General features: G+C 72.7%; 43 protein-coding genes. 31 read left to right on the top strand and 12 right to left on the bottom strand.

The features are described 5' to 3' along the window. The 3 genes from AL2_RS35285 to AL2_RS35275 all read right to left on the bottom strand — a co-directional run. On the bottom strand, positions 1-1,013 hold a 1,013-nt coding region (locus AL2_RS35285), incomplete at its 3' end, for a zinc-dependent alcohol dehydrogenase family protein (RefSeq protein WP_067641572.1). A 179-nt stretch (positions 1,014-1,192) separates the two neighbouring features. After that, a complete protein-coding gene (locus AL2_RS35280; protein WP_067641562.1) occupies positions 1,193-2,302 on the bottom strand; it encodes a class I tRNA ligase family protein in 1,110 nt (369 codons plus the stop codon). A gap of 144 nt (positions 2,303-2,446) precedes the next feature. Continuing rightward, positions 2,447-3,802 (bottom strand): WS/DGAT/MGAT family O-acyltransferase, encoded by a 1,356-nt coding sequence (locus AL2_RS35275; RefSeq protein ID WP_067641560.1) that lies wholly within the window; start codon positions 3,800-3,802, stop codon positions 2,447-2,449. 261 nt (positions 3,803-4,063) lie between these two features. Between AL2_RS35275 and AL2_RS35270 the strand changes: the two genes are divergently transcribed. Both AL2_RS35270 and AL2_RS35265 read left to right on the top strand, forming a co-directional pair. Beyond that, positions 4,064-4,516, top strand: coding sequence for an ATP-binding protein (locus AL2_RS35270; RefSeq protein ID WP_067641559.1), 453 nt, complete (start codon positions 4,064-4,066; stop codon positions 4,514-4,516). A 3-nt stretch (positions 4,517-4,519) separates the two neighbouring features. Continuing rightward, positions 4,520-4,945 carry a VOC family protein gene (locus AL2_RS35265; protein ID WP_067641557.1) on the top strand — a complete coding sequence of 142 codons (426 nt, stop codon included), beginning with the start codon at positions 4,520-4,522 and terminating at the stop codon, positions 4,943-4,945. 4 nt (positions 4,946-4,949) lie between these two features. On the opposite strand, the gene AL2_RS35260 is transcribed toward AL2_RS35265, so the two are convergent. Continuing rightward, the gene (locus tag AL2_RS35260; RefSeq protein ID WP_067641555.1) at positions 4,950-5,840 is read right to left on the bottom strand and encodes a hydroxymethylglutaryl-CoA lyase; all 891 of its coding nucleotides are present in this window, start codon (positions 5,838-5,840) and stop codon (positions 4,950-4,952) included. Positions 5,841-5,954: 114 nt separating this feature from the next. Between AL2_RS35260 and AL2_RS35255 the strand changes: the two genes are divergently transcribed. The 5 genes from AL2_RS35255 to AL2_RS35235 are packed head-to-tail and all read left to right on the top strand — an operon-like array spanning position 5,955 to position 12,496. Beyond that, the gene (locus AL2_RS35255; RefSeq protein ID WP_067641553.1) at positions 5,955-6,671 is read left to right on the top strand and encodes a GntR family transcriptional regulator; all 717 of its coding nucleotides are present in this window, start codon (positions 5,955-5,957) and stop codon (positions 6,669-6,671) included. Then, entirely contained in the window at positions 6,672-7,895 is a 1,224-nt protein-coding gene (locus AL2_RS35250) for a CaiB/BaiF CoA transferase family protein (protein WP_067641550.1), read from the top strand. A gap of 28 nt (positions 7,896-7,923) precedes the next feature. Then, entirely contained in the window at positions 7,924-9,984 is a 2,061-nt protein-coding gene (locus tag AL2_RS35245; protein ID WP_067641549.1) for a hydantoinase/oxoprolinase family protein, read from the top strand. After that, on the top strand, positions 9,984-11,879 hold the full coding sequence (locus AL2_RS35240; protein WP_067641547.1) for a hydantoinase B/oxoprolinase family protein: 1,896 nt from the start codon (positions 9,984-9,986) through the stop codon (positions 11,877-11,879). The genes AL2_RS35245 and AL2_RS35240 overlap by 1 nt, the downstream gene beginning before the upstream one ends. Beyond that, entirely contained in the window at positions 11,876-12,496 is a 621-nt protein-coding gene (locus AL2_RS35235; protein ID WP_067641545.1) for an isochorismatase family protein, read from the top strand. The genes AL2_RS35240 and AL2_RS35235 overlap by 4 nt, the downstream gene beginning before the upstream one ends. Before the next feature lie 7 nt (positions 12,497-12,503). Here AL2_RS35235 and AL2_RS35230 read toward each other — a convergent pair whose 3' ends face one another. Further along, positions 12,504-13,145 (bottom strand): TetR/AcrR family transcriptional regulator, encoded by a 642-nt coding sequence (locus tag AL2_RS35230; RefSeq protein WP_067641543.1) that lies wholly within the window; start codon positions 13,143-13,145, stop codon positions 12,504-12,506. 97 nt (positions 13,146-13,242) lie between these two features. Here AL2_RS35230 and AL2_RS35225 point away from each other — a divergent pair, with 97 nt between their 5' ends. The 4 genes from AL2_RS35225 (at position 13,243) to AL2_RS35210 (ending at position 17,657) form a co-directional block, all read left to right on the top strand. After that, positions 13,243-14,247 (top strand): oxygenase MpaB family protein, encoded by a 1,005-nt coding sequence (locus AL2_RS35225; protein WP_067641541.1) that lies wholly within the window; start codon positions 13,243-13,245, stop codon positions 14,245-14,247. A gap of 66 nt (positions 14,248-14,313) precedes the next feature. Then, positions 14,314-14,886: a TIGR03086 family metal-binding protein gene (locus tag AL2_RS35220; RefSeq protein WP_067641539.1), complete on the top strand. Its 573-nt coding sequence runs from the start codon at positions 14,314-14,316 to the stop codon at positions 14,884-14,886. Between the two features lie 67 nt (positions 14,887-14,953). Further along, on the top strand, positions 14,954-15,433 hold the full coding sequence (locus tag AL2_RS35215; protein ID WP_210748623.1) for a ribosomal protein L7/L12: 480 nt from the start codon (positions 14,954-14,956) through the stop codon (positions 15,431-15,433). Positions 15,434-15,503: 70 nt separating this feature from the next. Next, positions 15,504-17,657, top strand: coding sequence for an acyl-CoA dehydrogenase family protein (locus AL2_RS35210; protein ID WP_067641535.1), 2,154 nt, complete (start codon positions 15,504-15,506; stop codon positions 17,655-17,657). On the opposite strand, the gene AL2_RS35205 is transcribed toward AL2_RS35210, so the two are convergent. Further along, positions 17,647-18,690, bottom strand: coding sequence for an aldo/keto reductase (locus AL2_RS35205; RefSeq protein WP_067641533.1), 1,044 nt, complete (start codon positions 18,688-18,690; stop codon positions 17,647-17,649). The genes AL2_RS35210 and AL2_RS35205 overlap by 11 nt on opposite strands. A 69-nt stretch (positions 18,691-18,759) precedes the next feature. Beyond that, the gene (locus tag AL2_RS35200) at positions 18,760-19,098 is read right to left on the bottom strand and encodes a hydrogenase maturation nickel metallochaperone HypA/HybF (protein WP_067641531.1); all 339 of its coding nucleotides are present in this window, start codon (positions 19,096-19,098) and stop codon (positions 18,760-18,762) included. A 218-nt stretch (positions 19,099-19,316) separates the two neighbouring features. Here AL2_RS35200 and AL2_RS35195 point away from each other — a divergent pair, with 218 nt between their 5' ends. The 5 genes from AL2_RS35195 to hypE are packed head-to-tail and all read left to right on the top strand — an operon-like array spanning position 19,317 to position 22,422. After that, complete coding sequence (locus AL2_RS35195) at positions 19,317-19,988, top strand: DUF6084 family protein (protein ID WP_067641529.1); 672 nt, start codon at positions 19,317-19,319, stop codon at positions 19,986-19,988. After that, positions 19,976-20,743 carry a hydrogenase maturation protease gene (locus tag AL2_RS35190; protein ID WP_245667129.1) on the top strand — a complete coding sequence of 256 codons (768 nt, stop codon included), beginning with the start codon at positions 19,976-19,978 and terminating at the stop codon, positions 20,741-20,743. The genes AL2_RS35195 and AL2_RS35190 overlap by 13 nt, the downstream gene beginning before the upstream one ends. Next, entirely contained in the window at positions 20,740-20,871 is a 132-nt protein-coding gene (locus AL2_RS39950) for a hypothetical protein (protein WP_281181652.1), read from the top strand. Before AL2_RS35190 ends, AL2_RS39950 begins: the two co-directional genes overlap by 4 nt. Continuing rightward, the gene (locus tag AL2_RS35185) at positions 20,868-21,362 is read left to right on the top strand and encodes a DUF892 family protein (protein ID WP_067641527.1); all 495 of its coding nucleotides are present in this window, start codon (positions 20,868-20,870) and stop codon (positions 21,360-21,362) included. Before AL2_RS39950 ends, AL2_RS35185 begins: the two co-directional genes overlap by 4 nt. 16 nt (positions 21,363-21,378) lie before the next feature. Beyond that, complete coding sequence (hypE, locus tag AL2_RS35180; RefSeq protein WP_067641525.1) at positions 21,379-22,422, top strand: hydrogenase expression/formation protein HypE; 1,044 nt, start codon at positions 21,379-21,381, stop codon at positions 22,420-22,422. A gap of 16 nt (positions 22,423-22,438) precedes the next feature. On the opposite strand, the gene AL2_RS35175 is transcribed toward hypE, so the two are convergent. Both AL2_RS35175 and AL2_RS35170 read right to left on the bottom strand, forming a co-directional pair. Then, complete coding sequence (locus tag AL2_RS35175; RefSeq protein ID WP_067641523.1) at positions 22,439-23,461, bottom strand: zinc-binding dehydrogenase; 1,023 nt, start codon at positions 23,459-23,461, stop codon at positions 22,439-22,441. 249 nt (positions 23,462-23,710) lie between these two features. After that, positions 23,711-24,205 carry a hypothetical protein gene (locus AL2_RS35170; RefSeq protein WP_157438570.1) on the bottom strand — a complete coding sequence of 165 codons (495 nt, stop codon included), beginning with the start codon at positions 24,203-24,205 and terminating at the stop codon, positions 23,711-23,713. A gap of 173 nt (positions 24,206-24,378) precedes the next feature. Here AL2_RS35170 and AL2_RS35165 point away from each other — a divergent pair, with 173 nt between their 5' ends. Further along, positions 24,379-24,786, top strand: coding sequence for a hypothetical protein (locus tag AL2_RS35165; RefSeq protein ID WP_067641519.1), 408 nt, complete (start codon positions 24,379-24,381; stop codon positions 24,784-24,786). 50 nt (positions 24,787-24,836) lie between these two features. Here the strand turns inward: AL2_RS35165 and AL2_RS35160 are convergent, their stop codons facing one another. From AL2_RS35160 to AL2_RS35150, 3 genes are all read right to left on the bottom strand, one after another. After that, positions 24,837-29,714, bottom strand: coding sequence for a DNA repair ATPase (locus AL2_RS35160; protein ID WP_067641517.1), 4,878 nt, complete (start codon positions 29,712-29,714; stop codon positions 24,837-24,839). 118 nt (positions 29,715-29,832) lie between these two features. Then, positions 29,833-31,851, bottom strand: a complete 2,019-nt coding sequence (locus AL2_RS35155) for an SPFH domain-containing protein (protein WP_067641515.1) — start codon at positions 31,849-31,851, stop codon at positions 29,833-29,835. Between the two features lie 35 nt (positions 31,852-31,886). Continuing rightward, positions 31,887-32,594 (bottom strand): hypothetical protein, encoded by a 708-nt coding sequence (locus AL2_RS35150; protein WP_067641513.1) that lies wholly within the window; start codon positions 32,592-32,594, stop codon positions 31,887-31,889. A gap of 467 nt (positions 32,595-33,061) precedes the next feature. Between AL2_RS35150 and AL2_RS35145 the strand changes: the two genes are divergently transcribed. From AL2_RS35145 to AL2_RS35080, 14 genes are all read left to right on the top strand, one after another. After that, positions 33,062-34,111: a sulfotransferase family protein gene (locus tag AL2_RS35145; protein ID WP_067641511.1), complete on the top strand. Its 1,050-nt coding sequence runs from the start codon at positions 33,062-33,064 to the stop codon at positions 34,109-34,111. A 453-nt stretch (positions 34,112-34,564) separates the two neighbouring features. Beyond that, positions 34,565-34,822: an acyl carrier protein gene (locus AL2_RS35140; RefSeq protein ID WP_083947236.1), complete on the top strand. Its 258-nt coding sequence runs from the start codon at positions 34,565-34,567 to the stop codon at positions 34,820-34,822. Next, positions 34,822-35,445: an SGNH/GDSL hydrolase family protein gene (locus tag AL2_RS35135; RefSeq protein ID WP_067641507.1), complete on the top strand. Its 624-nt coding sequence runs from the start codon at positions 34,822-34,824 to the stop codon at positions 35,443-35,445. Before AL2_RS35140 ends, AL2_RS35135 begins: the two co-directional genes overlap by 1 nt. A gap of 39 nt (positions 35,446-35,484) precedes the next feature. Next, the gene (locus tag AL2_RS35130) at positions 35,485-36,357 is read left to right on the top strand and encodes an SGNH/GDSL hydrolase family protein (RefSeq protein ID WP_067641505.1); all 873 of its coding nucleotides are present in this window, start codon (positions 35,485-35,487) and stop codon (positions 36,355-36,357) included. Between the two features lie 32 nt (positions 36,358-36,389). Next, positions 36,390-36,899 carry a hypothetical protein gene (locus AL2_RS35125; RefSeq protein ID WP_067641503.1) on the top strand — a complete coding sequence of 170 codons (510 nt, stop codon included), beginning with the start codon at positions 36,390-36,392 and terminating at the stop codon, positions 36,897-36,899. A gap of 73 nt (positions 36,900-36,972) precedes the next feature. Further along, on the top strand, positions 36,973-38,826 hold the full coding sequence (locus AL2_RS35120) for an acyl-CoA dehydrogenase family protein (RefSeq protein ID WP_083947235.1): 1,854 nt from the start codon (positions 36,973-36,975) through the stop codon (positions 38,824-38,826). Between the two features lie 6 nt (positions 38,827-38,832). Continuing rightward, positions 38,833-40,683, top strand: coding sequence for a fatty acyl-AMP ligase (locus AL2_RS35115; RefSeq protein WP_067641501.1), 1,851 nt, complete (start codon positions 38,833-38,835; stop codon positions 40,681-40,683). 144 nt (positions 40,684-40,827) lie between these two features. Then, a complete protein-coding gene (locus tag AL2_RS35110) occupies positions 40,828-41,409 on the top strand; it encodes a PadR family transcriptional regulator (protein ID WP_067641499.1) in 582 nt (193 codons plus the stop codon). Between the two features lie 129 nt (positions 41,410-41,538). Beyond that, positions 41,539-42,090 carry an ATP-binding protein gene (locus AL2_RS35105; protein WP_083947234.1) on the top strand — a complete coding sequence of 184 codons (552 nt, stop codon included), beginning with the start codon at positions 41,539-41,541 and terminating at the stop codon, positions 42,088-42,090. 42 nt (positions 42,091-42,132) lie between these two features. After that, complete coding sequence (locus AL2_RS35100; protein WP_067641497.1) at positions 42,133-42,507, top strand: hypothetical protein; 375 nt, start codon at positions 42,133-42,135, stop codon at positions 42,505-42,507. An 80-nt stretch (positions 42,508-42,587) separates the two neighbouring features. Next, positions 42,588-45,371 (top strand): sensor histidine kinase, encoded by a 2,784-nt coding sequence (locus AL2_RS35095; protein ID WP_067641494.1) that lies wholly within the window; start codon positions 42,588-42,590, stop codon positions 45,369-45,371. Further along, positions 45,368-45,787: a roadblock/LC7 domain-containing protein gene (locus AL2_RS35090; protein ID WP_067641493.1), complete on the top strand. Its 420-nt coding sequence runs from the start codon at positions 45,368-45,370 to the stop codon at positions 45,785-45,787. The genes AL2_RS35095 and AL2_RS35090 overlap by 4 nt, the downstream gene beginning before the upstream one ends. 6 nt (positions 45,788-45,793) lie before the next feature. Then, positions 45,794-46,228 (top strand): DUF742 domain-containing protein, encoded by a 435-nt coding sequence (locus tag AL2_RS35085; RefSeq protein WP_067641491.1) that lies wholly within the window; start codon positions 45,794-45,796, stop codon positions 46,226-46,228. Continuing rightward, positions 46,209-46,846: GTP-binding protein (locus tag AL2_RS35080; RefSeq protein WP_157438569.1), on the top strand; the 638-nt coding region annotated here is incomplete at its 3' end. The genes AL2_RS35085 and AL2_RS35080, both read left to right, overlap by 20 nt.

The raw sequence follows: 46,846 nt of genomic DNA, 5'->3' as shown, positions 1-46,846 counted from the left end.
TGTAGGAGGGGCTTGATGGCGCGGCGTTCGTCCATGGCCTTGTAGGCCTCGGCGGCTTCTTCCAGGGGAAGGGTGAGGTCGAAGACCTTGCCGGGGTCTATCTGGCGGGTCCAGACCAGGTCGATCAGGTCGGGGAGGAAGCGGCGTACCGGGGCGGGGCCGCCGTGCAGGTGCACCGCGGAGAAGAACAGTTCGTCGCCGGGGAGCCGGACGTCGTGGGAGACGCCTAGGTAGCCGACGTGGCCGCCGGGGCGGGTGGAGCGGATGGCCTGCATCATCGACTCCTGGGTGCCGACCGCCTCGATGACCGAGTGCGCGCCCAGCCCGCCGGTCAGCTCCTTGATCTCGGCGACGCCCTCGTCGCCGCGGGCGGTGATGACGTCGGTGGCGCCGAACTCGCGGGCGAGTTTCTGCCGGTCGGCGTGCCGGCTGAAGATGGTGATCCGCTCGGCGCCGAGCCGGCGGGCGGCCAGCACCGCCAGCAGGCCGACCGCGCCGTCGCCGACGACCGCGACGGTCCGGCCCGGGCCGGCCTCGGCGGCCACCGCGCCGAACCAGCCGGTGCCCAGCACGTCCGAGGCGGCCAGCAGGCCGGGGACCAGGTCGGCGTCCGGCATGGCGGGGGTGGCCACCAGGGTGCCGTCGGCCAGCGGAATGCGGGCGTACTGCGCCTGCGTGCCGATGGCGCCGACGGGCTCGGCGTGGACGCAGCGGGACTGGTACCCGGCGCGGCAGATCTCGCAGGTGTTGTCGGAGGCGAAGAAGGAGCCGACGACGAAGTCGCCGATGCCGACGTTCCGCACCTGGTCGCCGGTCTCCTCGACCACGCCGACGTACTCGTGGCCCATCGGCCGGTCATGGACCTTGTCCGCGCCGCGGTAGGGCCACAGGTCCGACCCGCACACGCACGCAGCCTCGACGCGGATGATCGCGTCGGTCGGCTCGATGATCCGCGGGTCTTCGCGGTCCTCCACCCGCACGTCACCGGGAGCGTGCATCACTACACCGCGCATGACTTTCACTTCCTTGATTCGCGTCCACGTACCTCGATCATGGCCCCCTGGGCGGCCACTACCCATGAAAGAGGCGGGTCGGCCCGCCGGGAAGGCACTGGCGGGAGGTGTACCGGCAGGGCACCCCTGCCGGCTTCAACTACGGGACCGGAGGTTCGCGTTCGCCGTCTGGTGCGGCTTCAGGTGAGGGCGAGCACCTTCATGGTCAGGCGGGCGGTGTGGCCGCCCTCCTGTTCGGCGATGGCGAGGGCGGTGGGGACGTCGAGGTCGTTGAGGAGCGCCTCGGTCACGGCCGCGTCGGCGGTGGCGGAATCGGAGGGGCGGCCGGCGGCGGTGTGGAGGCCGTCGAGGCGGGCGGCGGCCGCGTCGAGAACGTCGGGGGTGTAGTCCCAATCGTCCTGCCAGGGGGCGGTGATCAGCATGAGCCGGACGGCGGCGGGCGCGTGGCCGGGGACGAGGTCGGAGACCAGGACGAGGTTGCCCGTGGACTTGGCCATCTTCTCGCCGTCCCGGCGGACCATGCCGACGTGCAGCCAGGCCCGGGAGAAGGGGCGCACGCCGGTCAGCGCCTCGGCCATCGCGGACTCGTAGGCGTGGTGCGGGAAGCGCAGGTCGGTGCCGCCCGCGTGCAGGTCGAGGGACGAGCCGAAGGTCGTCATGGCCATCGCCGCGCACTCGGCGTGCCAGCCGGGCCGGCCGGGGCCCCAGGGGCTGGGCCAGGCGGGTTCGCCCGAGCGGGACGGGCGCCAGAGCGCGATGTCGAACGGGTGCTGCTTGCCCGGGTCGTCGGGTTCGTCCCCGTACTCGGCCAGGAGGGCGTGGGCTTCGCCCGAGGGCAGGCGGGGGACGTCGGCGCCGTGGAAGTACACCGTCCCGTCGTGGATGTAGCCGTGGCCGGAGGTCAGGAGGCCCTGCGCGAGTGCGATGACCTCCCGGACGTGGTTGTGCGCACGCGGCTGGTGGTCGACGGCGTGGACGCCGAGGATGTCGAGGTCGCGTTCGAAGTGGTACCGCTGGACGGCGGCGAAGCTGTCGTAGGGGCTCCCGGCGCGGTGCGCGGCCTGGTTCAGCACGTCGTCGACGTCGGTGACGTTGCGGCAGACGCGCACGTCCCCGCCCGCGTGCCGCAGGACGCGGGCCGCGACGTCCGCCCAGACGAAGGTGCGGGCGTGGCCGAGGTGGGTCGCGTCGTACGGGGTGATCCCGCAGACGTACATGCGGGCGGGACCGACGACCGGCAGCGGACGGCCGCCGATCCGGAGGGTGCGGTCGGGTGCGTTGAGATTCACGGGATACCGGTCCTCATGGTGGTCGGGAGCCCGAAGGCCGTCCTTCTTCCAGTGTGCGAAGCGGGAGGTAAAGACGGAACCGGGACGTTCGTCCCGGCCGTCCCCGCGCCCGGCGTCGCCGAGCCGTGCTGACCTCCGGGGCGTCTACTCGGAGGCCTTGAGGAGTTCGTCGATGCCGTCGCGGATGCCCGCGCAGAGCGTACCCAGGTCGGGGACGGCCTCGTGGTCGCCGGTGACGCCGAACGACAGGCCGCCGTTGTAGGACACGACGCCGATCGAGACGCGCAGGCCGACGGCGATCGGGATGTAGGGATCCATCTCCAGCATCCGCCGCCCCATCGAGTACAGCGGGAACGGCGGGCCCGGGACGTTCGTGACGATCGTCTGGACCAGCGGCTGCCGCAGCCGCAGCGCGGTGTGCGCGGCCACGGCGAGTAGCCCGGGGGCGCCGCCGGCGAGCTTGACGAGCGAGTCGACGCCGGCGACCTGGCCGCTGTTCTTCGCGCCGTCCATCTGGTCCCGGATGAGCTGCAGGCGGCGCAGCGGGTCGTCCTCTCCGCAGGGCAGGTCGCACAGCAGTGCCGACACGCGGTTCGACAGGTCGGCGCGCTCGCCGGTGGAGCGGACGGAGACCGGCACCAGCGCGCGCACGACCGAGTCGGGGGTGAGCGTGCCGCGGGCGGCCAGCAGGTCGCGGAAGCCCGAGGCCGCCGCGGCCAGCGCCACGTCGTTGACCGATCCGCCGAAGGCGCGCCGGATCCGGCTGACCTCGTCCATCCCGGCGTAGGCCTGGGACCAGCGGCGGGACGGGACGGTCGGGCCGTTCAGCTCGGACGACCCCGGCCCCATCAGCCGCCCCGCGTAGGCGGGGACGGCCCGCACGGTGGTGATCGAGTCGCGCAGCGCCGGATAGAACAGCCGGGCCGCCTGCCGCCGGAAGCCCTTGAGCCCGTCCACCACGCCGTCGCGGAGGACGGTGCGCACGGACGGTTCGGGGGCGGGTGTCCACGTGTGCGGGTCGGCGGGCGTCCAGTCGGGGTCGGTGTCCAGCAGCGCGGCGAGCAGGTCGATGCCGGAGATGCCGTCCACCATGCAGTGGTGCACCTTGGAGATCAGCGCCCACCGGCCGTCCGGCAGGCCCTCGGCGAGCCACACCTCCCAGGGCGACCGCGTGAGGTCCAGCGGCCGGGCGAGCAGCCGGCCCGCGAGCGTCTGCAGTTCCTCCGGGCCGCCGGGCGGCGGGACGACCGTGTGCCGGACGTGGTCCTCCATGCTGAAGTGCAGGTCGTCCACCCAGACGGGGTGCGCGATGTTGAACGGGACGGTCCGGACGCGCTGCCGGCAGCGCGGCGCGTTCCGGAGCCGGGCGAAGATCTCCCGCACCAGCTCCGGGTACTCCGGCGCCGGGCCCTCGAACACGGTCACGGTCCCGATCTGCAGCGGCGTCGTGTCGTTCTCGGCGAAGAACATCCCGGCGTCGAGCGCGTTCATCCGGTGCATGCGCACCCCCTGGGTGAGGTCTCCCTCTCAGGAAACCTCGCCGCGGCCCGCCGCTCCCACGGGCGTTCGCCCTCGGGCGGCGGGACGAAGGTCCCGCGGGCGGGCGGCCGTCAGGCGCCCTTGCGCGCCATGATCGATCGCGGCGCGTCTAAGTCGCGGTGACCAGGGAAGATCGAAGGGGGAGGCGGGCCGTGCCGTTCGCTCCCAGTCGGTACCATTCATGATTGCCGCAGTGCGGAGAGTGCGGTCGGAGGGACGGTCATGACCGGCAGCGGAAAGCGCGTCGGCGATCACCCCGGTCGGGGTGCGCCGCCCGTCGTGGAGCAGTCCGCGCCGCCGCGGCGGCTGCCCTTCAACGCCGGCACGCTGAAGGTGGCGCGGGCGATGGTCGTGCAGGGCGCGGCCGCGGCCGGGCTCGGCGAGGACCGGGTCCAGGACGCCGAGCTCGTCGCCAGCGAGCTGACCGCCAACTCCGTCGAGCACGGTGGCGGCGCCGGCGTGCTGTGCCTCTGGCAGGACGCCACCCACCTGATCATCGAGGTCAGCGACGCGGGGCACATCGCCGATCCGCTGGCCGGCCGGCGTCCCGTCCCGCCCGACACGATCGGCGGCCGGGGGCTGCTGCTGGTTCACAAACTCGCCGATCTCGTCCGAATTCACACAGGTCCCGGCGGAACCACTGTTCGCGTGTATTTCACCCGCGCGATGATGTGATCCATGAGCGAGCTTTCAGCGCAGGGGTATGGGCCGGACCACGAATCGCCGTTCGCCTTCGGGCTGCACCACGTGCAGATCGCCATCCCGCCCGGCAGCGAGGACGACTGCCGGGCCTTCTACGTGGACGCCCTCGGCATGCGGGAGATCGTGAAGCCGCCGGTCCTGGCGGCGCGGGGCGGGCTGTGGGTGCGCGCGGACGGACTGGAGATCCATCTGGGCGTCGAGCGGGATTTCCGCCCGGCGCGCAAGGCGCACCCCGGCATCCGGGTCGAGGACCTGGACGGCCTGGCCGAGCGGTTGGCCGAGCACGGCGTCGAGGTGGCCTGGGACGGCGAATTCCCGGGCCATCGTCGTTTCTACGCGTCCGACAACCTCGGCAACCGGCTGGAGTTCCTGCAGCGGGACGGCTCGAACCCGGAGTGGTGACCCGCTAGGGGAACGGTCCGGCGCGGCCGAGCAGGGCCTGCACCGGGCCGTCGAGGCGCTCGCCCAGCCACGCCGCCGTCTCGGTCACGGGGGCCATCCGGACGCCGGTGGCGACGCCCGTGCGGTCCAGCGAGTAGAGCAGGTCCTCGGTGGCGATGTTGCCGGTCGCGGCGGGCGCGAACGGGCAGCCGCCGAAGCCGCCGGTGCTCGCGTCCAGGGCGCTCACCCCGTGGTCGATCGCGGTGAGCGCGTTGGCGTAGCCGGTGTTGCGCGTGTTGTGGAAGTGGCAGCGCAGCGGGACGCCCGGGGCGATCCCGGCCGCGCCGGTCAGCAGCGTGCGCACCTGCGCGGGGACGCCGACGCCGATCGTGTCGGCCAGCGCGATCTCGTCGGGCTCGCTCTCGGCCACCCGCCGCACCAGGTCGAGGACGCGCCCGGACGGCACCTCGCCCTCGAACGGGCAGCCGAAGGACGCGGCGATCGTGACGGTGCGGAAGAGCCCGGCGGCGCGCGCGTCGGCGGCGATCCGCGCCCAGTTCGCCACCCCTTCGTCGACCGTGCAGCCCTGGTTGCGGCGGCTGAACTCGTCGGTGGCGACGACCACGACGTTGACCTCGTCCACGCCGGCGGCGAGCGCCCGGTCGAGCCCGCGCCGGTTGAGGACGAGTCCGGCGTAGCGGACCCCCTCGGGCCGAGGGAGGCGCTCCATCACGGCCTCGGCGTCCGCCATCTGCGGGACGCGCTTCGGGTTCACGAAGCTGACGGCCTCGATCCGCCGCAGCCCGGCGGCGACGCTCCGCTCGATCAGCCGCACCTTGTCGGCGGTGGGCAGGATCGCGGCCTCGTTCTGCAGCCCGTCCCGGGGTCCGACCTCGATCAGTTCGACGTCCGCCATGGGCCTTCCCTTGTATGCAATCTGTGGACCTAAGCAGAATCGGTCAGGGCGAACTCTTGTGTCAAGCGACCAAAATGCTTATGTTGCATGCAATCGACCGCCAAGGAGGTTCGGATGGTCCGTGCCGTGGACCGTGTGTACACACGGCTGCGCGCCGACATCCTGGACGGCGCCCACCCGCCGGGGGCACGGCTCGGCGAGGCCGAGCTGGCCGAGCAGACCGGCTCCAGCCGGACGCCGGTCCGGGAGGCGCTGCGCCGGCTGGAGGTCGAGGGGCTGGTCGAGGTCCTGCCGCACCGCGGCGCCCGCGTCCCGGACTGGACGCCGGACGACCTTGAGGAGATCTACGACCTGCGGATGCTGCTGGAGGGCGCCGCGGCCCGCCGCGCCGCCACCCGGATCGGGGCGGCGGACACGGCCCGCATGGCCGAGCTGTGCGACCACATGGAACGTTCCGCCGCCGCGGGTGCCGGCCAGGACCTGGACCGGGTCGCCGAGCTGAACGCCGAGTTCCACGGCATCGTCCGCGCCGCGGCGGCCAGCGCCCGGCTGGTGTCGATGCTCAACGCCGTGGTGCAGCTCCCGCTGGTCATGCGCACCTTCCACCGCTACGCGCCGGACGACCTGGCCCGCAGCTCCGCTCACCACCGGGAGCTGGTCGCCGCGCTGCGGGCGGCCGACGGCACCTGGGCCGAGTCGGTGATGCGGGCGCACGTGCTCGCCGCGAAGGCGGTGCTGCTGCGCGCCGCCGAGCGGCCCGCCGGCACCGGCGACCGGCCCGGCGATGACGGCCGGCCCGGCGACGACGACTCCGAAACGAGGATCCACTAGATGTCAACGCACGACGGCGCCACGCAGGACGTCCGGGGACCGCTCGCCGACCTGCGCGTGGTGGAGATGGGGCAGCTGCTGGCCGGCCCGTTCTGCGGCCAGCTGCTCGGCGACTTCGGCGCCGAGGTGATCAAGCTGGAGTCGCCGGGCGCCGGCGACCCGATGCGCCAGTGGGGACGGGAGAAGCCGCACGGCAAGTCCCTGTGGTGGCCGGTCGTCGCGCGCAACAAGAAGTCGGTGACGTGCAACCTGCGCACGGCCGAGGGGCAGGACCTGGCGCGGCGGATCATCGGCCGGGCCGACATCGTCGTGGAGAACTTCCGTCCCGGGACGCTGGAGCGCTGGGGGCTGGACTTCGAAACCCTCCGCGAGTCGAATCCGGGGCTGATCCTCGTCCGCGTGTCCGGGTTCGGGCAGAGCGGCCCGTACGCGCCGCGCGCCGGATACGGGTCGATCGGCGAGGCGATGGGCGGCATCCGGTACGTGACCGGCGACCCGGGGAACGCGCCGTCGCGCGCCGGGATCTCGCTCGGGGACTCGCTCGCCGCGGTGTTCGCGACGATCGGCGCGCTCGCCGCCGTCCACCACCGGAGCAACACCGGCCGGGGCCAGGTCGTCGACTCGGCGATCTACGAGGCGGTGCTGGCGATGATGGAGTCGCTGCTGCCCGAATGGGCCGTGGCCGGCTACCAGCGCGAACGCACCGGTTCGGTGCTGCCGAACGTGTCGCCCAGCAACGTGTACCCGACCGCGTCCGGCGAGATGATCCTGATCGCCGCCAACCAGGACACCGTGTTCGGGCGGCTCGCCAAGACGATGGGCCGCCCCGAGCTGGCCGACGACCCGCGCTTCGCCGGCCACGCCGACCGGGGCCGCAACATGGAGGAGCTGGACGAGCTGATCTCCGCCTGGTCGGCGACGCTCGGCACCGAGGCCCTCCTGGAGGCCCTCCACGAGGGCGGCGTCCCCGCAGGACGCATCTACACCGCCAAGGACATGTTCGACGACCCGCACTTCGCCGCCCGCGAGGCGATCGTGCGGCTCGCCCACCCCGACTTCGGCGAGCTCCCGATGCACAACGCGTTCCCCAGGCTCAGCGAGACGCCCGGGTCGGTGCGGCACCCCGGCCCGGCGCTCGGCGAGCACAACCGGGAGGTGTACGGCGGCCTCCTGGACCTGCGAGAAGACGAGATCGCCGCGCTGGCCGAGCGCGGAGCCATCTGAGAGACGAGCACGGCATCGGGAGGCCGGCATGGGTTATCGCCTAGGAGTCGATGTAGGAGGCACGTTCACCGACGTGCTGCTGGTGGACGAGGAGACCGGCGTCAGCCACCGCGCCAAGACCGCGTCCACCCCGGCGGACCAGTCCGAGGGCGTCCTCAACGGCATCCGCAAGGTATGCAGGGACGCCGGGATCGAGCTGTCCGAAGTGGCGCACGTGCTGCACGGCACGACGGTGGCGACCAACGCGATCCTGCAGAGCAAGGGTGCGCGGGTCGGGCTGGTGACGACCGAGGGGTTCCGGCAGGTGCTGCAGATCGCCCGGTCGTTCGTGCCGGGCGGGCTGGCCGGCTGGATCATCTGGCCGAAGCCGGAGCCGCTCGCCAAGCTGGAGCACACCGTCGAGATCCCGGGCCGGATCGCCGCCGACGGCAGGGTCGTCACCCCGCTGGACGAGGACCGCGCCCGCGCCGAGCTGCGCCGGCTCGCCGGGGCCGGCATCGAGGCGCTCACCGTCTCGCTGATCAACTCGTACGCGAGCGACGCGCACGAGCGGCGGGTCGCGGAGCTGGCGGCCGAGGAGCTGCCGGGCGTCCCGGTGTCGCTGTCGAGCCACGTCCTGCCGGAGATGCGGGAGTACGAGCGGACCGTCACGACCGTGGCGAACAGCTATGTCCAGCCCGAAGTCGCCCGGTACGTCAGCAACCTCGACCGGTCGCTGACCGGCAGCGGGATCGCGGCGCCGCTGTCGGTGCTGCGCAGCGACGGCGGGCTCACCCAGGCCTCCAAGGCGGCCGAGGACCCGGTGTCGCTGCTGCTGTCCGGCCCGGCGGGCGGCGTGACCGGCGCGGTGTGGTTCGCCGAGCAGGCCGGGTTCCGCGACTTCCTCACCTTCGACATGGGCGGCACGTCCACGGACGTGGCGCTGGTCCTCGGCGGACGCCCCCGGATCGGCCGGGAGACGAGCGTCGGCGACCTGACCGTGCGGGCCACCAGCGTGGACGTCCGGTCCGTCGGCGCGGGCGGCGGCTCCATCGCGCACGTGCCCGAGCTGACCAAGGCGCTGCGGGTCGGCCCGCAGTCCGCGGGCGCCGACCCCGGCCCGGCCGCCTACGGCGCCGGCGGCACCGAGCCCACGGTCACCGACGCCAACGTCGTCCTCGGCTACCTGCCGACGGAGCTCGCCGGCGGGGAGATCTCGCTGGACGTCGAGGCCGCCCGCAAGGCCGTGAGCGGCATCGCCGAGGCGATGGGCCTGCCGGGCGCGGAGGCGGCGGCCGCGGGGATCATCGACATCGTCAACGAGAACATGCTGGGCGCGCTGCGGCTGATCAGCGTCCAGCAGGGCTTCGACCCGCGCGAGTTCGCGCTGATGTCGTTCGGCGGTGCGGGCCCGCTGCACGCGAACGCGCTCGGCCGGCTGACCGGCTCGTGGCCGGTGATCGTGCCGCCGTCGCCGGGCGTCCTGTGCGCCTACGGGGACGCGACGACCTGCGCCCGCGACGAGAGCGCCCGCACGATGGTGCGCCGCTTCTCCACCCTCGACGACGCCGAGCTGCGCGCCGCGCTCGCCGAGCTGGCGGACGCCGCCGCCGGGCGGCTGGAGTCGGAGGGCGTCCCGCGCGGCAGCCAGACCGCGACGTACCAGTTCGACCTGCGCTACCACGGGCAGGGCTTCGAGATCCCCGTCGAGATCGACCGGGAGACCCTGGACGGCGACCTGCTCACCGAGCTGGGCGCCAAGTTCGACGCCGAGCACAAGCGGCTGTTCTCGTTCCTGCTCGACAACGAGCGCGAAGTGATCAACCTGCGGGTGACCGTGTCCGGGCCGCGCCCGGAGGTCGCCTGGCGCACGCTGCCCGAGGGGACCGGCGACCCGTCCGGGGCGCTGCTCCGCGAGACCGAGGTGTGGATGGACGGCGCGTCCGTGCCCGCCCGCATCTTCGACCGTTCCAAGCTGCTCGCGGGGGACGTGGTGACCGGACCGGCCGTCGTGGTCGAGATGGACTCCACCACCCTCGTCCTGTCCGGTCACGCCGCGACCGTGCACCCGAGCGGCAGCCTGCTGATCCGTCCGACTGAGGAGGGCTGATGGCCGAGATCCTGCAGACCACCACCGAGCCGGCCGCCCGGGTCGACGTCGACCCGGTCACCCTGGACATCATCGAGAACGCGCTGCGCAACGCCCGGTACGAGATGGACGAGGTGCTGTTCCGCACCGCGCTGTCCCCGGGCATCCGCGAGCAGCACGACGAGTTCCCGCTGATCGCCGACCCGTCCGGGAAGATGGTCGTCGGCCAGTTCGGCCTCTCGGTGCCCGACTTCCTGGAGAACTTCGACGGGACGATCGGCGAGGGCGACATCCTGATGACGTCCGACCCGTACGCGTGCGGCGCGGCGATCAGCCACGCCAACGACTGGCTGCTCGTGGTGCCGATCTTCCACCAGGGCCGGCTCGTGGGCTGGTCGTCGATGTTCGGGCACATGACGGACGTGGGCGGCAAGACGCCGTCCTCGATGCCCGCCGACGCCCGCACCATCTACGAAGAGGGCGTGATCGTCCCGCCGTTCAAGCTGTACGAGGGCGGGAAGCTCAACGAGGCCGCGCTGCGGATCATCCTCAACCAGGTGCGGATGCCGGACTGGAACCGGGCCGACCTGAACGGGCTGACCGCCGCCTGCACGACGGCCGCCCGCCGGGTGACCGAGCTGTGCGACCGGTTCGGCGTCGAGACGTACCTGTCCGCGCTGGACGCCCTGCTCGACCGCAACTACCAGGCCATGAAGGTGCTGCTGGCGGCCCTCTTCGAGGACGGCCAGACGCTGGAGTTCGCCGACTACATCGACGACGACGGCTGCGGCTACGGCCCCTACGAGCTGAAGATCTCGCTGACCCGGACCGGCGAGAAGATCCATCTGGACTTCGGCCACGCCGCCCCGCAGGCGGTCGGGCCGATCAACTACTTCATCAACGAGAACCTCGTCCGGATGTTCTTCGGCATCTACGTGATCACGGTCGCCGACCCGCAGATCCTGTGGAACGACGGCTTCTACCCGCTGATCGACGTGACGATCCCCGAGGACTCGTTCTGGAAGCCGCGCCGCCCGGCCGCGCTGAACGCCCGCAACCACGGCATCGGCCGCGTGTTCGACCTGTTCGGCGGGCTGCTCGGGCAGACGAACCCGGAGATCCTGAACGCGGCCGGGTTCTCGTCCTCGCCGCACTTCATGTACTCGGGGCACTACACGTCCGGGCCGCGCGAGGGCGAGTGGTTCCAGCTGTACTCCATCGGGTTCGGCGGCGTGCCGGGACGCCCGGTCGGGGACGGCCCGGACGGGCACTCGCTGTGGCCGTCGTTCGTCAACATCCCCTGCGAGTACCTGGAGTCGTACTACCCGCTGCGCATCGAGCGGTGGGAGACGATCGCCGACTCCGGCGGCGCCGGCCTGCACCGGGGCGGCAACGGCGTGGACGTGGCGTACCACTTCGAGGAGCCGGGCACGATCGCGATCCACGACGACCGCTGGCTCACCTACCCGTGGGGCGTGAACGGCGGGCGTCCGGGGGAGCGGGGCCGCAAGTGGATCGACCGGGCGGACGGCACCCGCGAGGTGCTGCCCAGCAAGATCCACGACGTCCCGGTCGCGCCGGGCGACGTGCTGCACTTCGTGACCTGGGGCGGCGGCGGATGGGGCGACCCGCTCGCCCGTCCCGCCGAGCAGGTCGCGCAGGAGGTGCTGCGCGGGCTGGTCACCGCCGCCGGCGCCCGGGCCGGCTACGGCGTCGTCTGCGGTGACGACGGCGTCCTCGACGTGCAGGCCACCGAACTGCTGCGGGCGGAGATGGCCGCCGGGCGGACGGAGGTCCCCGTGTTCGACATGGGGCCGCCGCTGGCGGAGATCCTCGCCCGCTGCGAGGAGGAGACCGGGCTGCCCGCGCCGCGCCCGCCGGTCGACGTCCGGTCCGCCGACGCGCTGCGCCGATGACGGACGACCTCGTCGCCGACTACCGGCGCTCGGGCTTCGGCGAGAGCCTCGGCTGCGGTGACGCGCCCGCGGTGCTGGTGGTCGACTTCGCCCGCGCGTACCTGGAGGACGGCTCCCCGCTGCGCGCCCCCGTCGAGGGCGCGCTGGCGGCGACCGCGAGCCTGGTCGCGGCGGCGCGGGCGGCCGGTCCGCCGGTGCTGTTCACGCGGGTGAGCCTCCAGCCGGGCGGCGCGGACGGCGGGCTGTTCCGCCGCAAGGTCCCCGCGCTGCGCGTGTTCGAGGAAGGGAGCCCCCTCGGCGACTTCGCCGAGGGGGTCGCCCCCGAGCCGGGGGAGACGGTCGTCACCAAGCAGTACGCGAGTGCGTTCCACGGCACGTCGCTGGCGGCGACGTTGACCTCGTCCGGCATCGACACCCTGTTCATCTGCGGGCTGACCACGAGCGGCTGCGTCCGGGCCACCGCGACCGACGCGCTGCAGCACGGCTTCCGCCCCCTCGTGGTGGACCAGGCGTGCGGTGACCGCGACCGGCGCCTGCACGAGGCCAACCTGCTCGACCTGCAGGCCAAGTACGCCGATGTCATCTCCCTCGACCGCGCCCTGGAGCTGATCGGCTGAGCGTCCCCTATGCCCGCGGGGCGGCGTGCCGGGCGGCCGTGATGTGGAGGGCGAGGGAGAGTTCGACGGCGCCGGCGACGACCGCGTCGAGATCGTCGCCGAGCCGTCCGTCCGCCCACTGCTGGGCCAGCTCGGTCATCGCGCCGGTGAACATGGTCGCGGCGATGACGACCGGGAGCCCGGGGTCCTCGATGTTGCTCATCGCGAGCACGCCGTCCAGCAGGGCGGTCTGCGCGGCCCGCCGCCGCTCGGCCAGCACCTCGTTGCCGCGCGCCTCCGCGAACAGGACGCGCCCCCTGCGGGGGTCGTCGCTGATGAAGCGCAGCACGCTGCGGATGCCCGCGCGGGTGCGGGCGTCCGGGCTCGGGCCCGCCTCGTCGACCGCGGTGTCCAGCACCTCGGCGAGGGCCGCGGCCTGCTGGTCGTAGACGGCCGCGAGCAGCTCGTCGGTATCGGCGAAGTTCTCGTAGAAGTAGCGCGTGTGCAGCTCGGCCTCCCGGCACACGGCGCGCACGGTCAGCGCCGCCTCGCCGTCCTCGCCGAACAGCCGGTACGCGGCGCGGGCCAGCATGGCGCGCCGCTCGTCGCGCCGCCGGCTCGCGGGGACCCCGGCCCACCGGGTGGACGTGGCTGTGCGCGCGTTCGCCATGCTCCGACGATACCGGCACGGTCCCGTTGTGGAGCTCAACTCTGGACACGGGCGTACCCAGACCTTACTCTGGATACAGTTGTAGCCAGACTTGGGAGTGCAGATGCCGGGCAGGACGAACATCGTCGCGACGCGATTCGAGCGGGCCTTCGACGCCGATATCCGCTCCAGGTTCTTCAAGGGCCTGGACTTCGCCGGGCCGGCCGGCGACCCCGGCTGGTTCGGGCCGGGCAGCGCGGTCTGGTACGTCCACTCGCACCTGCCCACGCTGATCCTCGGCCTGGTCGGCGCCGCCTACATCGAGGGCCTCGACCCGAGCATCAGCTGGATGGCCTACGACCACTCCCGCATCCCCGAGCGCGTCGACGGCATCCCCACCGGGAACATCGACCCGGAGGGCGCCGCCGTCCGGCTCGGGCACTCCCTTTCGTTCTTCATCGGCACCGCCTACGGCTCGACCCCGACCGCCGAGCGCCTGGCCCGCACCGTCCGCGCCATGCACCACACCATCAAGGGCACCCGCCCGGACGGCCTGGCCTACGACGCCGACGACCCCGAGTGGCTGCGCTGGAACTACGCCACCGTCGTCTGGGGTCTCGCGACCGCGCACGAGCGCTACCACCGGCGCCCGCTGCGCGACATCGACCGCTACTACCGCGAGTTCGTCCGCGTCGGCGAGGCGCTGGGCGGCACCGACCTGCCCGAGACCAAGGCGGCGGTCGCCGAGTGCCTGGAGTCCTACTTGCCGCGCCTGGCGCTCACCCCGATCAAGGCGTTCCAGACGGGGCCGAACCTGCGCGGCAGCAAGGTCAAGCCCTGGGAGCCCGGCGGCTCGTTCATGGACTGGGCCGCCCGCGACATGCTCCCGAAGTGGGCGCAGAAGCTCTGCCTGTACCAGCCGCCGAACCCGATCGCCCTGCGCGCGCGCCGCAGCACCCTGTGGCTCGTCCTCAACGGCCTGCACGACGCCACCGGCCCGATCCGGGAGTACCGCGAGGCCGAGGCCCGCGTCGCCGGCGGCGTCTCGGCCCCCGTCGCCTCGACCGCGCCGGCCGCCCCCGACCCCGTGCTGACCCGCGAGGAGGTCGAGGCGACCGCCTGATCGATGATTTTCGGTCGCGGTCGCGGTCCACAGTGCACAGGGCCATCACCCGATCGGAGGCCGGATGTGCGTGCGGACGCGGGCGGCGGCAGGCTGCTGGACCGGGCGATCGGCTTCGCGCTGACGGCCGTCCAAGGGGTGACGCCGGACATGCTCGGCCGCCGCACGCCGTGCGCGGCATGGGACCTCACCATGCTCGTGCTGCACCTCGGTGAATCCCTGGCCGCGCTGCACGAGGGCATGGGCGCGGGGCGGGTCGGGAGGGAGCCGGGCCCGGAGGACCCGCTGGACGATCCGGTGTCGGCGCTGCGGGTGCGGGCCGTGCGGGTGCTGCGGGCGACCGCCGTCCTGGGCCGGGTCTCGGTCGGGGACCGGCGGCTCCCCGGTGAGCTGCTGATCGGGGCGGGCGCGCTGGAGGTCGCCGTCCACGGCTGGGACATCGCGCAGGCCACGGGGGAGGGGCGCGCCATCCCGCCGGTCCTGGCGGGCGACCTGCTGGCGATGTGCCCGCTCGTGCTGCCGGAACCGCGCCGCCCGCTGTTCGCCGACCCGGTGGAACCGGCGCCGGACGGGGCCCCCGGCGAACGGCTCGTCGCGCTGCTCGGCCGCCGCCCGCTGGTGGAGGAGGCGCTGCGCTGAGAGGTGCGGCGGGGGACGGGGTCCGCGAGAATCGTCCCGTCCGCCCCCCGGCCATAGGAGTGACCACGTGAAGAAGTCGTCGGCGCCCGTGCGGTACATGCTCCCCGAGGCGCACGAGCGCGTGGTGGAGCTGGTCGCCGAGCAGAAGTTCATCCACGCCATCAGGCTGGTCCGGGAGGTCACGGGCACCGGGCTCGTCGAGGCCAAGGAGTACGTGGACGAGCTGAAAGGCCCGGTCTTCGCCCGGCTGGTGCCGCCGGAGGTGCAGGCCAAGGCCCGCGCGATGCTCGCCGAGGGGAAGGTGAGACCGGCGGTCAAGATGGTCCGCGCGGAGACGGGCCTCGGGTTGAAGGCCGCCAAGGACTACGTCGACGCCGTCCTGGAGGGACGCGTCCCCACGCTCCCGCCCGCCGGGACCGGGGTGCTGTCGGACCGGGTGCGGGCGTTCAAGCTCGCGGGCGACTTCGAGTCGGCCGTCGCGCTGGTGTGCGCGGAGACCGGGATGCGCCGCGACGAGGCGGCCCGTTTCGTCGAAGCGCTGCGATAGATCCGGACGACCCCTCGCCACCGACGGCAACCGAATGCCATTCTGGTCCGGGACGCAACGAGGAGGGGTCATGGCGATCGCCATCAGCGAGGAGCACCGCGAGCTGGCCGGGACGACGCGCTCGTTCCTGCGCGACCAGGGGGCGCGGGCCGCGAACCGCGCGCTGCTGGACGCCGGGAAGGAGGCGCTCCCCGAGTTCTGGGCGGGGTTCGCCGGGCTCGGGCTGCTCGGCCTGCACCTCCCCGAGGAGCACGGCGGCGGCGGGGCGGGCCTCCAGGAGCTGGTCGTGGTCGCCGAGGAGCTGGGCCGCGCCGCCGCGCCCGGCCCCATGCTGCCGACGATGATCGCGTCGGCGGTGATCGCGGCCGCCGGGAACGACGAGCAGCGGGCGCGCCTGCTGCCTGGCCTCGCCTCCGGCGCGACCCCGGCCGCCCTCGGCATCGGCGGCTCGCTGACCCTGCGGGACGGCGCCGCCACCGGTGACGCGGGCGTCGTGCTCGGCGGCGGCCTGGCTGAGCTGCTCGTCCTCCCGGCCGGCGACGACATGGTCATCGTCCGGGCGGACGCGCCGGGCGTCACCGTCGAGGTCCCCGCCAACCTGGACCCGGCCCGCCGCTCCGCGCGCGTCACCCTGGCCGGCGCCGCCGCCGACGTCCTCGCCGGCGCGCGGGCCGGCGCCGTCGCCGTCGCCCGCACCCTGGTCTCCGCCGAAGCGGTCGGCGGCGCGCTCGAATGCGTGGAGAGCGCCGTCGAGTACGCCAAGGTCCGGGAGCAGTTCGGCCGTCCCATCGCGACGTTCCAGGCCGTCAAGCACCACTGCGCGAACATGCTCGTCGCCGCCGAACTGGCCACCGCCGCCGGGTGGGACGCCGCGCGGGCCGCGTCCGGGCCGGCCGACCAGTTCGAGCTGGCGGCGGCGGTCGCCGCGGCGCTCGCGCTGCCCGCGTTCACGTCCAACACCGGCCTCAACATCCAGGTGCACGGCGGCATCGGCTTCACCTGGGAGCACGACGCCCACCTGCTGATGCGCCGGGCCGCGACGCTGGAGGCCGTGTTCGACCCGCGCTCCGCCGAGCGGGACGTGACCCGGCTGAAGGCCGCCGGCGTCGTCCGCGAGACGACCCTGGACCTGCCGCCCGAGGCGGAGGAGCAGCGCGCGGCGATCCGCGAGCTGGCCCGGGAGATCGCCGCGCTGCCCGCCGCCGAGCAGCGGCAGAAGCTCATCGACACCGGCTACGTCCAGCCGCACTGGCCGCGCCCGTGGGGCGTGGAGGCGAGCGCCGGGCTGCAGCTCGTCATCGAGGAGGAGTTCCGCGCCGCCGGCGTGAAGCGCGCCCAGCTCGGCATCACCGGCTGGGTGATCCTCACCCTCGTCCAGCACGGCACCCAGGACCAGATCGACCGCTGGGTGCGGCCCGCGCTCACCGGCGACGAGATCTGGTGCCAGCTGTTCAGCGAGCCCGAGGCCGGCTCGGACGCCGCCGCCGTGAAGACCCGCGCCGTCAAGGTCGACGGCGGCTGGATCGTCAACGGCCAGAAGGTCTGGACGAGCGGTGCCCAGCACTGCCGCTGGGGGTTCGCGACCGTCCGCACCGACCCGGACGCGGCCAAGCACGCCGGCGTCACCATGGTCGTCGTCGACATGGAGCACCCCGGCGTGGAGGTCCGGCCGCTCCGCCAGATCACCGGCGGCTCCGACTTCAACGAGGTGTTCTTCTCCGACGTCTTCGTCCCGGACTCCGACGTGGTCGGCGCCCCGAACCAGGGCTGGTCGGTCGCCCGCGCCACCCTCGGCAACGAGCGCGTCAGCATCGGCGGCGGCGCCGGCGGCTCGACCGGATTCGACATCGTCGGGCTCTACCGCGAGCACGGCGACCGGGTCCCCGCAGGCGCCGAACGCGTCGGCGCCTACCTTGCGGAGGAACAGGCCCTCCGCCTGCTCAACCTCCGCTCCGCCGAACGCGCCGTCGCCGGCGGCGAGCCCGGCCCGGAGGGCAACATCACCAAGCTCGTCCTCGCCGAGCACGGTCACGCCACCGCCGACCTCCTCGCCGCGTTCGCCGGCCCCGGCGCCGCCTTCGACGAGGGCGTCGGCCAGCTCGCCGGCCTGATGCGGCTCGGCTCCCGCGGCATGTCCATCGCCGGCGGCACGTCCGAGATCACCCGCAACCAGATCGCCGAGCGCATCCTGAAGCTGCCCCGGGACCCGCTGATCAAGAAGTGACCCGGCGCCGGTTCTGCGGCCGCAGGGACGGGTTGCCGTCCCGGTGGTCGATGCCGGCGATGTCGGTGCCCGGCGGGACGACCTCGTCGATCGCGTCCAGGACGGCGGCGTCCAGCCGGACGTCGGCGGCGGCGAGCAGGTCTTCCAGCTGGGCCGCCGTCTTCGGCCCGATGATCGTCGAGGTGATGGCCGGGTGCTCGCCGACGAACGCGAGCGCCAGGTGCGTCAGCGGCAGCCCGGCCTCCTCGGCGATCTTCGTGAGCCGCTCGACGGCGTCGTACCGTGCCGGGGCGCTCGGGTCCACGTCGACGGCCCGCTGCCGCCACACCGGATTGTCGGAGGGCGCGAACCGCGAGCCGGCCGGCGGCTGCTCGTCCCGCCGGTACTTGCCGGTCAGCCAGCCGCCGGCGAGCGGGCTCCACGGGATGACGCCCATGCCGTGCCGCCGCGCGGCGGGCAGCATCTCCCGCTCGATCGACCGCGCGAAGACCGAGTACTGCGGCTGCTCGCACACGAACCGGACGCCGCCCCGCCGCTCGGCGGCCCACTGCGCCTCCACGATCTGGTCGGCCGGGAAGGACGACGACCCCGCGTAGAGCACCTTGCCCTGCCGGACCAGGTCGCTGAGGGCGTCGAGCGTCTCGTCCAGATCGGTGTCCCAGTCGGGGCGGTGCATCTGGTACAGGTCGATGCGGTCGGTGCCCAGCCGCCGGAGGCTGGCCTCCACGGCCCGCATGATGTAGCGGCGCGACCCGCCCCGGCTGTTGCGCTCCTCGCCCAGCGGGAAGAAGAACTTGGACGCGAGGACGATGTCGTCCCGGCGCCCTTTGATGGCCTTCCCGACGACCTCCTCGCTCTCCCCGGTGGAGTACATGTCGGCGGTGTCGATGAAGTTGATCCCGGCGTCCAGCGCCCGGTCGACCATGCGGCCGCAGTCGTCGTGGTCGGGGTTGCCGACGTAGCCGAACATCATGGCGCCGAGGCACTGGCTGCTGACCTCGACCCCCGTGCGACCGAGCTTGCGGTACTGCATTCTGCGCACTCCCTCGTTTGGCGGACGCCCAGAACGCTAGGAGCTGGAGCGCACTCAAGGTCAAGCCGGTCACGCGTCGCCGGTGACCTCCACCGCCTTGATCGTCAGGTCGGTGCCGCCGCTGAGCGTCACGTCGGCGCTGCCGCACGGGCACACCGCGAGCGGCCCGCGCGCCGCGAAGGAGGTCCCGCAGCTGCCGCAGTCGCCCACGCCGTCGGGCTCGGTGATGTCGAGCCGGGCGCCCGCCACGCACGTCCCCTCCCCGGCGGATGCGAAGCAGATCCGCACGGCGTCGGGCATGACTCCGGAAAGCTTCCCTATTTCGAGGTGGACGACTGCCACTCGTGATTCGGGCATTTGACTGCAAATTGCCTCTATGAGGCTTTCCGTGACGGCCAGTTCGTGCACGCGTCCTCCGTCCGCTCGCCGCTGTGTTTCCGTAGCTCAGGCGCTTGCGAGTGCCCCTGAGCATCCTCTTCAAACTCTCCCTTTACCACACCCGGGCACACTGCTCCGCGGACTTTCCGAACAGTGTTTCGGCCACCTCCGGAAGGGCAGGCCGAATTGGTAATGATCACTGGGGGAGAGATGACCAAGGCGGGCGGACCCCTGTGCGGGGGACGGGCATGAGCGGCGCGCCGGAACTCGGCCTCGACCTGATCGGGATCGAGGCCGGGACGTCCGCGGCGGCGCCGGCGCTGAACCTGCGGATCCGGCTGCGGCGGCTGGATGGCGGGCCCGTCCAGTGCGTCCTGCTGACCGCGGCCGTCACGATCGCGGCGGCGCGCCGCGACTACGACGACGCCGAACGCGAGCGGCTCACCGGCGTGTTCGGCACGCCCGACACCTGGCACAGGTCCCTGCAGGGCCTGCCGTGGGCGCGCATCGGCGCGACGGTGCCGACGTTCCGCCGCGAGACGGACGTGGCGCTGTCCCTGCCGTGCGGGCACGACGCGCACACCGAGGCCGACCGGTACCTGCACGCGCTCGACGGCGGCGACGTCCCGCTCGACCTCGCCTTCGACGGCACGGTGTTCTGCCCCGGCGAGGACGGGACGTCCCGCACCCGGCAGATCCCGTGGCACCACGAGGAGACCGGGGCCCTGCCCGTCCAGGCGTGGCGGGACCTCGTGGAGTCCTCCCACGGCGCCGCCCGCTGGCTCCGCCTGGACGACGCGTGCTTCGACCGGCTCGCCGCCTACCGGGCGCGCCGCGCGCACTCCTCGTTCGACGACACGGTCGACGAACTGCTCCGGAGGGCCGAGCGGCGGCGCGAGGAGGAGGAGTGGAGCGTGTGAGGGCGGGCGCGGCGCCCGCCCGCGGGCGGGCACTGACCGCGGGGAGCCGGGTCCGGCTGCGGCCCCGCGGCGGCGCGGACGTCTTCGACCTCGTCCTCGTCGGCCGCCCGGCCACCGTCGAGCGGGTCGAGGAGGACGCCGACGGCGCGCTCCACCTGCTCGTCGCGGTCGACGGCGGCCCCGGCCGGCCCGGCCACCGCTGCTTCATCGGGCTGGACGAGGTGGAGCCGCTGCCGCGGGAGGGACCGTCCCGCAAGGTGCTCGTCGCCGGGATCGGGAACGTCTTCCACGGCGACGACGGGTTCGGGGTGGAGGTCGTCCGGCGGCTGGCGGGGCACCGGGTGCCGGACGGCGTGGACGTCACCGACTTCGGCATCCGCGGCATCGACCTGATGTGCGCGCTCGGCGACGGCTACCGGACGGTGATCCTGGTCGACGCGGCGGCCCGCGGCGACGCGCCCGGCACCGTCTCGGTCATCGAGCCGGACCCGGACTCCGGCGACTTCGGCGACGGCACGGTCGACGCGCACGGGCTCGACCCGGCGCGGGTGCTGCGGCTGGCCCGCGAGAACGGCCCGGTGCCGCCGCGGATCCTGCTGGTCGCGTGCGAGCCGTCGGCGCGGGCCGCCGACGCCACCTGGGAGATGGACCTCAGCACGCCGGTCGGCCTTGCGGTCGACGGGACCGTCCGGCTGGTCGAGCGGCTGATCGAGCGGGAACTCGCCGGCCACGCACAGATGGGGGAACTGGCATGAGGAAGGGCATCCACGTCGCGCCGGGCGCGGCCCGGCTGGCGATCGCGCTGCTGGTGCTGCTCGCGCTCGCCGCGGCGGTCAAGGAGACGCCGGCGATGCGCCGGCGGCGCACGTCCGCCGCCACGTGACGACGATCGAGCGGCAGCTCGTCGGCTACCTGAAGGACGCGCACGCGCTGCAGGAGCACGTCGAGGCCACGCTGAGCGAGCTGCTGACGACCGTGGCGAACGAACCGGACATCTGCCGGCGGCTCGGCCGCTACGCCGAGCGGACCCGGGTCCACACGCGGGAGATCGAGGCGCGGCTCCGGGCGCACGGCTCGTCGCCGTCCATCATCCGGGACGCGGGGCAGCTGTTCGCGGCCGTGCTGGAGGCCGGGCTGGGCCGCAGCCGCCGCGACCCGGCCGGCCGGCACGTGCGGGACGCCTACGTCGCCGCCCACCTGCAGATCGCGGCCGCCGAGATGCTGCGCCGCGTCGCCGACCGGGCCGGCGACCCGGAGACGGCGCGGGTCGCGACGGGGATGTGCGACGACGCGCACGCGCTGTCCGGTGAGCTGTCGGACCGCTGGGACCTGGCCGTGGACCTGTCGCTCCGGCAGCACGGCGTGAAGGACTGACGCAGGAGGCACTCTGATGACCATCCACGAGCAGGTGCTCGAACCCGCGTCCCGGGCCAGGCTCCGGGAGGACGCCGTCACCCTGGCGCACGGTTCGGGCGGCAGGGCCACCCGCGGCCTGATCGACGCGGTGTTCAAGGAGGCGTTCGGCAACCCGTTCCTGGACCGCCTGGACGACTCGGCCCGCTTCGCCGTCAACGGCGCCGACCTGGCCTTCACCACCGACTCCTTCGTCGTGTCCCCGCTGTTCTTCCCCGGCGGCGACATCGGCGACCTGGCGGTCAACGGCACGGTCAACAACCTGGCCGTCTCCGGCGCGACCCCGTTGCACCTCTCCGCCGGCTTCATCCTCGAAGAGGGCTTCCCGATCGCCTCCCTGCGCCGCATCACCGAATCGATGCACATCGCCGCCGAGGCCGCCGGGGTCGACATCGCCACGGGCGACACCAAGGTCGTCCAGCGCGGGAAGGCCGACGGCTGCTACATCAACACGTCCGGTGTGGGGGTCGTCCACTCGCCGCCCACGGGAGAGATCCGCGCCGGCGACGCCGTGCTGGTCACCGGCCCGATCGGCGAGCACGGCGTCGCCGTCATGCTGGCGCGCGGCGACCTCGAAACGGACACGGCCTCGGACACCGCGCCGCTGAACTGCCTGCTCGCCGACCTGGCGTCCCGCTGCCCGGGCGCCGTCCGCCGCATGCGCGACGCCACCCGCGGCGGAGTGGCGACCGTCCTGAACGGGCTGGCGGCCGACGCGGACCTGGCCGTGGTGCTGGACGAGGACGCGATCCCGGTCCGTCCCGCCGTGCGGCACGCCTGCGAACTCCTCGGCATCGACCCGCTGCACGCCGCCTGCGAGGGCCGGGCCGTGGTGGTGGTCGCACCCGAATCCTCCAGCGCCGCGCTGGCCGCCCTGCGAGGGCACCCTCTGGGCACGGACGCCGCCGTGATCGGCCATGTGCAGGACGACCCGCCCGGCACCGTCCTTTTGAGAAGCGCCTCCGGCACCACCCGGACCTTGGACCCGCTGGCAGGCGCTCCCCACCCCCGAATCTGCTGACGGGGCGCCTTCGCTGCTACCTCGATTCGCCGACCCCCGTGGCGGCCACCGCACCGTCTTCCGGGACGGGCGGCGGGTCGACCAGCAGCAGCGACTTGCCGACCGTGGTGCGCGCCGCCAAGGCCCGATGGGCGTCGGCGGCCCGCTCCAGCGGGTAGGTGGCGCCGATGACCGGCCGCATCCGCTCCTCCCCGGCCCGCTCCAGCGCCAGGCTCAGCAGCTCCCGCACGGTCGCCTGATTGGGCGGGCCGTCCAGGAGCGGGGCGTGCACCCGGAGCCCGCGCCGCGCGACCATCTCCTGATCGGGTGCGGCGAAGCCGTCGGCGGTGCCATAGGTAACGAATCGTCCGCCCTCGGACAACGCACCCAGAGCGGCACTGCCGAGCGCGCCGCCCGCGCCGTCATAGACCAGCGCGACGCCCCCGCCGGTCGCCTCGCGCACCCGCTCGACCCAGTCCGCCCGCGTGTAGTCGACAAGGACCTCCGCGCCCAGTCCGCGAGCCATCTCCAGCTTCGCATCGCTGGACGCGGCGGCGACCACCCGCGCCCCGGCGTCGACGGCCAGCTGCACCAGCAGCGACCCGGCCCCGCCGGCCGCCGCCGAGACGAGCACCCACTCACCCTTCTCCGGCTTGCCGAGCCGCTCCAGGCTGAGCGCCGTGACGCCGTCGTGCACCACCGCCGCCGCCGTCTCGGTGCCGAGCCCGCCGGGGATCGGCATGATCTCCGACTCGCCGGCGACGACCCGCTCGGCGTAGCCGGTGCCGGTCCGGACGACCACGCGCCGCCCGACCCAACCCGGGTCCACCCCCGCACCGACCGCCACCACCTCGCCCGCTCCGCCACCGCCCGGCACGTAAGGCGGCGTCCGAGGGAAGAAGTCCTGCCCCCACCCGCTCCGCAGCAGAGTGTCCAGATAGATGACGTCCGCCACCTCCATTCCGACCACGACCTGCCCTGGTCCGGCCACAGGGTCGGCCACCCGCACCGGCACCAGAACCTCCGGCCCACCGAACGCAACCACCTGAACCGCACGCATGAGCAGCACCCTCCCTTGAGACGACGTCGACCTCAGTCTTCAACCTGAACCAATGTTGAGGTCAATGCCTGATTGGGTTTGGCCGAATCTCGCTGGTCAGTTGCTGCGGAGGGCCTTTTCTATGGCCGCGAGTTTGTCGGCCAGGTGGAGCAGGGCGCCGACGGACGGGGGCGACGTGTGCTGGATGTCGTCCACGGGACGGGCCGGCGGGAACAGAACGACCGGTCCGCGCTTACACGACGAGCGTCATCAGCAGACGTCGATGTACCAGATCGGACCCCAGTCGTCGACGCGCGTGGGGACGTTGTTCGTCGGAATGGTCATGCGCGTGATGTAGTTCCGGTCCCTCAGGACGGCGGGATAGACGGTGTACTGGTTGTTGGTGACGGCGCCGGCGCCCAGGAAGTTGGAGAGGGTCCGCCTCGTGCAGTACCAGAGTTCGAACACGGTGTGCTGGCCGTCCCCCTCACCCACGGCCACGCACAGGTAGCCGCTCCAGCAGTTGTGGAGAAGGTTGTTCCGCTGCTCCGTGGTCAGATTGGGCTTCACCCTCTCCTTTCTGGAGTCGAGCGGCGTGAGCGACGGCGTCCAGGCCAGGGTCCTGGCGTCGGACGCGCCGGGACGGCCGCCGTCCTTCTTCTCGGCGGCATGCGCGGCCGGAGCGCCGACCGGGAACATCACCTGTAAGGCGGCGATGACCGCGAAGAGAGCGGCCGACGCGGCCGGCATTCTCGGGTATCTCATCACGTCTCCTTCCAACGAATCTGGGAGAAGTACACCAATCGGCGGCTTCACGGCTGCTTCAGAACGGCTTCGGCCTCCGCCGAGGCGATGCGGTGAAGCCGATGTGAAGCCGATGTGAAGCAGTGCCTGAGTAGCTTCTGCTCGACCGTTCGACTTCTCGCAGGGGGAAAGGTATGAAAACCAGAATCCGCACGGTGCTCGCCGCGGGGGCGGCGACGGTAGGCATCGCCGCGACGACGCTCGCCGGGTCCGTCGCCGGCCCCACGGAGGCGAAGGCGGCCGGCGGCCCCTGGCTCGGATGCCCTTACGGGGCCGTGTGCATCTACACCGACACCACGTTCTCGCACATCACGCAGACCTTCTGGTCCTACGGACCGCACAACCTGGTCAACCAGTACGGACGCCGGCCCATAGTCAACAACCAGTACGGCGGCGCCACCGCGACGCTGTGCTACGGCTACAACGGCACCAACTGCGACCCCGGCTGGACCATCCCGCCCAAGGAGGGCACGTCTTGTGCCACCTGCTACGCGCTCCCCTACCTGACGCCCTACAACTCCATCGTCCTGAACCGCCCCTGAGAAGGCCATTCGCTACCGCGGACCGGCGTCTGGAGTTCGCGACGGCCGGGTCAGTGGTTGCGGAGGGCTTTTTCTATGGCGGAGAGTTTGTCGGCCAGGTGCAGTAGGGCGCCTACGGACGGGTCTTCCTGGTTGCCGGTCAGCAGTTGGGAGCGCCGGTAGGCCGTCTTGATCTCCGTCCAGCGCTCGATCTCACCGGGCGTCAGGTTCCCTTGTAGTTCGGAGAGTTTCAGTAGGTTCGCCTCGGCGTCCGAGGTCAGCGTCTGCGACTCGGCCCGGTAGTGGTCGTCGATGGCCGCTTCCAGTTCGGCCGCGTTCATGACTGGGAGTATGCGTTCCGCGAGTTTGTTCATGTCGCGGTAGGAGCCCTGGAGGCGGAACGGCGGTTCGGTGCGAGATGCGTCGTCTTGAGCGGCGGAGGCAATGTAGGCGCGGTTGACCATCAGGACGACGTGCTGGACGTGGATCAGCTTTTCGAGGACGGAGAGGATCTCGTCCAGTTCGGCCTGGGAGTACGGGTGCGACAGGCGGTCGGGGCGGACGGTCTCGTCGCCGGAGGCCAGGCGCGCCAGTAGTTCGACGTCGCCCCGGTCGCGGGTCGTGAGGGGAGCGAGGACGGGGTTCGAGGTCAGCGTGTTCTCGATGTAGCTGAGGGCGAACAGGTCGTCCTTGCCGGAGAGGACGTCGCCCAGGTTCCACACGTCCGCGCGGTTGGCGAGCATGTCGGGGATGCGGAAGCGTCGGCCCGATTCGGTGTACGGGTTGCCGGCCATGCAGACGGCGAAGCGCTTGCCGCGCAGGTCGTAGGTGCGCGTCGCTCCTTCGATGCGGCGCTGGGCGTCGCAGAGGGGGATGAACTTCTGCAGGAACTCGGGCGACGTGTGCTGGATGTCGTCCACGTAGAGCAGGACGTTGTTGCCCATTTCCAGGGCGAGGTTGATCTTCTCGACCTCGCGGGCCGCCGTCGCGTTGGGTGCTCGGGCCGGGTCGAGGGACGTCACGTCGTGGCCGAGGGCGGGGCCGTCGATTCTGACGAAGGCCAGGCCGAGGCGGTCGGCGACGTATTCCATGAGCGTCGTCTTGCCGTAGCCGGGGGGTGAGATGAGCAGGAGCAGGCCCATCTGGTCGGTGCGCTTGCCCTCGCCGGTGGCGCCGAGCTGTTTCGCGAGGTTGTCCCCGATGAGGGGCAGGTAGACCTCGTCCACGAGGCGGTTCCGGACGAACGCGCTCATCGTGCGGGGTTTGAGGCCGGCCAGTCCGAGGCGCTCCTCCTCGGACGCGATCAGGTCGTTGCGGGTCTTCTGGTAGGCGCGGAACGCGGGGACGCGTTCGGTGCGGAAGCGGTGGGTGCGGGCCAGCAGCTCGTCCAGGCGCAGGTCGAGGCGGCGGCCGGTGACGCGCGGGTGGTCGCCGAGCAGGTCCTCGATCGTGGCCGTGAGGGCGGCGGGGGAGTCGTAGCGGGCGGACGGGCAGAGGAGCGTCGCCACGGCCTCGGGGACGTCGGCGGGGTCGCCGTCCGCGCCCGTCCCGAGGTAGGAGGCGAGCCAGGCTTCGGCGATCTGGTGTCGTGCGGCGAGAGTGCCGGCGCCGCGCAGATCGTCGTCCAGGCCGGTGTCGCCCAGGGCGGTGTCGCCCAGGGCCTGGGTGAAGCCCTTCAGGAGGGTTCGGGCGCCCTGGCTCGTCACGAAGCCGTCCGGGCCCGCCGCCAGCTCTTCGACCAGGTACTCGGCGGTGAGCGGGTGGGGCGCGGGCAGGCCGCTCCGCTCGGCGAACGCGGTGACGGACGCGGCCAGTTCGGCGGTCAGGCCGGCGAGGGCGCCGGTGCCGCCGAACGCTTCGCGGGCCCGGACGAGGGAGCGGGCGCGGGTCGCCCACGTGGAGCGTTCGGTCTCCTCCGGGCCGTGCGTCCAGAACAGCTGCGCGGCGGCGCGGGCCGGGCCCGGGTAGCGGAGCAGGCCCGCGTCGGCGTGCAGGCGCAGCAGTGCTTCCAGGATGCGGGCCGCGTCGTGGTCGTGGACGCCGCGCTCGTAGCCCTCGTCGTACCGGTCGGCGGCCGCGTCCCGGACGAGCGGGAGGAGGCGGCCGCCGGCGGCGGCCCGCCGCAGTTCGCCGGGGGGCGAGGACGCCAGGATCGAGGCCGCCAGGTACTCGGCGCGGTACGTTTCCGGGGTTTCCGAGACGAGGGTCTGGTTCCACAGGTGGCGGGTCGCCGCGAAGCCCTCGTCCCGGACGGCGGCCCGGTAGTCGGTGCCCGTGATCGCGAAGGCGACGGTGTCGCGGTGCGGGACGAGGGTCAGTTCGATCGGGCGCGTGTTGACCGCGAACCGGTGCCGGCCCAGCCGGATCGTCCCGCCGTCGTCCCCGTACAGGTCGAGGCGGTCGCGCAGCGCGCGGCCGGCCTCCTGGCGGGCGGCCTTGACGCGTCCGTCCAGCTCTTCGGCGCGGACGTCGTCGTCGAGCGCACGCAGCTCGGCGGCGATGGAGCGGAGCCGCGCCACCATCGCGTCGGTCGCGAAGTACGTGCCGACCTCGTCCGGAGAGGCGAGCGTCCCGGCGCGGCGGCGGACGCCGGACAGGATCCGCTCGGCCGACTCGGCCAGCCGGCCGGTGCGGCGGGCGCGCTCGTCCAGCAGCGTCTGCCTGCGGGACGAGAACGCCTCGTAGACCTCGGTCCGCTTCGTTTCCAGCTCGGCAAGGAACGCGTCCAGCTCGGCGAAGCGGGCCTGCAGGGTCTCCAGCCGGAGGAGCAGGCGCCCCAGTTGCTCGTCGCACGCTTCGGGCGTGGCGGCGGTCGCCAGCGCCCCGGCGATCGACTGGTCGAGCAGCGCCAGCTCGGCGGCGAACGCGGCGCGTCCCTCGCGTCCCAGCAGGTCGCGGCGCCGGTTGTCCAGGACGGCGCGGGCCCGGTTGAGGCCGCCGAGGACCTCGCCGACCCGTTCCAGGATGCCCGTCCGGGCGGTCGCGTCGGTGATGTCGAGGTCGCCGACGACCTCGGTGACGACCTCCAGGCCCTCGTTCTGCGCGGCGAGGAGGCCGGCGAGGGGCGCGGCGTCGGCGGCCGTCTCGATGGCGCCGGCCGCCTCGGCGATGCGCTCGACCTCCGCGTGGTAGCCGGTGAAGGCGTCGTCGCCCTGCAGGAACTCGACCGCGCCCCGGCCCGCGTCCCGTAGCTCGGCCTGGACGGTTTCGGAGAGCTCGTCGAGGCGGGTCGCGTCGACGTAGCGGAGGTCGCGCAGGGTTTCCAGGCGCCCCTGGGCGCGGCGGAACTCGGCGAGCGCCGAGATCCAGCCGTCGGCGGTCGACGGCGTCTCGGCCCGCGCCCGGCGGACCAGCGCGGCGATGTGCCCGGCCGCCTCGGAAACAGCGGAAACAGCCTGCTCGGTGAGCGCCCTGACCTTCTCGTACTCGTCCAGCACCTGCCCGGCGGTCGCGCGGACGTCCGCCAGCGGCGCGGCGACGTCGCCCAGCTCCTCCTCGGCCAGCCAGTGGTACAGGTCCGCCGCCCGCGTGCACGACGAGATCAGCGCCTCGAACACCCTGGAGGACGGCGACATCTCGTCCACCATCCGGGTGATCGACAGGCATTCGGAGATGCCGCGCACGAGGTCGGCGTTCCCCACCCGCTCCAGGGGCCCGGACCCGACCGGCTGCGCGGCGGCGTGCGCGTCCGAGACGTACGGGGTCGCCCAGATCTGCATCGGGTGGACGCGGGCCGGCTCGTCGGTGAACGCCCGCATCACGACGAGCGTCCCGTCCTCGAACAGCGAGTACCCGTGGCACGCGACCGGCGTCGCGACCCGCTTGCGGATCATGTTGTACGGCAGCAGCAGTGACCGGCCGTCCTCCCGCGAGTGGAAGACGTAGAGGACGTCCTCGCCGTTGGGGGAGCGGATGACCCGCTCGTACTCCAGCCCGGTGACGTCGGTGTCGAACGTCTTCGCCGCGCCCGTGTCCAGGTGGTAGCCGCCCGGAAAGATGATCCCGTGGTCGTCGGGCAGCCGCCGGCACGCCTGCTCGATGCCGTCGAGCCGCACGACCTCCTTCGTGCGGACGTTGAACACCAGGTGCCGCCACGCCGGCTCGTTGTAGGGCCGGATCCGCAGCAGGATCAGCGCCCCGACCCGCGCGTGCAGGACGTCGGCGTCCGCGAGCGACTGCAGGGCCTCGTCCACCGGCTCGGAGTAGATCCCCTCGCCGGTGCCGGTGTTGTCCTCGATCTTCACGGTGAGGGTGCCGCCGATCGTCTCGACGAACACCTCGCCCTCGATCGAGATGTGCGGGTGCCGCCCGAGGACGTGGTCGTCCCGTGTGGTCTCGACCCAGTCGACGTCGTGCGCCGGCGGGAACTGGTGGTCGCGTTCGCCCTGGTTGTCCTCGTACGCGACGCCGCCGCCCGGGGCCGTCCGCCACCGCAGCACGCGCAGGTCCGACAGCCGCGGCCCGGTCTGGAAGACCGCGAGCAGCCGGCCGTCCACGAGCCGCAGCTGGAGCAGCCGCGCCTGCCGGTAGTACCGGTACATGTCGGCGAAGTCGCGCAGGAAGCGCGGGTCGTCGAGCAGCCCCGGCACCGCCTCCGGCCCGGCGGCGGCGAACGCGATGCCGTCCTCGCCCCGTGTGAACCGGTGCAGCGAGAAGACGTCGCCGACCGCCGTCTCCGGCTTCAGCCCGAGGAAGACGTTGTAGCCGAACAGCATCACGTCGCCGAGCGCGACCATGTCGCGGGGCACGCAGTTGTGCCCGGTCCTGATCCGCTCGGTGCCGGCGAGCCGCATCTCCGCGCCGCCGAAGACCTCCAGCCGCCGCGCGTTCAGCTCCTCCGCGCGCCGCGCCAGCTCCCCGGCCTGCTCGCCGAGCCGCGCCCGCAGCACCTCGTAGGTCCCGTGGTCCAGCTCGGCGCCGCCCGTACCCTCCCGGACGTCCTCAGTCACCCGTCTCTCCCATCTCCGTCGCACTGCCGGACCCGGTGCCGGACGACTCCGGCTCTCGCGGTGCGGCGGGTCGCCGGCCTGGCGGCCCCCAGAGCAGCGACCCGCCGCACGTCTTCGATCAGCCGGCGGCCACCGCGGTTCCGTTGATCTCCGGCAGCGGCGCGTCGGCGACGCCGAGGCGGCGGGCGGTGTCCAGCAGGTCCTGGAGGCCCGCCGCCTCCGGGCCGCCGGACTTGATCAGCCGCAGCAGCAGCGCGGACAGGGTCAGGTCGCGGACGCCGCCGGTGTCGATCGAGCCGAGCAGCCGGGACACGTCGCCGGTGAACGACGACGTCCCGTCCAGCCACGGGCCGGCGAGCGACCGCACGACCTCGGAGTTCTGGACGAAGCCGTCCACGCTCTTGCCCAGCCCGATCGAGCCGGCCAGGCGGTCGAAGAAGACGGAGTCGCCGCCGACGATGTCGATGTCCGCGTTCTCCAGACCGGCCGCGAGGACGGCGGCCTGCGCCTCGGCGACCTGGCGCTGCACGTCGATGCCGGCGAGGCGGACGTCCTTCTCCGCCTCCAGCCGCAGCCGGTACTCCTCGTGCTGGCGGGATGCCTCGTCCAGGGCCGCCATCGCCCCGGCCTTCTCGTGCAGGCCCTCCGCCTCGGCGCGCAGGCTCTCCCGGATCCGGGCGGCCTCCGCCATCGCCATCTCCTGCGCGGCGGCGGCCTCGGCGCGGCCGACCTTCTCGATGGCCTCGGCGCCGCGCTCGCGGACCTCGACCTCGGCGAGGCCGGGCGCGGCGGTCTCGGCGCGCAGCCCCTCGGCCAGCCGGGACTTGGCCTCCGCGTCCAGCTCGGCGGCCTGCCGCCGGGCCTGCGCCATCGTCAGCTCCTCGCGGGCGCGGTGCTGCGCGGCGGCCTCGGCGGCCTCGGCGGCCTTGATGTCCTTGACCAGGTTCTCCTGCGCCTCGGCCTCCGCGTGGATGATCACCGACTGGCGGGCGCGCTCGGCCTCCTCGACGGTGCGGAGCCGCTTGATGGCCTCCTCCTGCTCGGCCACCGTCCGCTCGACCGCGATCCGCTCCCGGACGACGTTCGCGATCTCCCGCTTCTCGGCCTCGACCTCCTTGTCGGCGGAGATCCGGGTCAGCTCGGTCTCCCGCTCGCGGGCGATCACTTCGAGGAGGCGGTCCTTCTCGATGCGCTCGCTCTCGATCGCGAGGACGCGCTCCTTGTTCTTCGCGGCGACGGAGACCTCGCGGTCCTTGTTCTCGTGCTGCACGCCGAGCTGCTCGTCGGTGCGGATGTGCGCGGTCTGCGCCCGCAGCCGCTCCTCGGCCTTGACCCGCTCGGTCTCCGCCTCCTCGCGGGCCCGGACGGTCTCGATCTCGCGCTCCTGGCGGAGCTCGGCGTCGGCCTGCCGGCGCTCCAGCTCCAGGATCGCCTCGCGCGCCTCCACGTTCTGGCGGGTGATCTCCTTCTCCTCGTTGCGGGTGTACTCGTTGGTGCGGACGTGCTCGATCGCGGTCAGCTCGGTGATCTTGCGGATGCCCTGGGCGTCCAGGATGTTGGTCTTGTCGAGGGAGAGCAGCGACGTCTGCTCCAGGTAGTCGATCGCCGCGTCCTCCAGGCTGTAGCCGTTCAGGTCCGTGCCGATCACCTGGATGATGTGGTCGCGGAACTCGTTGCGGCGGGTGTAGAGATCGGCGAAGTCGAGGTGCTTGCCGACGGTCTTCAGCGCCTCGGAGAACTTGGCGGCGAACAGCTCCTGCAGCGTGTCCTGGCTGCTGGCGCGTTCCGTGCCGATCGCCTGCGCCACCTTCACGACGTCCTCGGCCGTCTTGTTGACGCGGACGAAGAACGTGATGCGGATGTCGGCGCGGATGTTGTCCTTGCAGATCAGCCCGTCCCGGCCGGTCCGCTCGATCTCGATCGTCTTGACCGAGATGTCCATCAGCTCGGCCTTGTGCAGGACCGGCAGGACGATCGCGCCGGTGAAGGTGACGTCGACCTTCTTGAGCTTGGAGATGATCAGTGCGCGGCCCTGGTCGACCTTGCGGAACAACCGGCTCACCATCAGCACGAGGCCGAGGGCGATGAGCAGGGCGAGCGCGAGGAGCACACCGGCTCCTATCGTGATGGTGTCCATGGGTATCCCTGTCTGCTGGGGGATGAGGGCGCGGGTCACAGGACCGGACGGGGCCCGCCGGCCAGGTCGGACGCCGTGTCGTGCGGCATGACCCAGAAGAACTGGCCGTCCGGATCGAAGTCGAAGATCAGTGCGGTGCTGCCGGCGGTCAGGCCCGTGCCACCGGCCGCGGAGCCGGCCACCGGAACGTCCGCCGGGGGCTGCCGGACCTGGACGATCGCGGACGAGCCGTCGGGGGCGGTGACCTCCGCCTGGCCGAAGCCGGGGCCCACCCGTCCCGTGCGGATGACGCACGGCAGCCCGACGAAGTCGCGCAGCGACGCCGCGACCGGGTCCTGGAAGACGCGGCGCAGCGGCAGCACCGCGAGCCGCGTGACGAGCCAGGCCGCGGCCGCCGCCGCCGGCAGGGCGAGGAACCGCAGGACGCCGCCGCCGGGCGCCGCCGCGACCGAGAGGCTCACGAACCACGCGACCGCGATCAGCAGGGAGAGGACGACCGTGGCGGGGACGCCGCCGAGGCCGAGTATCGCGAGTCGCTCGGCGACCAGCCCGTCCCCGCCGCCGGCGTCGCCGCCGTCCCCGGCGCCGGCACCGGCCCCCGTGTCGGCATCGGTGCCGGCGCCGAGGAGGTCGACGCCCAGGCCGCCGAGCAGGACGAGCGTCCAGTACCCGGCGACGACCAGGAGGGAGAAGCTGAAAAGAGCAGTGGGAAAACCGAACGCGGCGTCGAGGAATTCGCCCATGGAAGTGCACGCTCCCGCATCGAGACGTCATTGACCGTCCGGGCGGCCGAAACGGCGTCCCGGTAATGCGAATGGATTCGCTGAGAGAGGAAGGGGGTCGTGCTCAGCTATCTGGGAAGGCGTGCGCCCAGGTGATGCAGCTCAGGTCACAGGGCCTGGCGTCCTGGGGGCGGGCTCGGCGCGGCGGAGCCGGCGCAATGAGAAAGTGCCGGGGGGTCATCTGCGAACCCTTCTGGTCGGAGACATATCCTGTCTCGCCGACCAGGCTTCCCGGCACACCAGTAGTTACTTTAGCTTATTTCTCGCCCGGAGGGAAGTCTTTAAGCGGCGGATCGACTGGTACGGGTCGTTTGACCTCGCCATTCACCGCGAAAGCGATGATCTGTCCGGCGCCCCGCGCGGACGTTCAGGTTGCGTTGAGGTTCGCTGGAGGTCCGGCTCAGGAGCGGTCACTACCGTCGCCCGCCATGACCCAGCCCGCCACCGCCTCGCCCGCCGGGACGACGGAGTCCTGCCGGCCGATCTTCGTCCTCGGCTGCCCGCGCTCCGGGACGACGCTGCTCCAGCAGATGCTGCACTCGCACCGGCGCATCGCGTTCCCGTCCGAGACGCGGTTCGTGCACGTCTCCTACGAGACCCGGCACGGCTTCGGCGACCTGGAGCGGGAGGAGAACCGGCGGGCGCTCGCCGAATGGATCACCGGCGGGCCCGGCACCAAGTTCGGGGTCCTCGGGCTGGACGCCGCCGAGGTGGTCGAGGAGATCGTGCACGGGCCGCCGACGCTCGGGTCGGCGGTGGCGGCCGTCTTCCGCCGCTACGCGCGGGCGCACGGCAAGCCGCGGTGGGGCGACAAGCGGCCGAGCTACTTCCGGCGGGTGCCGATGCTCCAGCGGATGTTCCCGGACGCGCAGTTCGTCCACCTCGTCCGGGACGGCCGGGACGCGGTCAGCTCGCTGACGCGGATGCCGTGGTTCGAGGGCGACCTCCAGGCCGCCGCGCTGACCTGGCGGGAGGCCGTCGACACCGGCCGGCGCCTCGGCGCCCGCCTCGGCCCGGAGACCTTCTACGAGTTCCGCTACGAGGACCTCGTCGCGGAGCCGGAGGAGGAGCTGGCGAAGCTGTGCGCGTTCCTCGGCGAGGAGTACGACGCCGGGATGACCGAGGCGTACCGGCACGCCCGGCGGACGGTGCCGTCCGAGCGCAGGTGGCATCTGCGCACCCATGAGGCGCCCAACACCCGCAACGTGGGCGCGTGGCGGGAGCGCATGGCGGACGGGGAGGCCGACCTGGTCGAGCACGTCCTCGCCGGCCGGCTGCGTCACCACGGTTACGAACTGGCCGGCGTGCCGCGTCCCGCCGCGGCGCCGCTCGCGAGGTTCCACCGGCTCGCGGCGCACCGCTGGCGGTCGCGGCACGCGCAGGCGGTGCTGGACCGGTTCGCGGAGTCGCGGGAGCCCAACCCCGTCGCGTCGCGGCTGACCGGTCCGGTGCCTCTGACCGGACGGTCTGAGGACTGACACGGAAGGGACAGGTGACTCTGTCCCCAGGGCAAGAAGTCCGGGACCGGCCCGCGTTGGTGGACTCTGGGCGGTTGTCCGAAATTCTCATGGAACGTGCCGGGCGCGCCGCGCCCGGCCGGCGCCCCGCCGCCGCGGGCCTGCTGGGGAACGGCGCAGGTGGCGTGCCGTGGTGCGCCGCGCGGGGGAGAACCGGACCGCTGGGACGGACGGGGACAGCGTTTTCCGATCATGGTCGGCTGGGCCCCATATCGGCAGGGTTACCAGCCGGTAACCCAAGCGCCGTTTTACCGCCGAGCTGACTTAATTTACGAAACAGAGACATGGCCGTGTCCGATCGTTCACCCATCGATCTGAGACACATCATGCTTTTTGGTTGTATCTTGCGTGTTGCTCGTCACCCGATAGCTATCGCGATTGATTCGACGATCCTCTGACATAAGGAGGAGTGCGGTGACCACATCGGAAACAATTTCCCACGGCGAGCTGCAAACGTGGCTTCTTGACAGGATCGCCTTCTACCTCGACAGGCCCCCGGAAAACATCGATCCATCCGTCGAACTCGCCCGCTACGGGGTCGACTCCGTCTACGCGATCAGCATCATCAGCGACATCGAGGACCACCTCCAGGTCGAGGTCGACGTGGCCGAGGCCCGGCGCCGCGAGACCGTGACCGCGCTCACCGACTACCTGCTCGAACTCGTCGCGTGATGGGCGGCCGGCCCGAGAACGGGCCCCTGATGGTGGTCCTCGGCGACAGCGTGGCCGAGGGGCAGGACGACCCGGACCCCGCCGGCGGGTGGCTCGGCTGGGCCGGGCGGCTGGCCGCCAACCTGGGCTTTCCCCGTGAATCGATGCTGAACACGTCCGACCCGGGCGCGACGATCGAGGACGTGGTCAGCGACCAGCTGCCGGCCGTCCGGCACCTGCGGCCGGCCCTCGTGGTGCTCGGCTGCGGCATGAACGACGCGCTGCGCGGCTTCGAGCGGCCGGCCGCGGCGCGGCGGCTGGACGAGCTGTTCGGCTGGGCCCGCGGGCGCGGCGCGGTGGTGCTGGCGATCCCGGTGCCGCGGCCGCCGCTGCTCGACCTGTCCCCGATCTCGCAGTTCCGCAAGAAACGGACCGTCCAGCGCATCCATGACTTCAACGAGGAGCTCGACCGCGTCTCCCGCGACTTCGGAATGGCGTTCCCGGAACGTGAATCGGTTGCGAAAGTCGCTGACCCCTCGATGTGGAGTTCCGACGGAATCCACCTGAACCCGGAAGGGCACGCATATGTGGCGGAGGTGATCGCGGAGATAGCGGGCAGCCTGCTCGGTGAGCGGGTGGGCTGAGCTGAGCCTCGGGGGCCGATCCAGCAGTGTGGGAAACAGATGAACAGACCATTCGCGTTCGCCCGCGTCCCCCAGTCGGTGATGCTGATTCCGCTGGCTCCCGTGCTGGCCGTCCAGGCCTGGCGGACGGTGCGCCGGACACCGCGGCTCGACCCCGCCGGCGGGGCCGAGCACGGCTTCGTCCAGGGCGCGAACCCCGGTACCGGTCGGCCCGCGTTCCGCGTCGTCGTGATCGGCGAGTCCACCGCGGTCGGCGTCGGGGCGTCCCGGCACGCCGAGGCGCTGCCGGGCTTCCTCGCCGAAGCGCTGGGCGAGCGCCTGCGGCGCAGCGTGGCGTGGTCGGTCTCCGGTGAGAACGGGGCGACGGCCCGCCGCATCACCGGGGGCCTCATCCCGCCGGCCAACGGCTCCGCACCGGACCTCGTGGTCGTCACCGCGGGGATCAACGACCTGATCCGGCGGCGCCCCCTGCGCCGCTGGGCGGCCGACATGACCGAGCTGGTCGGCGTGCTGCGCGGCCGGTTCGCGGACGCGACGGTGCTGCTGGCGGGCATGCCGCCGGTGCACCGGTTCCCCGCGTTCCCGCAGCCGCTCCGGTACGTGCTCGGCGCCCGCGCGCGGGCCATGGACCGGATCATGCGGGAGGCGGCGCGGGCGGGCGGGGCGGTCCACGCTCCCATGGACGAGGCGATGGCGCGCGACCGCGGGCTGTTCGCCTCCGACGGCTTCCACCCGTCGCCCGACGGCTACCGGGCCTGGGCGCGCGACCTCGCCCGCGCCGCGGCCCCGCCCGCCGTCCCGCCCGCCGTCCCGCCCGCCGTCCCGCCCGCCGTCCCGCCCGACCCCGATCCACCGCCCGCCGAGAGCACGAGCACGCCGCCCGCCGGCACCGCTCCGCCACGGAAGAACTGACACGTCGCAGGCAAGCGAAGGGAGCAGCTCCGATGACCGTTCCCGGAACGTTCCGATCGGCGGTGGAGGCCGGGGACCTCGCCGCCGTCACCCGCGTCCTCGACCCGGGCATCGAGTTCCGCAGCCCCGTGATGGTGAAGCCCTACCTCGGCCGCGACACCGTCACCAGGCTGCTCGCGGTGCTGTTCGAGGTGTTCGAGGAGTTCCGCTACACCGAGGACCTGGTGAGCCGCGTCCCGAACGGGGCCGGCCCGCCCACCCAGGCGCTGATCTTCGAGGCGCGGGTGCTGGGCAAGGCCGTCCAGGGGCTGGACCTGCTCAGCTTCGGTGGCACCGGGCTCGTCACGGGCCTGACGGTCATGGTCCGCCCGCTGCCCGCGGCGATGACGCTCGCCCGCGCGGTCGGCCGCCGGATGGAGGACGCCGCGGCGGCGGGCGCGGACGGCGCCGCGGCGAACGACGCAGAGGAGAACGCAGAGGACAGGGACGACCCGGGGGGAGCGGAGGGGGCGGGGGGCCCGTCCGGCACGACGCGGTCATAGGGCGCGCTCACAGGGCGCGGCCGGACGGCGCAGCCATTGGGAGCCGACCCAGGAAAAGGGAGTGGAAGGAAAGATGGACAGTAAGGTCCCCGCACGCCCCGCGAACCCCGCACTCGCGGCACCGACGCTCACCGATCCCGCGCTCGCCGATCCGGCGCCCCCGGATCCCGCGCCCGCGAGCCCGCCGCCCGCGCGCCGGGTGCTCGCGGGATTGTCTCCGGCGCACCGGATCGCCGCCGACCTGGACGGGTACCTCGGCGATCCGATGGACGACGAGGCCGGGCCGTTCTCCTACAAGGCGATCGTGGAGGCCGAGGAGCGCGACGAGCTTCCGCCGGGCGCGGTGGACGCCGTCCGGGCGTGGGGCTTTCCGAAGTACCTGGTGCCGTGCCCGCTCGGCGGGCGGCTGTCCACCCTGGAGGAGCTGTTCTTCGTGACGCGCGGCATCTCGCGCCGCAGCGTCACGGTGGCGGTGATGTACGGGTCGGGGCTGCTGGCGGTGAACCCGGTGTGGCTGTGGGGCGACGACTGGCAGCGCAGGACGGTCGCCGACGGGGTGCTGCGGGGCGATCTGGCCTGCTTCGGCGTCTCGGAGGCCGACCACGGCAGCGACGTCATGGCGTCGGAGTCGGAGGCCGACCTGCAGGGCGACGAGCTGGTGCTGACGGGCGTGAAGTGGCCGGTCGGCAACGCCACCCGCGGGCGGTTCGTGACCACCTATGCCAAGACCGGCCCGCGTGACTTCTCCCTCATCCTGGTCGACAAGCGGGAGCTCGACCCGGCCGCCTGGTCGACGCTGCCCCCCGTCCGGACGGTCGGGCTGCGCGGCCACGACCTGTCCGGCGTCGCGTTCTCCGGGGCGCGCGTCCCGGCCGAGCGGGTGATCGGGCGGCGCGGCTCCGGGCTCGTCCAGACGCTGAAGACCCTGCAGATCACCCGGACCGCGATCGCGGCCCTGTCGGTCGGGACGATCGACGCGGTCGTGCGCATCGGGATGGAGTACGCGCGGCAGCGCACCCTGTACGGCTCGGACATCTACAAGATCCCCGTCATCCGCGACCATCTGCTGAAGGCCCACCTGGACCTGCTGATCGCCGAGTGCGTCGCGATCCCGGTGACGCGCTGCCTGACGGTCGCGCCGGGGCGGCTCAGCCTGTGGTCGTCGATCGCGAAGTACTTCGTCCCCGTGCTGGGGGAGGAGGTCGTGGCGAGCATCGGGACCGTCCTCGCCGCGCGCGGCTACCTGCGCGAGGGCGTCGCGCACGGCGTGTTCCAGAAGCTGCAGCGCGACCACGCGATCGCGAGCATCTTCGAGGGCACCACGCACGTGAACCTCGCGAACGTCGCCGGCCAGCTCCCGTACCTGGTCGACCCGCCGGAGGAGACGGGACGCGAGGACGAGCTGCTCGCCGACCTGTTCTGCTGGACGCGGACCCCGCCCCCGTGGGAGCCGGACGGCCGGCTGCTGCAGCTCACCAACGAGGGGCGCGACGAGGTCGGGCAGCGGTTCGAGCAGATCTCCGAGGAGGTGCTGGCGGCGGCCAACGCGCACGCGGCGCCCGGGGTCGCCGCCGAGTTGAAGGACCTCGTGTCCAGCATCGGCGGCCTGCGCGCCAAGGTGGACGAGGGCATCAGGGCCTCCGAGGGCGACACGTCGTCGGTGGCGGCGCTCGCCCGCGCCAAGCGCTACTGCGAGCTGCACGCGATGGTGTCCTGCATGCTGACGTGGCTGCACAACCGGCACGCGTTCGGCGGGCGGTTCGCGGACGGCCAGTGGCTCGTCCTGTGCCTGCAACGGCTGCTCCAGCGCGCACAGCCCGACGCGGCCCTGTCGGAGGATTTCCTCCCGTCGCTGGAAGACGCGATGTTCCGCAGCTTCGACGAAGAGCGCTGGTTCACCCTGCTCTCACTGGCCGAGGACGAGTGATACCCCGTGTACACGGATTTCGTGTCGCTCGTCCGGGACAACGTCCAGACGTACGGTGACGACCGCTCGTTCACGTTCATCAGTGAAGAGCCGGGACGCAAGTACAAGGAGAACGTGCTCGGGTTCGCCGAACTCGACCGCAAGGCCCGCGCGCTGGCCTGCCGCCTGGAGGCGCGCGGGCTCCGCGACAGGGCCGTCCTCCTGCTGTATCCGGAGGGCCTGGAGTTCATCACGGCGTTCGTGGCGTGCCTGTACGCGCGGGTCATCGCCGTTCCCGCGCCGCTGCCCGACCTGGACGCGGGGCGGTTCGGCCGCACCCGCCGCATCATCGAGGACGCGGACATCGCGCTGATCCTCACCGACACCGCCCACCGGGCCACGCTCGACGCGTGGCTGCGGGCGGCCGGTCTGCGGAACCGCGTCCACTGCCTGGACACCCAGGCGACCAAGGACGCCGACCCCGGCGACTGGACGCCACCGGAGTTCGGCCCCGACACGCTCGCCTTCCTGCAGTACACGTCGGGCTCGACCAGCGACCCGAAGGGCGTGATGGTCTGCCACGGCAACCTGCTCTGCAACGGCGAGGAGATCAAGCGCCGCATCGAGGGATCGCCGGACACCGTCGGCGTCGGCTGGGTGCCGCACTACCACGACATGGGCCTGGTCGGCCAGTTCCTCCAGCCGCTCTACCTGGGCTGCCGGTACGTGTTCACCTCGCCGATCACGTTCATCAAGCGTCCCGCGCTGTGGCTGGAGCTGATCACCCGGTACCGGGGTACGATCACCGTCGCGCCGAACTTCGGGTACGAGCTGGCCCTGCGCCGCGTCACCGACAGTCAGCTGGACGGCTTGGACCTGTCGTCGCTGACGGTCGCCAAGAACGGCGCCGAACCCGTCCGGGCGGCGACGCTGGAGGCCTTGGCCGAGCGGTTCCGCCCGGTCGGGTTCCGGCCCGAGATGTGGATGCCCTGCTACGGGATGGCGGAGACGACGCTGCTCATCACGGGCGCGCCCATGGGCGGCGGGCCGGTGGTCCGCGACTTCGACGCCGACGCACTCACCAGGGACACGGCCGTGCCGCGCACCGGCCCGAACGGCACCGGCCCGAACGGCACCGGCCCGAACGGCACCGGCCCGAACGGCAGGGGCCCCGGCGCCACGCGGCGGCTCGTGAGCAGCGGGCGGCCCGTCTCGCTGGACGTGCGGATCGTCGACCCGGAGACGCGCGCCGAACGCCCGCAGGGCCGCGTCGGCGAGATATGGGTCCGGGGCGGAAGCGTCGCCAGAGGCTATTGGGGCAGCCCCGAGGAAAGCCGCTCGACTTTTTCCGCCCGCACCGCCGCGGATGAGGGCCCATATCTGCGTACCGGTGATCTTGGATTCATCGCCGAAGGCGAACTGTTCGTCACCGGAAGGATCAAGGACCTGATCATCGTCAACGGCCGCAATATCCACGCCCACGACATAGAGGAGGCGGCGCGGGCGGCCCATCCGGCGGCGCTGATCGGCGCCGCGTTCGCCATCGACGGAGCCATCGACGCCGATGTCGGCGATGACGCCGGCCGGGGCCTGGACGGCGGCCGGGAACACGTCGTCATCGTCCAGGAGATCAGCACCCGGGCGGCCGCGGGGACGCCTCTGGACGACCTGGCGTCCCTCATCAAGGCCCGGGTGGCACGGGCGTTCGAGCTGCCCGCGGTGAGCGTCGTGCTCGCCGCGCGCGGCACCGTGCGGCGCACGACGAGCGGGAAGATGCAGCGCCGGCTGACCCGCGCGGCGTTCCTCTCCGGAGAGATCACCGCACTCGCCGATGATCTCGAACCGGGCGTCTCCGGCCTCCGGCGGGTGATCGCGTGAACGGCGCGCCCATGACCCTCGCGACCTGCAATTTCGAAGATCGAAAAATTCGCGCTTACCAATCCTAGTCAAAAGCATGACTAATCATGTCTTTGTCTGCTAACGTCGGTCGCAACCCTGAGTCAAGGCGGGGAGAGAAGGCCGATGGCGCTACGTCACGCGGTGCTGGCGGCGCTGCTCGATGGCGAGTACAGCGGCTACCAGCTGGCCAAGATCTTCGATTTGTCGGTCTCCAACTTCTGGCATGCCGTACCGCAGCAGCTCTACTCGGAGCTGTCGAGGTTGGAGACGGAGGGCCTGATCCGCGGACGGCAGATCATCCAGCACGATCGTCCCAACAAGCGGGTGTACACGGTCACCCCGGCCGGCGTCGAGGCGCTGGAGCGGTTCGCCGTCACCCCCGCCAAACCCGGGATCATCCGGGAGAACCTGCTCGTGATGGTCCAGGCCGTGGACCACATCTCCGCCGACTCCGTCATCGCCCAGCTCGAGGACCGGGCGGTCGCGGCCGCCGCCAAGGTCGAGGTCTTCGAGCACACCCTGAAGCACCTGCGCGGCGACCTGGACGAGGAGACGTTCCTGCGGACCGGGTCCCCGCTCGGCCCGTACCTCACCTGCCTGCGGGGCCGCCGCTTCGAGCAGGAGAACTACGAGTGGTTCACCAGCACCGCCCGGCTGCTGCGCAGCCGGACGGGCACCCAGGCCGAGGAGGGCGAGGCGTCATGACGGCCATCATGCGGCCCGCGCCCCCCTCGAACACGGCGCCATCCGCGCCGACCCCCCACGCCCACCCGAGCCTCGCACCCCGGCCGGGCCGGACCCGGGCGACACGCCTTAGTCAAGGAGGCGTTCACTATGTCGGGCGAACACCACACCATCGAACTCCCTAGCAGCCCACTCCCCAACGCCGCACTGCCCACCGACGCACTGCCCGCCGACGGACTTCCCAACGGGAGGGCCGCCGCGCCGCACGGACTGCCGACGATCGACGAGCCGCCACCGCTGCTGCTGGGCGAGCTGACACTGCCCGCCGAACGGGCCTCGGTGCCCCGGGCGCGGGGGTTCAGCCGGTCCGTCACCGTCGCCTCCGGCGCCGCGCACGTCCGCGACGACGCCGAGGTCCTGGTCTCCGAGCTGGTGACCAACGCCGTCCGGCACGCGACGGCGCCCGGCGCCGCGCTGTGCCTGCGGCTGCTGCGCGCCGGCACCCGGCTCCGCATCGAGGTCCACGACCAGGGCGCCGGCATCCCCCGGCCGCGCCAGGTCGACCTCATGGAGGAGACGGGACGGGGCTGGTTCCTCGTCGCGGTCATGGCGGACCGGCACGGCACCGACCACACCCCGGCCGGCAAGTCGGTCTGGTGCGAAGTGCGCGCCTGGCCGCGGGACGAGCATCCCGGTCACTGAGCACCCCGTTCGCAGACCCCCGGTTCGGCGAATGGAAGTGCCATGCCCGAATACGCGCCCGCTGACCACCCGTCCGCCGGCTACTACCGGGCGGACGGCAGACCCGCCACGGCCGAGGAGGCCCAGCGGCTGCTGCTGGACGTGCGTGGACGCCTGCTCGCGCAGGACGTCATCCGCGTCGGCGCCGTCGTCGTGGTCGTCTCGACCTGGTTCACCGTGGTCGACCTCGGCATCGCGGCGAACGGACGTCCGCTGCTGTGGCAGACCATCGTGTCCGACCACGCGATGCACGCCGACATCGGCCAGTACACCTCGCGGGAGAAGGCCGCGCGCGGCCACGCGCAGGCCGTCGCCATGATCTCCGGCAGGCTGCGCGGCCTGGTCGCCCGCGCCGCGCTGGACGAGGTGCGCCCCTAGAACACGAGAACCACACCCCCGCATCCCCCCACGACACGGGCCGCGATCCCGGCCCGCCCTCGGCATGAGGTTGTGATCTGATGGCCTCGAAGACACCCCGCGACGACGTCCCCGGCGGCAAGGCCCGGCGGAGACGTCCCATCCGCCTGCGGATCACCGCGCTGCTGCTGGTGCCGCTGGTGTCCCTCATCACCCTGTGGGCGTTCGCCGCGAACATCACGCTCGGCGACGCGTTCGACAAGTACGACTTCTCGACGACGTACGAGAAGGTGGGCCTGCCCGGCATCTACCTGGTGAACCAGCTCCAGGCGGAACGTTCCCTCAGCGTCGTGGCGCTGGCCACGCGGGACGCCGAGGCCGCGAAGAAGCTCGGCGTGCAGCGCGCCCGCGTCAGCGCCGTCGAGAAGTCGTTCCGCGCCACCGCGCTGTCGCCCGAGGCGCAGGACGCGGCGCAGCCGGAGACGAAGAAGCGCCTCGCCGAGGCGGTCAAGGCCCTCGACCGGCTGCCGCAGCTGCGCGGCAGGGTCGACTCCGGCCAGCCGGCGCCGCTGGACGTCATCAACTCCTACAGCACGATGCTCGACCAGGTCATCAAGGTGTTCGACGGCCTCGTGTCGGTCAACGACGTCGCGATCCTCACCCAGGGCCGCGCGCTGATCGGCATCGGCAACGCCCGCGCCTACATGCTGCGGGAGGACTCCCTCGTCACCGCCGCGATGGCGCGCAACGGGCGGCTCACCCCGGCCGAGCACACCGCGTTCGTCCAGTGGGCGGCGGAGGGCCGGCAGGAGTTCGAGGCCGGGCTCGCCGACCTCAACGACCAGATCCGCGGGCCGCTGCGGCAGCTCGCCGGGTCCGAGCAGTTCCAGCGGTACCGCGCCGCCGAGACCGCGATCGTGAACGCGCGCGGCGACCGGCTGCCGCCCGAGGCCGCCGACTGGCAGGCCACCACCCAGCTGCTGTCGCAGGCGTGGGGGCAGAAGGTCCAGCAGGCGAGCCTCGCGCTCAACGAGATGGCCAAGCCGATCGGCGAGCGGATCGTCCTGCGGCTCGTCCTCGCCGGCGGGTTCGGGCTGCTCGCGGTCATCGCGTCGATCGTGCTGTCGCTGCTCGCGGCCCGCAGCCTGTCCCGCGAGCTGCGCGGGTTGCAGCGCGCCGCGCTGAACCTCGCCGAGGACCGGCTGCCCGGTGTCGTCGCCCGGCTCCGGCGCGGCGAGGAGGTCGACGTGGACGCCGAGGCGCCGCCGCTCGTCATCGGCAAGAGCAGGGAGGTGGCGCGGGTCGGCGACGCCTTCACGAAGGTGCAGCACACCGCGATCGAGACCGCCGTCCGCGAGTCGTACCTGCGGCAGGGCATCAGCCGCGTGTTCCTCAACGTGGCCTGGCGCAGCCAGTCGCTGCTGCACCGCCAGCTCCGCATGCTGGACGAGATGGAGCGCGGCGCGTCCGACCCGAAGGCCCTGGAGGACCTGTTCCGGCTCGACCACCTCACCACCCGCATGCGCCGGCACGCCGAGGGCCTGGTCATCCTGTCCGGGACGTCGCCGGGCCGGGGCTGGAGCCGGCCGGTGCACGTCGAGGACGTGCTGCGCGCCGCCGTCGCCGAGGTCGAGGACTACACGCGCGTCGAGGTCGTCGTCGTGACCGGGCAGGCCGCGCTGATCGGCGAGGCCGTCGCCGACATCATCCACCTGCTCGCCGAGCTGATCGAGAACGCCACCGTGTTCTCGCCCGCGCCGACCGAGGTGCTGGTCCGCGGCGAGATGGGCGCCAACGGGTTCGCCGTCGACGTCATCGACCGCGGCATCGGGCTCGACCAGTCCGAGCTGGACGCCCTGAACCTGCGGCTGTCGCGGCCACCGGAGTTCGACCTGGCCGTCACCGACCGGCTCGGCCTGTTCGTCGTCGCCCGGCTCGCCGGGCGGCACGGCATCCGGGTCGCCCTGCAGCCGTCGCTGTACGGGGGCGTCAGCGCCGTCGTGCTGATCCCGCGCGAGCTGATCGTGGACGTCGAGCAGCCCGAGGACGAGGCGTCGCCCGACGGCGACGTGCCCGTCGCGGGGCCTGTCCGGCAGAACGAGCAGAACGGGCACGCCCCGGCGAACGGCTCGGCGCGGCAGTGGCCCTCGCCGTCGGCGCCGTCGTCGACCGCGATGCTGAACGCGCCGGTGTACGACACCGTCCAGGACGCACCCGCTCACGACGGGGCGCCCGCCCCGGAAACGCCGTTCGACACCGCCTACGACCCCGCGCCGACCTACGACACCGCGCCCTCTTTCGAGGCCGCGGCGCCCGACACGCCGGCCGCCCTGGTGGATCGGCCGGAGTTCGACGCGACGGTGGGGTTCAACGCGTACGACGGAACAGAGACCCCGACGTCGTACGGCACCCCACCGTCGTACGGGGCCCCGCCGCCGTACGAAGCCCCGCCGTCGTACGAAGCCCCGCCGCCGTACGAGGCTCCACCGTCGTACGAGGGCCGGCCCGGACCGCCGCCCGCGTTCGACGCGACGCGGCCGTTCCAGGCCGCGGGCCCGCGCATCCCCGCCTACGGCCACGATTCCTACGCCGAGACGGGCCGCTACGAGGCGCCCGCCTCGTTCGGGGAGACGCAGACCCGTGCGGGCAACGGCGGCCGCGCCCCGCTGCCGCGCCGGGTGCGCGGCGGCAACCTGGCGCCCCAGCTGCGCGACTCGGACGGTTTCGGCGAACCGCCGGCGACGCCGCCCGAGGACGCGGTCGCGGCCTGGGAGGAGCGCTCGGCGGAGGCGTCCCGTGACCTGTTCGCCTCCCTGCAGGCCGGCTGGCTGCGGGGCAGGGACGAGGACGAAGGACCGGCCGACGGCATGGAGGGAAGATCATGATCCAGCAGGGAGTCGCGGCCGAGCTGAACTTTCTCCTCGACGATCTCGTCGACCGGGTTCCGCAGATCCGCAAGGTGGTCGTGCTGTCCCGGGACGGGCTCGTGATGGGCAAGTCGCGCGGCGTCGGCCGCGAGGACGGCGAGTACCTCGCGGCCCTCGCCGCCGGGTTCCACAGCCTGGCGATCGGCGCGAAGCCGCAGCTGGAGTCCGGCGAGATCCGGCAGACGCTCATCGAGATGGACAAGGGCCTGTTCTTCGTCGTGCCGGCCGGGGCGAACAGCTGCCTCGCGCTGCTCAGCGAGGTCGGCGCCAACGCGGGCCTCGTCGCCTACGAGATGACGATGCTGGTCAAGCGCGTCGGAAGGCAGCTGTCCACCGGAGTCAGGCAGAGCGCCGCCGGACCCGGACCCAGGTGACCCGCCATGGACCCCAGTGACGTGCCCGGTGCTCCCCGGGGTCCGGGCAGGGAACGCTGGCTCGACGCCGCCGCCGGGCCGATCGTCCGTCCCTACGCGGTGACGCGCGGCCGGACCCGGCCGGCCGGCAAGCCGCTCGACATCGTGGCGATCCTCGTCGCGACCGGGCGGCCGCCGGCCGAGCCGGGCCGGCTGTCGCGCCACCAGCGGCGGCTGCTCGCACTGTGCCGCCGCCCGCACGCCCTCGCCGACCTCGCCTCGGACCTGAGCCTGCCGCTCGGCGTGATCCGGGTGCTGGCCGGCGACCTGATCGAGTCGGGCCTCGTGGACGTCCAGCGGTGGTCCACGCCGGCCTCGCCGACCGGGCAGCCGACCATGATCCAGCCGCATACCGACCAGAACCTGCTCAGGATGGTGCTCGATGAACTCCGCGCGCTCTAGAACCGACGCCGAGACCCCGCCTGCCGCCGAGGACGCCGACGACCGGGACGACGGGCCCCGCGTCGCTCTGAAGATCCTCGTCGCCGGCGGGTTCGGCGTCGGGAAGACGACCATGGTCGGCGCGGTCAGCGAGATCCGGCCCCTGCGCACCGAGGAGGCGCTGACCGACGCGAGCGTCGGCGTCGACGACCTCGACGGCGTCGCCGCCAAGACCACCACGACGGTGGCGATGGACTTCGGCCGCATCACGCTGCGCGACGGCGTCGCCATCTACCTGTTCGGGACGCCCGGCCAGGAGCGGTTCTGGTTCATGTGGAACGAGTTGTCGCGCGGCGCGCTCGGCGCGGTCGTCCTGGCCGACACGCGGCGGCTGATGGCGAGCTTCGCCTCGATCGACTACTTCGAGCGCAAGGGCACGCCGTTCGTCGTCGCGGTCAACTGCTTCGACGACGCCGACCGCTACGAGCCGCCGGAGATCCGGACGGCCCTCGACATCGACCCGCACGTCCCCGTCCTGCTGTGCGACGCGCGGCGGACGGTGTCGGCGAAGGAGGTCCTCGTGTCGCTGGTCGAGCACGCGCTGCGGCTCGCCGGCGGGGCGAGCCCCCGCCGGGCCGG

Origin of the sequence: Actinomadura latina NBRC 106108 (assembly GCF_001552195.1) — a bacterium.
GTDB lineage: Bacteria > Actinomycetota > Actinomycetes > Streptosporangiales > Streptosporangiaceae > Spirillospora > Spirillospora latina.
This window is presented reverse-complemented; position numbering and strand designations above follow the sequence as displayed.

Bases quoted from the DNA above. Each gene is read 5' to 3' on its own strand.
- AL2_RS35275 (WP_067641560.1), bottom strand. From the start codon at position 3,802: ATGCACCGGATGAACGCGCTCGACGCCGGGATGTTCTTCGCCGAGAAC.
- AL2_RS35270 (WP_067641559.1), top strand. From the start codon at position 4,064: ATGACCGGCAGCGGAAAGCGCGTCGGCGATCACCCCGGTCGGGGTGCG.
- AL2_RS35265 (WP_067641557.1), top strand. From the start codon at position 4,520: ATGAGCGAGCTTTCAGCGCAGGGGTATGGGCCGGACCACGAATCGCCG.
- AL2_RS35260 (WP_067641555.1), bottom strand. From the start codon at position 5,840: ATGGCGGACGTCGAACTGATCGAGGTCGGACCCCGGGACGGGCTGCAG.
- AL2_RS35255 (WP_067641553.1), top strand. From the start codon at position 5,955: ATGGTCCGTGCCGTGGACCGTGTGTACACACGGCTGCGCGCCGACATC.
- AL2_RS35250 (WP_067641550.1), top strand. From the start codon at position 6,672: ATGTCAACGCACGACGGCGCCACGCAGGACGTCCGGGGACCGCTCGCC.
- AL2_RS35245 (WP_067641549.1), top strand. From the start codon at position 7,924: ATGGGTTATCGCCTAGGAGTCGATGTAGGAGGCACGTTCACCGACGTG.
- AL2_RS35240 (WP_067641547.1), top strand. From the start codon at position 9,984: ATGGCCGAGATCCTGCAGACCACCACCGAGCCGGCCGCCCGGGTCGAC.
- AL2_RS35235 (WP_067641545.1), top strand. From the start codon at position 11,876: ATGACGGACGACCTCGTCGCCGACTACCGGCGCTCGGGCTTCGGCGAG.
- AL2_RS35230 (WP_067641543.1), bottom strand. From the start codon at position 13,145: ATGGCGAACGCGCGCACAGCCACGTCCACCCGGTGGGCCGGGGTCCCC.
- AL2_RS35210 (WP_067641535.1), top strand. From the start codon at position 15,504: ATGGCGATCGCCATCAGCGAGGAGCACCGCGAGCTGGCCGGGACGACG.
- AL2_RS35205 (WP_067641533.1), bottom strand. From the start codon at position 18,690: ATGCAGTACCGCAAGCTCGGTCGCACGGGGGTCGAGGTCAGCAGCCAG.
- AL2_RS35195 (WP_067641529.1), top strand. From the start codon at position 19,317: ATGAGCGGCGCGCCGGAACTCGGCCTCGACCTGATCGGGATCGAGGCC.
- AL2_RS39950 (WP_281181652.1), top strand. From the start codon at position 20,740: ATGAGGAAGGGCATCCACGTCGCGCCGGGCGCGGCCCGGCTGGCGATC.
- hypE (WP_067641525.1), top strand. From the start codon at position 21,379: ATGACCATCCACGAGCAGGTGCTCGAACCCGCGTCCCGGGCCAGGCTC.
- AL2_RS35175 (WP_067641523.1), bottom strand. From the start codon at position 23,461: ATGCGTGCGGTTCAGGTGGTTGCGTTCGGTGGGCCGGAGGTTCTGGTG.
- AL2_RS35170 (WP_157438570.1), bottom strand. From the start codon at position 24,205: ATGAGATACCCGAGAATGCCGGCCGCGTCGGCCGCTCTCTTCGCGGTC.
- AL2_RS35165 (WP_067641519.1), top strand. From the start codon at position 24,379: ATGAAAACCAGAATCCGCACGGTGCTCGCCGCGGGGGCGGCGACGGTA.
- AL2_RS35155 (WP_067641515.1), bottom strand. From the start codon at position 31,851: ATGGACACCATCACGATAGGAGCCGGTGTGCTCCTCGCGCTCGCCCTG.
- AL2_RS35150 (WP_067641513.1), bottom strand. From the start codon at position 32,594: ATGGGCGAATTCCTCGACGCCGCGTTCGGTTTTCCCACTGCTCTTTTC.
- AL2_RS35145 (WP_067641511.1), top strand. From the start codon at position 33,062: ATGACCCAGCCCGCCACCGCCTCGCCCGCCGGGACGACGGAGTCCTGC.
- AL2_RS35135 (WP_067641507.1), top strand. From the start codon at position 34,822: ATGGGCGGCCGGCCCGAGAACGGGCCCCTGATGGTGGTCCTCGGCGAC.
- AL2_RS35130 (WP_067641505.1), top strand. From the start codon at position 35,485: ATGAACAGACCATTCGCGTTCGCCCGCGTCCCCCAGTCGGTGATGCTG.
- AL2_RS35125 (WP_067641503.1), top strand. From the start codon at position 36,390: ATGACCGTTCCCGGAACGTTCCGATCGGCGGTGGAGGCCGGGGACCTC.
- AL2_RS35120 (WP_083947235.1), top strand. From the start codon at position 36,973: ATGGACAGTAAGGTCCCCGCACGCCCCGCGAACCCCGCACTCGCGGCA.
- AL2_RS35110 (WP_067641499.1), top strand. From the start codon at position 40,828: ATGGCGCTACGTCACGCGGTGCTGGCGGCGCTGCTCGATGGCGAGTAC.
- AL2_RS35105 (WP_083947234.1), top strand. From the start codon at position 41,539: ATGTCGGGCGAACACCACACCATCGAACTCCCTAGCAGCCCACTCCCC.
- AL2_RS35100 (WP_067641497.1), top strand. From the start codon at position 42,133: ATGCCCGAATACGCGCCCGCTGACCACCCGTCCGCCGGCTACTACCGG.
- AL2_RS35095 (WP_067641494.1), top strand. From the start codon at position 42,588: ATGGCCTCGAAGACACCCCGCGACGACGTCCCCGGCGGCAAGGCCCGG.
- AL2_RS35090 (WP_067641493.1), top strand. From the start codon at position 45,368: ATGATCCAGCAGGGAGTCGCGGCCGAGCTGAACTTTCTCCTCGACGAT.
- AL2_RS35085 (WP_067641491.1), top strand. From the start codon at position 45,794: ATGGACCCCAGTGACGTGCCCGGTGCTCCCCGGGGTCCGGGCAGGGAA.